Source organism: Bacteroidota bacterium (assembly GCA_019637975.1).
Classification (GTDB): Bacteria; Bacteroidota; Ignavibacteria; order UBA10030; family UBA6906; genus CAADGV01.
In genome coordinates this window covers 1-50,600 of record JAHBUR010000030.1, presented here as the reverse complement: position 1 = coordinate 50,600, position 50,600 = coordinate 1, and the positions used below count along the sequence as shown (strand labels likewise).

General features: G+C 52.3%; 51 protein-coding genes. 30 read left to right on the top strand and 21 right to left on the bottom strand.

Going from position 1 to position 50,600, the window contains the following annotated elements; genetic code table 11:
• From KF749_14825 to paaJ, 4 genes are all read left to right on the top strand, one after another.
• Positions 1–434 (top strand): phenylacetate-CoA oxygenase subunit PaaI (locus KF749_14825; GenBank protein MBX2992423.1); only part of this gene is annotated, 434 nt, incomplete at its 5' end.
• Complete coding sequence (gene paaB / locus KF749_14820; protein MBX2992422.1) at positions 431–718, top strand: 1,2-phenylacetyl-CoA epoxidase subunit B; 288 nt, start codon at positions 431–433, stop codon at positions 716–718. The genes KF749_14825 and paaB, both read left to right, overlap by 4 nt.
• A complete protein-coding gene (gene paaC, locus KF749_14815; protein ID MBX2992421.1) occupies positions 715–1,512 on the top strand; it encodes a phenylacetate-CoA oxygenase subunit PaaC in 798 nt (265 codons plus the stop codon). Before paaB ends, paaC begins: the two co-directional genes overlap by 4 nt.
• 11 nt (positions 1,513–1,523) lie before the next feature.
• Entirely contained in the window at positions 1,524–2,003 is a 480-nt protein-coding gene (paaJ, locus tag KF749_14810; protein ID MBX2992420.1) for a phenylacetate-CoA oxygenase subunit PaaJ, read from the top strand.
• Positions 2,004–2,076: 73 nt separating this feature from the next.
• On the opposite strand, the gene KF749_14805 is transcribed toward paaJ, so the two are convergent.
• The 5 genes from KF749_14805 to KF749_14785 form a co-directional block, all read right to left on the bottom strand.
• Positions 2,077–3,075 carry a hypothetical protein gene (locus tag KF749_14805; GenBank protein ID MBX2992419.1) on the bottom strand — a complete coding sequence of 333 codons (999 nt, stop codon included), beginning with the start codon at positions 3,073–3,075 and terminating at the stop codon, positions 2,077–2,079.
• Positions 3,076–3,246: 171 nt separating this feature from the next.
• Entirely contained in the window at positions 3,247–3,810 is a 564-nt protein-coding gene (locus tag KF749_14800; GenBank protein MBX2992418.1) for an outer membrane beta-barrel protein, read from the bottom strand.
• A 111-nt stretch (positions 3,811–3,921) separates the two neighbouring features.
• Positions 3,922–6,027, bottom strand: a complete 2,106-nt coding sequence (locus KF749_14795; protein MBX2992417.1) for a T9SS type A sorting domain-containing protein — start codon at positions 6,025–6,027, stop codon at positions 3,922–3,924.
• Positions 6,028–6,070: 43 nt separating this feature from the next.
• A complete protein-coding gene (locus KF749_14790; protein ID MBX2992416.1) occupies positions 6,071–6,385 on the bottom strand; it encodes a hypothetical protein in 315 nt (104 codons plus the stop codon).
• A 20-nt stretch (positions 6,386–6,405) separates the two neighbouring features.
• Positions 6,406–6,993 carry a hypothetical protein gene (locus KF749_14785; protein ID MBX2992415.1) on the bottom strand — a complete coding sequence of 196 codons (588 nt, stop codon included), beginning with the start codon at positions 6,991–6,993 and terminating at the stop codon, positions 6,406–6,408.
• Positions 6,994–7,193: 200 nt separating this feature from the next.
• On the opposite strand from KF749_14785, the gene KF749_14780 reads away from it, so the two are divergent.
• The 3 genes from KF749_14780 (at position 7,194) to tnpA (ending at position 10,978) form a co-directional block, all read left to right on the top strand.
• The gene (locus KF749_14780; protein MBX2992414.1) at positions 7,194–9,170 is read left to right on the top strand and encodes a tetratricopeptide repeat protein; all 1,977 of its coding nucleotides are present in this window, start codon (positions 7,194–7,196) and stop codon (positions 9,168–9,170) included.
• An 84-nt stretch (positions 9,171–9,254) separates the two neighbouring features.
• A complete protein-coding gene (locus tag KF749_14775; GenBank protein ID MBX2992413.1) occupies positions 9,255–10,007 on the top strand; it encodes a response regulator transcription factor in 753 nt (250 codons plus the stop codon).
• A 518-nt stretch (positions 10,008–10,525) separates the two neighbouring features.
• The gene (gene tnpA / locus KF749_14770; protein MBX2992412.1) at positions 10,526–10,978 is read left to right on the top strand and encodes an IS200/IS605 family transposase; all 453 of its coding nucleotides are present in this window, start codon (positions 10,526–10,528) and stop codon (positions 10,976–10,978) included.
• Positions 10,979–11,955: 977 nt separating this feature from the next.
• Here tnpA and KF749_14765 read toward each other — a convergent pair.
• Together KF749_14765 and KF749_14760 are read right to left on the bottom strand one after the other, a co-directional pair.
• Complete coding sequence (locus KF749_14765; GenBank protein MBX2992411.1) at positions 11,956–12,753, bottom strand: hypothetical protein; 798 nt, start codon at positions 12,751–12,753, stop codon at positions 11,956–11,958.
• A 282-nt stretch (positions 12,754–13,035) separates the two neighbouring features.
• Positions 13,036–15,408 (bottom strand): adenosylcobalamin-dependent ribonucleoside-diphosphate reductase, encoded by a 2,373-nt coding sequence (locus KF749_14760; GenBank protein ID MBX2992410.1) that lies wholly within the window; start codon positions 15,406–15,408, stop codon positions 13,036–13,038.
• Between the two features lie 537 nt (positions 15,409–15,945).
• Here KF749_14760 and KF749_14755 point away from each other — a divergent pair.
• The 15 genes from KF749_14755 to KF749_14685 all read left to right on the top strand — a co-directional run bounded on the left by KF749_14755 (position 15,946) and on the right by KF749_14685 (position 29,891).
• Positions 15,946–17,763 carry a long-chain fatty acid--CoA ligase gene (locus KF749_14755; protein ID MBX2992409.1) on the top strand — a complete coding sequence of 606 codons (1,818 nt, stop codon included), beginning with the start codon at positions 15,946–15,948 and terminating at the stop codon, positions 17,761–17,763.
• A gap of 172 nt (positions 17,764–17,935) precedes the next feature.
• Positions 17,936–18,292, top strand: a complete 357-nt coding sequence (locus KF749_14750) for an NADH-quinone oxidoreductase subunit A (GenBank protein MBX2992408.1) — start codon at positions 17,936–17,938, stop codon at positions 18,290–18,292.
• Complete coding sequence (gene nuoB, locus KF749_14745; GenBank protein MBX2992407.1) at positions 18,283–18,825, top strand: NADH-quinone oxidoreductase subunit NuoB; 543 nt, start codon at positions 18,283–18,285, stop codon at positions 18,823–18,825. The genes KF749_14750 and nuoB overlap by 10 nt, the downstream gene beginning before the upstream one ends.
• Before the next feature lie 41 nt (positions 18,826–18,866).
• Positions 18,867–19,349 (top strand): NADH-quinone oxidoreductase subunit C, encoded by a 483-nt coding sequence (locus KF749_14740; GenBank protein MBX2992406.1) that lies wholly within the window; start codon positions 18,867–18,869, stop codon positions 19,347–19,349.
• A 15-nt stretch (positions 19,350–19,364) separates the two neighbouring features.
• On the top strand, positions 19,365–20,615 hold the full coding sequence (gene nuoD, locus KF749_14735; GenBank protein MBX2992405.1) for an NADH dehydrogenase (quinone) subunit D: 1,251 nt from the start codon (positions 19,365–19,367) through the stop codon (positions 20,613–20,615).
• 73 nt (positions 20,616–20,688) lie between these two features.
• Positions 20,689–21,153 carry an NADH-quinone oxidoreductase subunit NuoE gene (gene nuoE / locus KF749_14730; protein ID MBX2992404.1) on the top strand — a complete coding sequence of 155 codons (465 nt, stop codon included), beginning with the start codon at positions 20,689–20,691 and terminating at the stop codon, positions 21,151–21,153.
• Between the two features lie 28 nt (positions 21,154–21,181).
• A complete protein-coding gene (gene nuoF / locus KF749_14725; protein MBX2992403.1) occupies positions 21,182–22,498 on the top strand; it encodes an NADH-quinone oxidoreductase subunit NuoF in 1,317 nt (438 codons plus the stop codon).
• Positions 22,499–22,649: 151 nt separating this feature from the next.
• Positions 22,650–23,102, top strand: a complete 453-nt coding sequence (dut, locus tag KF749_14720; GenBank protein MBX2992402.1) for a dUTP diphosphatase — start codon at positions 22,650–22,652, stop codon at positions 23,100–23,102.
• On the top strand, positions 23,053–24,339 hold the full coding sequence (locus tag KF749_14715; GenBank protein MBX2992401.1) for an AI-2E family transporter: 1,287 nt from the start codon (positions 23,053–23,055) through the stop codon (positions 24,337–24,339). The genes dut and KF749_14715 overlap by 50 nt, the downstream gene beginning before the upstream one ends.
• On the top strand, positions 24,340–25,032 hold the full coding sequence (rsmI, locus tag KF749_14710; GenBank protein MBX2992400.1) for a 16S rRNA (cytidine(1402)-2'-O)-methyltransferase: 693 nt from the start codon (positions 24,340–24,342) through the stop codon (positions 25,030–25,032).
• A 7-nt stretch (positions 25,033–25,039) separates the two neighbouring features.
• Positions 25,040–25,783, top strand: coding sequence for a hypothetical protein (locus KF749_14705; GenBank protein MBX2992399.1), 744 nt, complete (start codon positions 25,040–25,042; stop codon positions 25,781–25,783).
• Positions 25,784–25,805: 22 nt separating this feature from the next.
• Positions 25,806–26,660 carry an alpha/beta hydrolase gene (locus KF749_14700; GenBank protein ID MBX2992398.1) on the top strand — a complete coding sequence of 285 codons (855 nt, stop codon included), beginning with the start codon at positions 25,806–25,808 and terminating at the stop codon, positions 26,658–26,660.
• A gap of 24 nt (positions 26,661–26,684) precedes the next feature.
• Positions 26,685–27,437 carry a TerC family protein gene (locus KF749_14695; protein MBX2992397.1) on the top strand — a complete coding sequence of 251 codons (753 nt, stop codon included), beginning with the start codon at positions 26,685–26,687 and terminating at the stop codon, positions 27,435–27,437.
• 62 nt (positions 27,438–27,499) lie between these two features.
• Positions 27,500–28,714 carry a T9SS type A sorting domain-containing protein gene (locus KF749_14690; protein ID MBX2992396.1) on the top strand — a complete coding sequence of 405 codons (1,215 nt, stop codon included), beginning with the start codon at positions 27,500–27,502 and terminating at the stop codon, positions 28,712–28,714.
• Between the two features lie 19 nt (positions 28,715–28,733).
• Positions 28,734–29,891, top strand: a complete 1,158-nt coding sequence (locus KF749_14685) for a cysteine desulfurase (protein ID MBX2992395.1) — start codon at positions 28,734–28,736, stop codon at positions 29,889–29,891.
• 58 nt (positions 29,892–29,949) lie between these two features.
• Here KF749_14685 and KF749_14680 read toward each other — a convergent pair whose 3' ends face one another.
• The 8 genes from KF749_14680 to KF749_14645 form a co-directional block, all read right to left on the bottom strand.
• Complete coding sequence (locus KF749_14680) at positions 29,950–30,510, bottom strand: dihydrofolate reductase family protein (GenBank protein ID MBX2992394.1); 561 nt, start codon at positions 30,508–30,510, stop codon at positions 29,950–29,952.
• A gap of 15 nt (positions 30,511–30,525) precedes the next feature.
• Complete coding sequence (locus KF749_14675) at positions 30,526–31,146, bottom strand: class I SAM-dependent methyltransferase (protein MBX2992393.1); 621 nt, start codon at positions 31,144–31,146, stop codon at positions 30,526–30,528.
• 118 nt (positions 31,147–31,264) lie between these two features.
• Positions 31,265–31,645, bottom strand: a complete 381-nt coding sequence (locus KF749_14670; protein ID MBX2992392.1) for a hypothetical protein — start codon at positions 31,643–31,645, stop codon at positions 31,265–31,267.
• 404 nt (positions 31,646–32,049) lie between these two features.
• On the bottom strand, positions 32,050–33,882 hold the full coding sequence (locus tag KF749_14665; protein MBX2992391.1) for a bifunctional homocysteine S-methyltransferase/methylenetetrahydrofolate reductase: 1,833 nt from the start codon (positions 33,880–33,882) through the stop codon (positions 32,050–32,052).
• Between the two features lie 66 nt (positions 33,883–33,948).
• Positions 33,949–34,308: a four helix bundle protein gene (locus KF749_14660; protein MBX2992390.1), complete on the bottom strand. Its 360-nt coding sequence runs from the start codon at positions 34,306–34,308 to the stop codon at positions 33,949–33,951.
• A 24-nt stretch (positions 34,309–34,332) separates the two neighbouring features.
• Positions 34,333–35,310, bottom strand: coding sequence for a Ppx/GppA family phosphatase (locus KF749_14655; protein ID MBX2992389.1), 978 nt, complete (start codon positions 35,308–35,310; stop codon positions 34,333–34,335).
• Positions 35,268–36,137 (bottom strand): 50S ribosomal protein L11 methyltransferase, encoded by an 870-nt coding sequence (prmA, locus tag KF749_14650; GenBank protein ID MBX2992388.1) that lies wholly within the window; start codon positions 36,135–36,137, stop codon positions 35,268–35,270. The genes KF749_14655 and prmA overlap by 43 nt, the downstream gene beginning before the upstream one ends.
• A gap of 6 nt (positions 36,138–36,143) precedes the next feature.
• Positions 36,144–37,001, bottom strand: coding sequence for a M28 family peptidase (locus KF749_14645; GenBank protein MBX2992387.1), 858 nt, complete (start codon positions 36,999–37,001; stop codon positions 36,144–36,146).
• 319 nt (positions 37,002–37,320) lie between these two features.
• Between KF749_14645 and KF749_14640 the strand changes: the two genes are divergently transcribed.
• On the top strand, positions 37,321–38,235 hold the full coding sequence (locus tag KF749_14640; protein MBX2992386.1) for a DUF4097 family beta strand repeat protein: 915 nt from the start codon (positions 37,321–37,323) through the stop codon (positions 38,233–38,235).
• Between the two features lie 60 nt (positions 38,236–38,295).
• Here the strand turns inward: KF749_14640 and dacB are convergent, their stop codons facing one another.
• A complete protein-coding gene (dacB, locus tag KF749_14635) occupies positions 38,296–39,858 on the bottom strand; it encodes a D-alanyl-D-alanine carboxypeptidase/D-alanyl-D-alanine-endopeptidase (GenBank protein MBX2992385.1) in 1,563 nt (520 codons plus the stop codon).
• Positions 39,859–39,983: 125 nt separating this feature from the next.
• Between dacB and secA the strand changes: the two genes are divergently transcribed.
• The 5 genes from secA (at position 39,984) to era (ending at position 44,946) form a co-directional block, all read left to right on the top strand.
• Positions 39,984–43,046, top strand: coding sequence for a preprotein translocase subunit SecA (gene secA, locus KF749_14630; GenBank protein MBX2992384.1), 3,063 nt, complete (start codon positions 39,984–39,986; stop codon positions 43,044–43,046).
• Positions 43,047–43,061: 15 nt separating this feature from the next.
• The gene (locus KF749_14625) at positions 43,062–43,295 is read left to right on the top strand and encodes a DUF433 domain-containing protein (protein MBX2992383.1); all 234 of its coding nucleotides are present in this window, start codon (positions 43,062–43,064) and stop codon (positions 43,293–43,295) included.
• Positions 43,279–43,602 carry a DUF5615 family PIN-like protein gene (locus tag KF749_14620; protein MBX2992382.1) on the top strand — a complete coding sequence of 108 codons (324 nt, stop codon included), beginning with the start codon at positions 43,279–43,281 and terminating at the stop codon, positions 43,600–43,602. The genes KF749_14625 and KF749_14620 overlap by 17 nt, the downstream gene beginning before the upstream one ends.
• A 12-nt stretch (positions 43,603–43,614) precedes the next feature.
• Entirely contained in the window at positions 43,615–43,953 is a 339-nt protein-coding gene (locus tag KF749_14615) for a P-II family nitrogen regulator (protein ID MBX2992381.1), read from the top strand.
• Between the two features lie 69 nt (positions 43,954–44,022).
• A complete protein-coding gene (gene era / locus KF749_14610) occupies positions 44,023–44,946 on the top strand; it encodes a GTPase Era (protein ID MBX2992380.1) in 924 nt (307 codons plus the stop codon).
• A 2-nt stretch (positions 44,947–44,948) separates the two neighbouring features.
• Here era and KF749_14605 read toward each other — a convergent pair whose 3' ends face one another.
• The 5 genes from KF749_14605 to KF749_14585 form a co-directional block, all read right to left on the bottom strand.
• Positions 44,949–45,107 (bottom strand): hypothetical protein, encoded by a 159-nt coding sequence (locus tag KF749_14605; GenBank protein MBX2992379.1) that lies wholly within the window; start codon positions 45,105–45,107, stop codon positions 44,949–44,951.
• A gap of 72 nt (positions 45,108–45,179) precedes the next feature.
• The gene (locus KF749_14600) at positions 45,180–45,635 is read right to left on the bottom strand and encodes a nucleoside deaminase (protein MBX2992378.1); all 456 of its coding nucleotides are present in this window, start codon (positions 45,633–45,635) and stop codon (positions 45,180–45,182) included.
• A gap of 5 nt (positions 45,636–45,640) precedes the next feature.
• Positions 45,641–46,405 (bottom strand): TSUP family transporter, encoded by a 765-nt coding sequence (locus tag KF749_14595; GenBank protein MBX2992377.1) that lies wholly within the window; start codon positions 46,403–46,405, stop codon positions 45,641–45,643.
• 257 nt (positions 46,406–46,662) lie between these two features.
• Positions 46,663–47,643, bottom strand: a complete 981-nt coding sequence (locus KF749_14590) for an SGNH/GDSL hydrolase family protein (GenBank protein ID MBX2992376.1) — start codon at positions 47,641–47,643, stop codon at positions 46,663–46,665.
• 242 nt (positions 47,644–47,885) lie between these two features.
• Positions 47,886–49,238: an aspartate aminotransferase family protein gene (locus tag KF749_14585; GenBank protein MBX2992375.1), complete on the bottom strand. Its 1,353-nt coding sequence runs from the start codon at positions 49,236–49,238 to the stop codon at positions 47,886–47,888.
• Positions 49,239–49,270: 32 nt separating this feature from the next.
• Here KF749_14585 and KF749_14580 point away from each other — a divergent pair, with 32 nt between their 5' ends.
• Together KF749_14580 and KF749_14575 are read left to right on the top strand one after the other, a co-directional pair.
• A complete protein-coding gene (locus KF749_14580) occupies positions 49,271–50,287 on the top strand; it encodes an EamA family transporter (protein MBX2992374.1) in 1,017 nt (338 codons plus the stop codon).
• 94 nt (positions 50,288–50,381) lie between these two features.
• The coding region (locus KF749_14575; GenBank protein MBX2992373.1) for a hypothetical protein at positions 50,382–50,600 on the top strand (219 nt) is incomplete at its 3' end.

Genomic DNA, 50,600 nt, shown 5'->3' with positions numbered 1-50,600 from the left:
ATTTAGTCGCAACGCTTGCGAAAGGGACGCCCGAACAGAAAGCAATGGTGCAGCAGGCTATCGATCGCTGGTGGTACCCGACGCTCATGATGTCCGGCCCGCCGGATAATCTTTCGGCACACACGGCCCAGTCGATGAAGTGGAGAATCAAGACGAAAACCAATGAGCAAGTGCGTCAAGAGTATGTGGACTTGATCGTTCCGCAGATTCGGGCACTCGGGCTTACCGTTCCTGATGAGGACTGCTACTATGATGAAAAGAACGGTCACTGGCATTACTCGCAACCGGATTGGGAAGAGTTGAAGCGCGTTGTCAACGGTGACGGCCCGATGAATAAAGAGCGGCTTGCAGTCCGGCGTAAAGCGCATGAAGACGGGAAATGGGTGCGTGAAGCATTGGCGGCAAAGCAGCAACGGAAGGAAGCCGCCGCATGAGCGACACTCAATTCGATACCTACGAAGTGTTTCATCAGAAGAAGAAGGGAGACCCGCACATTCATGTCGGTTCCGTGCATGCGCCTGACCCGCAGGTTGCTCTTCAATATGCCCGCGACCAGTTTGCCCGCCGGCTTCCGTGTGTCAGTTTGTGGGTTGTGAATTCCAAGCATGTTACTGCAACCGACTATCAGGACGAGCGGTTCTTTAACATCACTCTTGACAAATCCTACAGGGATCCCAAAGACTTTGATGCGCCACTGAAAGAGGAGACACCCGGGTGAACGATTCCTCGACCGGATTTCCCCGCGAGGCCTTGAAGACGTTTCTGCTCGCTCTCGCTGATGATGAGTTGATGCTTGGTCACCGCGATTCCGAGTGGACCGGCTACGGCCCTCTCCTTGAAGAGGACATCGCATTCTCGAACATTGCGCAGGATGAACTGGGACATTCGCTGGTCTGGTTCACGCTGTACGAGCAACTTGGCGGAAAGTCTCCCGATGCAATGGCGTTTGAACGATCTTGGAATGACTACACCTGTTGCAGGTTCGTTACCTACCCGAAGGGCGATTTTGCGTACACAGTAGTCCGGCAGTATTTGTTTGATGAAGCTGAACAAGCCCGGCTGCTCTCGCTTGCCCGTTCCGCCTACCTGCCGATGAGAGAAGCTTCGGCAAAAATCTTGCGCGAAGAAGCTTACCATCTCATGCACACCCAAGGATTGATTGAACGTCTCGGTGATGCTACCGAAGAAAGCCATCGGCGAATGCAAGCAGCGGTGAATGCTGCTTTTCCGCAAGCGCTCGGATTGTTTGAGGAATTCGAAGGGGAGGATGAGTTGGCAAATGCCGGAGTTGTATCCGGGAACAGTGAATTGCAGGACGAGTGGCTGAAACGCGTCGTTCCGGTTCTCGTTGGAGCCACGCTTGTTGTTCCGGCACAAGAACAGGACGGCACGTATGCCGTTCAGGCGCGGCCTGATTTTGGCGGGAGAAAGAAGAAACACACGGAGCACTTGCAGCAGTTGGTCGAAGATCTTCAGGCCGTGTATCGGATTGCGCCGGGAGCAAAGTGGTGATGGAAAAGGCGATGATTGATCAGACTACAATTTGGCAGGAACTCGGCAAAATCACCGATCCGGAGATACCCGTTCTTTCACTCATTGAGATGAAAGTCATCCGCAGCGTGACGCTGTCAGAAGACGGAGTGAAAGTCGTGATTTCACCGACGTTCGTCGGATGCCCGGCTTTGGAACACATGAAGGACGAAATCCGGTCGGCACTTACGACTCTCGGTTGCGAGAATGTTTCGATAGAAACGACCTTCACGCCTCCTTGGTCAACAGATATGCTGGAGCCTGAAGTGAAGGAGAAGTTACGGGCATTCGGCATTGCCCCTCCTCCGAAGAATGAAGGCGAACTTGTTGCCGTACTGCAGTTACCTGTGGCGTGCCCGTTCTGTAACTCGACACACACTCATCTCGACAGCCCTTTCGGGGCGACACTCTGCAAGCAAATCTTCTATTGCGACAATTGCAGGCAATCGTTCGAACGGTTCAAACCGGTCTGATTGAACAAGAACTGATTGCAAACAGAAAAGCCGACCTGAAGGCCGGCTTTTTGTTTAGTGGTCAAGATCTCCACTACATCGTCAACAGGAAGTACTGGACAAGTTTCACAAGAGTGGCGGAATTTCTGATATCTTGGTTGTGATAGTCAGTCCACAAGTACTTGCCCGTGCCCACATAATTCTCGACGATAACGCCAACCTCGGGAGAAGTATTCTTGATCACGCCATACACTTTTGCGTTGGTCGGAAGGTTGGAGAATTTTTCATACCCCGACAGGCGTCGTGAATCGAGGGAAGTTGCCCAGCTTGCTACCGAGAAACCGACGAAATTCGACAAATTGGCGTCAATGATCTTCAGCGTATCAGTTGACGGGCTTCCTTGGTTGTTGAATTGCGTGTAGAATGTTGACCATATTCTCTGCAAGTGAAAATAGTTGTAATGGCCACCGTACATCTTTCCTCCGCTCTCAATATATCTGCCGTACACTCTGGACAGCAACGCATAGGCGGAGCCTCCCTCTGTGCCGCCATGACAATTCGAGAAGATCAGCGTGTATTGCTTCAAGAAGTTGAGGAATCGGGTCGAATCCACATTGGCGGAATCGCGCATTGCATTAATCGTTGTGGAATCGTACGAACTGAATCCAACGATGCGAAGAACAGTTTCCAATTGTTCGGCGCTTGCCTTAATAACAAGAACCCTGACAGTGGTGTTCTGGGCAAGCCGGATTGTGCCTGCATTTGTTCCCGCAGGATTTGCCGCAACATTCACGGGAATTTCCGTGAGAAACGCCGACCCGATTGAGGCAATGAGAACCTGCTGTCCTGCAGGCGACTGGATTGTTGCCATACCTGCGGCGTCTGTGAATGACGAGAACTTCGGGTCATTGGACGGCGGATTCTTCAATGTCAGCAAGGCGCCACCCTGCGGGTCTCCCTGCGGATTCAAGACAAGTGCAGTGACAGGATATGTGGCATCGGGATTGGCCGGATCATCCTTCTTGCATCCGGTAATGAACGCCCCCATCACAAGCAGAACAGTGAGAGCAACAAACAAAAGACGACGAGTCATAGATCGTACCCCCTTTTTGATTAGTTTTTTGAGTTAGTGACTTGTGGATATGATGTTGCTCACCGCGGACCCGATGAGGCTAAGGCGATTTTGTATCCACAAGAAGATTGCTGAAAACATGTTCATCGGATGTGACTTGGCGCAATCGCACGCGACAATTCAGCCTACTGTTTAAAATTTCATCGATATGCCAAGATTCAGAAACCCGAACCCGTAACCGATTTCGCCAAACGCTGCAAAGTTCTTCGAAAAGAAGTACCTGCCGCCGATGTGAATCCCCCAAAAGAGATAACTGCTGGAGGCTGCGCCTACAAACGCTTGTCTTGTCGGGTCACCTTCATATTTGGCCGAGACGATGTTGTAACCAAGGTCCAATCCCCCGTACACATCCACTTTGTCGTGTTGGATGGGATAATGATACGAGCCCCGCCCTGCAACAGTGATGTAGGTATACTTCCAACTGTATGATGTTCGAGTTCCGGAAATAAAAATCGGGCTTTCAAACTTTGAGGACGTGTAGCCCACCCGTCCTCCGACGGAGAACATGTGATCAATTCCGAAATCCATGCCGAGGGAAAGAACGGGAATGCTTGACGTTCCGTAGAATCCACCCAAACCGCCGATACCAATGCCGAACTGGGCGATCTTGGCATTCTGGTCGTAGGCGCTTTTTGCAGACGCGGTTGTGGTGAGCAATATTGCGAGCGCTATGAGAAAGAACAGGGAGTTTTTCATGGCAGCAGTCTCCATAAATGTGTATGAGTTTTTGTTGCGTGGATTAAGTTGCAAATTATTGTTTTTTCGATGACATGCAAGGAAAACATGAAGGTGATTCTCTGCATCTCGCTATTTTTGTAGAATCAGTTTCCTTGTCTGCGCTAAACCCCGCGACTCCAGCCTGTAGAAGTACATGCCGCCGGCAAGGCCATCGGCGTTGAACTCCGATTTGTAGGTTCCCGGTTTCAGATGTTCGTTCACGAGAATATTCACTTCTCTTCCCAACACATCAAACACTCGAAGCGACACAAACCCTTCCTCTTCAATCTGAAATTCAATCGTTGTTGTTGGGTTAAACGGGTTCGGATAATTTTGCGAGAGGCTGAATCGCCCGGGTCGCCCGGAAGAAGCAAGCTCCACACTTGTAATCTGTGAGGCAGGCCGTCGCCAGAGGCCAAGTTGGAACGACCCGGCAAAGAGTGTTGTGCCGCTGCCGGTCGGTACTGCGGCGAGTGTGTAGAACGTGGGGAAAATAAGTCCAAGAAAACTTGGCAGCCCCGTGTTGATGGGAGTCCAGTTAGCGCCGCTATTTGTCGAGAGGTACAATCCAAATCCCGCACCGGCGATCAGGTTCGTTCCGAATGAAGCCAGTGACTGGACATTTGTGCTGTTCAGGCCTGTGTTCGCGGTTGTCCAAATTCCTCCATTGTTTGTCGAGCGGAAGATGCCGCCCTGGGTTCCGACGAAGATGTCTGTTCCAATGAATGCTATCGCCCTTATACTTGTGCTCGTGATTCCGGTACCAATGGACGTCCATAAGCCGCCGCTGTTCGTCGAGACGTACATACCGTTTCCGGCAGCATAGATATTCGAACCGGACACGGCAAGAACCTGCGCCGCGTTTGATCCCAGCCCGTTGTTCATGAGTGTCCAGTTTCCACCGTCGTTTGTCGAGCGGTGAACCCCCGCGGACGACCCCACAAAAACATCCGAGCCAAGTACGGCAAACGTCTGCATGGTGGTACCAGATGGAAGTCCGCTGTTCGCAGGTGACCAGCTATCGCCGTTGTTTGTCGAGCGATCCACACCTAAAAACCCTCCGGCGAAAAGAATTGTCCCTTTTGCCCCAAGGGCCGCGATGCCGGTATTTGTCATGCCCGTGTTCTTCGGTACCCAGCTGTTACCGTTGTCGGTGGACCGGTACACGCCATTTTCATTCGTCCCTGCAAAGAGATCAAAACCTCCGACGCCGTTCGACTTTGTCGCGAAGGAGCGGACATACGTCGAAACAATGCCGTTGTTTGCCTCGCTCCATGAGGCGCCGCCATTTGTGGAAACGAACACCCCGGCGAAAAAGGAGGCAGTTCCGGCAAAGAGCGTGGATCCGTTCGCGGCAAGACAGAAGACAAGGTTGTTGAGGCCTGTACTTACCGAAGTCCAACTTCCGCCATTGTCGGTGGAAACCCAAACACCAACTCCTCCCGCGTAAATATTTGTACCATTAACGATGAGGGCGCTTGTTTGGTTTGCGGTTACACTGGTCCAGTTTGTTCCATTGTTGGTTGAGCGAAATATGCCGCTCAGGGTTCCTGCGAAGAGGGTTGTCCCGTTGACTGCGAGGGAGTTTACCGTGAGGTTTGTGAGACCCGAGATGGCGGGCGACCAATTCGCTCCGCTGTTCGTGGAGATAAAAACGCCGCCTCCCTGCGTTCCGGCAAAGAGATTGGATCCGATGACCGCAAGAGCATTGACCCGCGAGGTAGTCAGTCCGGTATTAATCGGGTTCCATGAAACTCCGTCGTCCGTCGAGCGGAAGGCGCCACTCGAAGATCCGGAATAGATGTCATTTCCGCTCACAAGAAGCGAGAGGACTCCCGTTGTGGTGAGGCTCGTCCAGCTTGCGCCGTTATTTGTAGTAACAAACACTCCACCACTCGTTCCGGCAAACATGTTGGCACCTTTGGCCGCAAATGCCGTTGCTCCGAAGTAGGTTCCTGCGAAGGTCAATCCCTCGCTTGAAGCAATCCAGCTTGCGCCGTTGTTTGTGGAGCGGAAGTTGCCCCCTCCCAACGTTCCGACGAACACCGTTGGTCCGCCCGGGGCATTGGGATTTGTGCCGATCGTGGTAGTGAAGCCGCCGTAGGGACCGTTGGCTTGAAGCCATTGACTCAACCCCGCTTGCGGCAGCAGAAGGAATGCAAGCAGAACCGCACATTCTCCGTATACCTTCTTCATCTACTTATCCTTTGATTGTTGGGGATTTGTTGAAACGTGCAACTCAGTCTTTGCAGAACTTGCCAATCATTGTTCCGGCATCGAGACATCCGTTCTCGCCAATGGTCAGAATTGTCGTGCTGCCCCCGACTCGTATTCTGACCTTCTTTCCTTCTCTCTCGTATTCACCTTCTTGTGTCAAGTCCAATGCACGCACTTCCAGTTTTCCTCCCGGCTTGAACGTGAGTGTTTGGTGGACCAGCCCTCCCTGTGAAGTGTACGTCCCCGTCAGGTCCGGGTCGCATCCGCAGACTGCAAAGGTCATGAAGGCAAGCGTGAACACAACAAGAAGATGATGCGAAGGGTGATTTCTAGTCATATGCAAAGTCCAAATGAGAATTAAGTTGCGGATTTCATCTGTTTTGTATTGATTGCGATTGCCACCAAGGCTCTAATCTGCTCGGCAACAACACGCGTGACGACGATAATGAGGAATCCGACAATAGGCATGAGCGCAACGGACATGAATCCGCCGGTCGAGAGGAAGGGAATCGGCAACATGTAGCCCAATCCGCCGTCACGCAGGAAAATACCACTAACAAGTCCTGCTCCGGCGCCGACAATGGCGATCCAACTGCCGCACCATTCGCCGGCGGTCTGCACAAAGTGGGCATACACGGGAGTGGCAACAAAATCAGGATCCGGGCTGGTTTGCGAGGCTAATGCCTGCCGCCGATTCCACCAAATTTGGCTGCCCAGCCAACTCGCTGCGGCAATCACGACCCACAGAATCAGAAATGCAAAGAAGAACGCCCCACCCATGCTGAACAGGCGGTTGTCGATGGCAATGTAGAGAATCACCAGCGGCACCAGCAAGTTAAACCCGGCCATTACTGCGTACAGCCAGCCGAACGGCGTCCGGAAGAGTTTTCCCGAATCAATGTATTCGAGGAAGGGCTTATAGAAATCGAGGAATTTGTTGTTCATACTGCCTCCTATTGGGGTTGTGGGTGGCGTTTTGTCGGAGGCTAATATATATTGATCTGAAGGGGATTACTACCACCGTCCATTGGATGATGGGTTTGACTGATTATTCGTCCGCAACCGGCTGATATTCGCGGTGCGGTGTTCGTGCTTTGACGTGTGTCTTTTGGGGGATTTGTCACTGTTCTTCCAAGGAGGGTTCTGTGAGAAGAATATTCGTCCTCGCCTGCATCTGTACGCAACTGGGCTTTGCACAGCAAACCCGGCTGGATTCATTGTTGACCTCGCTCCGCAACCATCCCCACGAAGACACGATCAAGCTCAATCTTCTTTCCGAGCTTGCTTACATGCACTATCCCTATTCAAATCCCGATTCGGGATTGATTCTGGCCGACGCTGCAATTTCTCTCGCCCAGCAACTCTCATCTCCGGCTAAACTCGGCTACGCCTATCGCTGTAAAGGAATAAACTACTGGTCGGTTGCTGAGTACACCAAAGCGCTTGATATGTATTCGATGGCGCTTCACGAGTATGAAACCGCAGGTGATGAAGACGGAACCGGTGATACTTTCAATAACATCGGAGTGGTGTACCTCGGCTTGTCCGATTATGCAAACGCCTTGGAATATTATCTCAAAGCAATGCACATTTACGAAAGAACAGGAAGCAATCGACTTGCAAATGTTCTCTCGAACATCGGCCTGGTGTACAAGAACATGGGAGACTCGCGCAAAGCGCTGGAGTTTCTGCTGAAGGCGCTGCCGCTATATGAAGGAACCGGCAACTCCCGCGGTATTGTGAATGCCCTCGGCAACATCGGCAACGTGTACGACGACCTTGATAGCACAACGCAAGCCCTTGAATACCACCATCGGGCTCTGCTGTTGAACCGGTCCCTGAACAGCAAAAAGGGAGTAGCGAACAACCTCAACAGTATCGGTGTTATCTACAACGGGATAGGGAACTACACGAAGGCTCTCGAATATCTCGAGAAATCACTAAAATTGTACGAGGAACTGGGCGACAGGAGTGCGCAGGCTGTAACGTTGTATGAGATCGGTAAAACCTACCGGATGGCGCCGGAAGGTTTTTTGGTAGAACGCGGGATACCGGCATCTATGCGATACACAAAAGCGATTGCATTTCAACAGCGTTCCGCTCAACTCTCGGCTGAGATTGGATCTGTGCACAGGGAGTCTTTTGCGTGGGAGGAACTGAGCATTGCGTACGAAGCTCAGGGTGAATTCTCCAAAGCGCTGACCGCATTCAAGAAGGCAGTCGAGTTGCGGGACAGCGTTGCAAGCGAAAGGAGCCGATCCCAGATAGAAGTCAAGGCTGCCCAATACGAGTTCGAGAAACGGGAAGCCTTGCTCAAAGCCGAACACAACAAGAGAGAAGAACTGGCATTCGAGAAACTCAAGCAGCAACGCATTCAGAACAACTCGATTATGGGGGGAGTAGCGATTCTACTGATTGCCGGCGTATCGAGCTTCCTTTTCTACAAGAAAAGAACCGAAGCCGACCAACGGAGAAAAGAGGCGGAATTCAGAATGCAGGTAACGGAAACCGAAATGAAAGCCCTCCGCTCGCAGATGAACCCGCATTTCATCTTCAATTCCCTCAACTCAATCAGTGATTTCATCTCAAAGCACGACATCAAATCGGCGGATTACTATCTGACGAAATTTGCCAAACTCATGAGATTGATTCTTGAGCATTCGGAGAAGAAGGAAGTGCCCCTCGCCGACGACTTGAAAGCTCTCGAGCTTTACATGCAATTGGAGGCGATGCGGCTGAACAATAAGTTCGTCTATGAAGTACACGTTGACGGCTCGATTGACAAGGAGGCAACGCTGGTTCCGCCGCTGCTGCTTCAGCCCTTTGTGGAGAACAGCATCTGGCACGGTATCGCGCACAAGGATGGCAGCGGAAGAATCAAGGTGAGAATCGAACGGCAGAACGGATCAATCAACTGCATCGTTGAGGATAACGGGGTAGGTAGAAAGGGACAGTCTCTCGTTCCTGAAGGGGACAAAAAGCAGTCGTACGGCATCAAAATCACGAAGGCACGCATTGATATTCTGAATCAGATCAAGCAAGCGGATGCAACCGTGGAACTATCCGATTTGGCAGAAGGGACGAGGGTTGAGGTGAAGCTGCCGCTTGCCGTGGCTGATTGAAATCGGCGGAGGAGAAGTTAGCATGTTCTTGAAATCCCAGTGCCTCCGTGCCTCTGTGGCTAAATCGTTTTCCGGAAGGCTCTCATGATACCCGCAATCATAATCGACGACGAACAATCCTGCATCAGCCGCTTAAGCGGACTGCTGGAATCGCATTGCGCTGACACGATCCGGCTTACAGGCTCCGCCGACTCGGTCGAGAGGGGCATCCGGCTGATACAGGATGCGCAACCCGGACTCGTGTTTCTTGATGTTCAGATTGGTGAAGAAACGGGCTTCGATCTGCTTCGCCGGCTGAAGGATGTGACATTCGAAGTCGTCTTTACGACGGCGTATGAAAAATATGCCATGCAGGCAATCAAGTTCAGCGCGGCAGACTACCTGCTGAAACCGGTAGACCCCGACGACCTTGTGCATGCGGTGGAGAAACTCAAAGCAAGAATGTCGAAGGAGGAGACGGCGCAGAAGTTAGACGTTTTGTTTCACAATTTGAGGACGCTCGAAGGCGCATCGAAGAAGATCAGCGTGCCGACGATCAGCGGACTGGAATTCCTTCAGGTCAGCGACATCATCCGCTGCGAGTCGGACGTGAACTACACGAACATCTACGTGAAGGGAAGGCAGAAACTCACAGTGGCAAAGACACTGAAGGAGTTCGAGGAGCTTCTCACCGACTACAACTTTTTCCGCGTACACAACTCCCACCTCATCAACCTCTCCCACATCAAGAAGTACAACAAAGGCTCCGGCGGCTACATAACGATGACGGACAACTCCGAAGTGGAGGTTTCAACGAGGAGGAAGGATGAGTTTTTGAAGAGGATTGCGGAGTTGTGAGCTTGGAAGCGAACGTGATGTCTCAACTTCTTTCGCCTCTCCGAGGCTCACGCATGTGGTGGTGATGCGTTCCCCACGACTTACGTCGTGGGTTGCAGTCTGCTCGCCACTCCGTGGCTGGTTGGCCATAAGTGGTCGGTAGTTGGCGATCGGTTCTGTCGCCTCTCCGAGGCTCACGCATGTGGTGGTGATGCGTTCCCCACGACTTGTGTCGTGGGTTGGAATCTGTCCGCCACTCCGTGGCTGGTTGGCCATAAGAGGTTTGGTAGTTGGCGATCGGTTCTGTCGCCTCTCCGAGGCTCATACGCTGAAGATGGGGGGGTCCCGCGACTTGCGTCGTGGGTTGCAGTCTGCTCGCCACTTCGTGGCTGGATTGATCAAAGAGCCGGATCCAAGGGTAACACAAGGCCCGGAGGGCCGAAAGATCATAACCCACAGCGAAAAGCTGTGGGAAGACCAAAGCGAAAACCTATCACAGCCCCGAGAGGGGCGCAAGAACCAGAGCTACGGAGGACATCATGGCCCACACGTACGTCCAACTTCTCACCCACATCGTGTTCAGCACAAAGCATCGCCAACCGGTTATGACATCCGATCTGCGGGAGCGCCTCTTCCCGTACATAGGCGGTATCTTTCGGGAGCTTGAGGGGAGTGCTCTGCTTATCAACGGCGTGGCGGACCATGTGCATGTCCTTGCTTTCCTTCCTGCGAAGCGGGCATTGTCCGATATCATGCGGGATGTGAAAGCGAACTCATCGGGATGGGTACACAAGCAGTTCCCTCAACAAAAGAACTTTGCATGGCAGACAGGGTATGGGGCGTTCAGTGTCAGCAAGTCGAATCTTGAAGTCGTGAAGAACTACATCGCCAACCAGGAAGAACATCATCGCAGGAAAACGTTTCAGGAGGAGTACGTAGGCCTGCTGAAGAAGCACGGGATCGAGTACGATGAAAGATACATTTGGGATTAGCCTCGCTTCTTTCGCCTCTCCGAGGCTCATGCGTGTGGTGGTTACGCAGTTCCCCACGACTTGTGTCGTGGGTTGGAATCTGCTCACCACTCCGTGGCTGGATGGCTATGCGAGATCAGGGGTTTGCGATTGGTTCTTTCGCCTCTCCGAGGCTCATCTGTGTCATGGTGATGCAGTTCCCACGACTACGTCGTGGGTTGTAGTCTGCTCGCCACTCCGTGGCTGGATGGCTATGAGAGGTAGAAGTTGCGGTTGGCTCGATCGCCTCTCCGAGGCTCATCCGCGTCATGGTGATGCAGTTCCCACGACTACGTCGTGGGTTGTAGTCTGCTCGCTACTTCGTGGCTGGGTGGCTATGAGAGGTAGAAGTTGCGGTTGGCTCGATCGTCTCTCCGAGGCTCATCTGTGTCATGGTGATGCAGGTCCCACGACTACGTCGTGGGTTGCAATCTGCTCGCCACTTCGTGGCTGGATGGCATGAGATGTCAGGAGTTTTCTTTGACCTCTCCGCGCTGCAGAGGCACGAGTTCGAGGCATTTGTGCGGTGCCCACGACTACATCGCGGGTTAGAGTCTATTTGGCACTCCGTGGCTTGAGCGGGCAGGGTGCCCCGAGACAAGGGAGTCCCGTAGGGACGTGAGACTTGAACCCACTGCGAAGATGTGGGATAGACACAACCATACAGTGAGGCAAGCCCCAGAGGGGCGCAAGAAACCGCCGATATGAACATAAAACCCCGCCCAACTTGCGCTGAGCGGGGTCCAATGCCGCACCGGTCGTTCACTTATTGCGGTTGTACGGTGACTGATTTGTTGGTTTAAGCGAAATACGGAGTTGTGCGAACAGCGTTCTCAGTCCGGCCGAGCTTCAAACCAATCACCCGTGTAGGAGTATTTTGGTCAGCTAGGATACCCAGTTGCCGTTCTGCACTTGCTGTCCAAGTTTTTCCCGTGTTTCGTGTGTACCGTGACATCTTTTCACCTCCCTTCCTTTTGAATTCGAGTTGCCAGTATCAATGGAGAATCTGTACGCGCAATTCTTCCGTTTGCCGAATCTATAGTTCCAATAACTGGGATTCGCTGAATTGATCTGATACTCTCCAGAATCTCCGTAGACGCTTTCAGTTTTCGATATTGGCCGTTTCTTTCGAGTATTGCCGGATCCATTTGGTCAAAAAGCGATGCATCAAACTTAATGTTATCCTTTCTTGACATCATGTATCCGACTATGTCCGCATATGCGATTCCAACCGTCTCAGGGCTAGACTTAACAAAGGTAATATCCTCGAAAAGTGTAAGTCCCTTTCTAATGAGCACAGGTTCCAGATTCGCTCGAATCGCTTGTTGTGTTACATCTGTTCGTTGATCCACGAAGATCGCTATCACATCTTTCCCGAGTTTTTGATTCGTTTTTCTCGGGGCCAAAGAGGACGCAACGTTGAAGACAAGTTCTAGATATTGTTCGGCGCCTGTTCCAGATGTTGAAAACGCGTAGCAGAATTTCACCCTAGCCGTGCTTGGAGACGAAGTGTATTCTATGACTCTGTCGACTATTCTGATCCTTGCATCAACACTAACGTCCTTACATCCAGTGGACGAAGAAAAGATGTAGCTCCCTTTGAATTCAATGCTTGGATCCCAATTGTACAGTCCGACTGTTGACATGAACTGACGTTTCATGTCGCCATAACGCGTGGCGTCGACTAATGCACCACAGACTCCCAGATAATTTGGGTTTGAGGAATCTGAAGTTTCGTCAATGAACATGAGTTTCATAGCCATCCCTTCCACGTTGATTGTGAATACTACTCCGAATCTCAGAACTGCAAAAGCCCATCCACCTCTCCGCAGGTGAATGGGCTTCCTGATTCTAACTGACTTGAAATCTACTTACTCGAAACTACAACATTCGAAAACTAAGTTGGTTTCACATATCAATCAGCACTTATTCAACCCAGCGAGTTTTCAGAACTTTTTTGTTGCTGGTCCGCCCAGCTTGCGCCAAGCGGGGTAATTTCTTGCCGGTAGAGACGTTCCGGCGGAACGTCTCTACGGTGTTCAACACTTACTCCACCCGCAATTCTGGCACAGTACACAGCCGCCGACGTGTTCAACGTTGGTTCCGCATTCGGGGCAGGCCATGCTGCTCTTGGGTGTTGCATCGGAGGCTGTTGACTTCTTCTGCACGCCTTTCATAATCTTCACCGCCGGGGCACCTTCTTCACGGTAGAGGCTTGTTCCTTCCTGCTCCCGCTCTTCGATGTAGCGCTCTAACACTTTGCCGATGGCATCGGGAGTGGAGAGAATCTGCTCGCCGTTGCCGCCCCACACTGGCATCGGGCCGGAGATGCCTTTCAGGTGCTTTACCACCTCACGCGGCTCAATGCCCGAACGCAGCGCCAGCGAAATCAGCCTGCTGATTGCTTCGCTTTGTGCCGCGGCGTTGCCGCCCGCCTTGCCAATTGCCGAAAATACCTCGCAAATGCCGTTTTCGTCCTCGTTGATGGTAACGTACAGTGTGCCTTCACCCGTCTTTACACGCTCGGTAACGCCGTAGGTTCGCGTCGGGCGGTTGCGAGGGACGCGTTGTGAAGAAGCTGCCGGAGCCGAGCCTTTTTCCTTCTTCCTGGCAAACTCTTCAGTCTGCAAGATTCCGTCACGGCTGCCTTCCCGGTAAACAGTGATGCCTTTGAGTCCGGCCTTGTATGCCGTCATGTAAATGTCGGCAACCGTCTCAACGCTGACATCCTCGGCAAGATTCACGGTAGAGGAGATCGAGCTATCAACGTACTTCTGAATCACTCCCTGCATCTTCACCCGGAAGTAGGGGTCGATGTCGTGTGCCGTTACCACGTAATCCGGCAGATTCTCATCATCGCCGAACATCTGTTTGATGAGGGGATGATAGACCTTGTATTCCGTGTAGGTGTCGCCGTCGTGGTTTTTGACTTTGCGGCGATAGCTTGTGCAGAAGATCGGCTCAATGCCCGAGCTTGTCTGCGCCACAATGGATCCCGTGCCAACCGGCGGTACGGTAATAACTGTGCTGTTGCGAATGCCGTTCTTCTTGATGGCGTCTTTGATTTCCTTCGGAAGAGCCTGGATGAACTTGCTCTTTGAATATCCATCCCATTTGTAGAGGGGGAAAGAGCCTTTCTCCTTCGCCAATTCGACAGAAGTTTTGTACGATTCGTCACGAATCACCCGCATCATCTTCTCGGTTGCGTCGAGGGCTTCCTGCGAGTCGTATCTGATCTTCATCATCACCAACGCGTCGGCAAGTCCGGTAATGCCCAGCCCGATACGCCGGTCGGAGCCGACGGCCTTCTTGATTTTGTCGAGGGCATGGTTCTGCATATTGTACTCGACAACATTATCCATGAAGCGGGTCGAAATGCGCGTTACCTCGGCAAGCTCGTCGTACATGAAGTTGCCCTTCTCATCCACGAACTTCGCCAGATTGATATTGCCGAGATTGCAGGCTGTATATGAGGCCAACGGCTGCTCACCGCAGGGATTGGTACTGGTAAGCGGGTTCGCATACTCGACGTTGTGATAATCCTTCATCGTATCCCAGAAGATGATTCCGGGTTCGGCGGAGGCGTGGGCATTCTTGATAATCTTGAACCACAACTCCTTTGCCTTCACGGTCCGATAGACTTTGCCCCCCCAACGGAGGTCGAAATCGGCGTCGTTCATTACCGCGTTCATGAACTCATGCGTCAACAGCACGCTGATGTTGGCATGCTGGACTTTGATACGACGCGGATCGTTCTTAATGGTGATGAACTTCTCGACATCAGGGTGGTCAACACGTATCGTCAGCATCAACGCGCCGCGGCGTCCGGCTTGCGAAACGGTATTTGTGCTTTCGCTGAACAGGTTCATGAATGCCGTAGCGCCGGGCGAGTGATCAATTGTTGCGTTGACGGAAGCCCCTTCGGGACGAAGAATCGACAGATCCGTTCCGACGCCGCCGCCCGTCCGGTACACCATCGCCGATTCGGTGATGCAGCGATAAATTCCTTCCAGACTATCCTCTTCGATCGGAATAACGTAGCAGTTGGAAAGTGTCGGTCGGCGTTTTGCCTCGTCGCGTCCCGCGCCGTGCATCACACGTCCCCCCGGAACGAATTTGAAATCGAACAACAAATTCAGAAACTGATTGTACCAATACTCCTTGCTCGCTTCGCTTGTCTCAACGGACGCAAGTGCGCGGGCTATGCGGCTCCACATATGCATGGGGCCCTGCTCGTTTGGGGCAAGGTATTTCGAACGCAAAACATCGGCAGCGAGGTCGTTATCCCCGTAGTAGTCCTTTGCATCCAAGGCAAGGTCGGTGATGTTCGGATCGAGTGATGTTTTCGTTGCGTGAGTGGGGGTGGGTTTGGTTGAGACTGTTGGAGCGGGGGATATCTCCTTGTTCGCCATGGGCTGACCCTTCAATATAGTGTTGCTGACTTCTGTTATTTTGCAAAAGCGAAAGCCCGTCTTTACTGCTCATTTTCGGGCTTTTTCGGGGATTCTCATTTTCGTTCTACCTTCGAAGTTCGATCTCGCAACTTGCTGTCAGTAAAGAAGTTGCAGAAAGAACCTGTGTTGTAGAAGGAGTTGTTTTCTTTTTGGTGGGTCAAAATATAACACCGCCACACGCCGAAGTCAAGTTAAAATTTCAAACAAAATTTTTCCGTCAATGAAATCAATGACTTAGCCTAACTGAAAAATACTGCGATAGGAACATGAGTGAGCAATAGTGTGCAACATCGCACGAGATTGGTTCATCTCACGGCAACAGGCCGGCAACCTGATTTCGGCACGGCAAGAAATCACCTCAAAACGAACTTTAGCTGTCATATCTTGTTTTTTGATGTGGGAGAGAATATATTGGATGCAGAAATTATCATCTCCCGATACCATCCCGGCTGTAACGTTCCACCCGATAGTTCAATCAACCACAAAGGGTCATCTATGTCAGTTGTCGTACAGTTTACAACTATTCCTGAAATGTTCGACAGGATAACGTCGAAATTCGCCAACTCCGCCCGCCCGATGCTGATGGCTAAAAAGGAAGGAACGTATCAGCCAATCAGCTATGCAGAAGTGCGCAGAAAAGTCGAGTTAACTGCCTTTGGGCTTGCTGCGCTCGGGCTTCAACGTGGGGATATGATCAGCATTATTGCCGAGAACCGCCCGGAGTGGGTTTACACAGATCAGGCGATTGCAGTTCTTGGCGCCGTCAGTGTGCCGGTATATCCGACGATGACTGCCAAACAGAACGAGTACATTTTCAACGATGCCGGCGTCAAAGCGGTTATCGTCTCAAACCAATTTCAACTCAACAAGGTACTGAAATCACTCGAATCCGTTCCGACGCTGAAACACGTCATTGTCATGAATGAGGGGGTAGATGCCGGGGCCGCAAATGTTCTCTCGTTCAGTTATCTGCTCGGTCTCGGAGAAGAACTGAAGAACACTCAGCCCGACCTTCTCGAAAAATCGCGCAAGTTGGTAAAGCAGGACGATCTGCTGACGCTTATTTATACATCCGGAACCACAGGCAATCCGAAAGGCGTGATGCTGACGCATTGGAATCTGTGCAGCAACATCCGCGACGCGGCAATCTGCATCAAAATAGAAGAGAATGATATTCTCCTGTCATTCCTTCCGTTGAGTCACTCATTCGAACGCATGGCCGGAAACTATACGGCAATGGCGTGCGGGGCAACAATAGCCTACGCCGAAAGTATCGAAACGGTTCAGAACAATCTTGTTGAAGTCCGTCCGCACATCATCACCACCGTGCCGCGGCTGTTCGAGCGCATGCACAGCCGCATTATGAAAGCGGTTGATGCGGCACCGCCGAAGCGGCAGAAGTTATTTTTCTGGGCTATCGAAACGGGCAGACAGTTTGCAGCGTCACGCAAAGCCGGGAAATTCTCCCCGATTCTGAAGGCGAAACATGCTCTCGCCGACAAGCTCGTTCTGAGCAAAATCCGGGCGAAGCTCGGCGGGAGAATGAAATTCATGGTATCGGGAGGAGCAGCGCTCCCGAAGGAGTTCGGCGAATTTTTTGAAGCCGTTGGCATCACGATTCTGGAGGGCTACGGGCTTACCGAAACATCCCCCGTTATTTCGGCAAACAGACTCGACGAGTATCGGTTTGGTACAGTCGGCAGGGCTATTCCAAATGTCGAGGTGAAGATTGCGCCCGATGGCGAGATTCTCTCCCGCGGGCCGAACATCATGCAAGGGTATTGGAACCTGCCCCAAGAAACCGCCCAAGTTATTGATAACGAAGGATGGTTCCATACGGGCGACATCGGTGAATTTGATAGTGACGGGTTCTTGAAAATTACCGACAGGAAAAAGCATTTGTTCGTCAGTTCGGGCGGAAAGAATATAGCCCCTCAGCCGATTGAGAATCTCTTTTTGGCAAGCAAGTATATCGAACAATTTGTTCTGATTGGCGACCGGAGGATGTTCTGCACAGCGTTGGTTGTTCCCGATTTCGATGCGCTGAAAACGTATGCTCAGGATCATGGAATTGCATTGGTTCACAATCACGAACTCGTCCGTCATCCTGAAATCAATCAACTTATCGAAAAGGATATCGAGGGCATACAACGGGATCTCGCGAACTTCGAACGCGTCCGAAAGTTCATCCTTCTCGCAAAGCCCTTCACCGTCGAAGATGGCGAACTGACGCCAACGCAAAAAGTGAAGCGAAAAGTCGTGGAGGAGAAATTCGCCGAGATCATTGACGGGATGTACCAAGGCTTGCATTAGATTGTTTAACATATAGACACGGTGCGGTTGTTCGTCCTTCGAATGAGTGACCTTCACTGTTGAAACAGGGCCATTTCGCCCAAAACTTGCCTTTCCGTTCGGTTTTGCCTACCTTTTTCTATGGTTTTTTCCGCGGAATACTTCTTAATAGAACCTTGTTAAGGTATTGTAGATGATAGAACAGTACGTTCCTATCGGAATCATGATGGTGGTTGCCATTGTCTTCGGCATTGTGCTTGCCAACATCAACAAATGGATCGGGCCCAAGCGCCCGAGTGACGAAAAGCTTTCGACGTACGAAAGCGGCATGGAGCCGGTGAAGACAGCGCGGGAACGGTTCTCGATCAAGTTCTATATGGTGGCAATGCTGTTCATTGTGTTCGATATCGAAATCGTTTTCATGTATCCCTGGGCGGTGAAATTCAAGGAACTCGGGTTGTTCGGGTTTGTGGAGATGACGGTGTTCATTCTGATTCTGTTGGTCGGATTTGTTTATGTATGGAGGAAAGGAGCGCTGAAATGGGATTAGAGAAATTAGAACAAGACGGCTTCATGGTCACGAAGCTTGATGCGGCCATTAACTGGGCGCGAAAGAACTCCCTCTGGCCGATGCCGATGGGCATTTCCTGTTGCGCCATTGAGATGATGGCAACCGCATCGCCGCGGTTTGATATCTCCCGCTTCGGTTCGGAAGTTATGCGCTTCACACCTCGTCAATGCGACGTGATGATTGTGGCGGGAACAGTAACATACAAAATGGCGAAGGTGGTGCGCAAGATCTACGATCAAATGCCTGACCCGAAATGGGTAATCTCGATGGGCGCTTGCGCATCAAGCGGCGGGATGTTCCGTTCGTACTCTGTAGTCCAGGGTATCGATCAGTTTATGCCGGTTGATGTATTTGTTGCAGGTTGTCCGCCCCGGCCGGAGAACTTGCTGAATGCGCTCATCGCTTTGCAGCGAAAAGTGGAAGGCGACCGGACACTCGGAAATCTCATCAGCGGCGGGCCGATTAATATCAATGAAGCAGGAGAGATCGAGAAGGCCACAGTTGCCGCGTAAGTCGCAAGCTATGTGTACATAGTCAAGCACACTCGTATACCATGAACGACGTCATAGTCCAGAAACTAAAAGAAAAATTCCCGGAAAGCATCGACGCCACGAACAACTTCCGCGGCGATCTCACGGTTCAAGTCAAGAAGAACGACATCGTGAAGGTGGGGGAGTTCCTCAAGAATGATCCCGAACTCTCATTTGATTTGATTGTCGATCTCCTCGGCGTGGATATGTACAGACCGGAGGGGCGCTTCGAGGTTGTCTATAACATCTACTCCATCAAGAACAGCAAGTACGTCAGACTCAAAGTCCTGGTTGATGAGGATGATTGCGAAGTCCCGACCGTGACGGACATTTGGCCCGGAGCAAATTGGCACGAGCGCGAGACCTTTGATATGATTGGCGTGAAGTTTACCGGCCATCCCGACTTGCGCCGGATGTATATGCCGGAAGAATACGAATATCATCCGTTGCGCAAGGATTTCCCGTTGATGGGAATTCCCGACTCTATCCCGCTTCCACGAAAGTAATCCGAACTTACGATTATGTTAGTTGCCGACCACCCGAAGAAAAGTCAAATCCTCCAAGCCCTTGAAGATGCCGACACGACGGTAACCATCGAAGATCCGCTTGAGAACACGATGGTTCTCAATATGGGACCGCAGCATCCGGCAACGCACGGCGTGCTGCGTGTGTTGGTGAAACTCGACGGCGAAACCGTTGTCAATTCCGTTCCCGAGCTCGGCTATCTTCACCGCGGGTATGAGAAGATTGGCGAGAACTCGACGTATCACGAATTCATTCCGCACACCGATCGGCTCGATTATCTCTCGCCTCTATCAAACAACGTCGGGTATGTGCTTGCGGTGGAGAAGTTGATCGGCGTTGACGTCCCGGTGCGGGCGCAGTATATTCGTGTCTTGATTTGTGAAATGGCCCGTGTTGCATCGCATCTCGTTGCCGTCGGCAGTATGGCGATGGATGTCGGCGCGCTGACAGTGTTGTTGTGGACGTTTCGTGAGCGCGAGAAGTTGATGGATATTTACGACGTGCTGTGCGGTGCCCGGTTCACGACAAGTTATACCCGCATCGGCGGCCTGCAACAGGATTGGACGGACACTTGTACTGCTATGCTCACCAAGTTCCTTGATGAGTTCGATGAGTCGTTGAAGGAAGTGGGAGGCCTCTTGTTTACGAACAAGATCTTCATTGATAGATGTGAGGACGTCGGGTACATCTCGCGGGAACAATGCATTGCCCTCGGAATGTCGGGCCCGATTCTCCGTGCATCCGGCGTGCCTCGTGATTTGCGCCGTGACAACCCCTATCTCGTCTATAACGATCTTGATTTTGATGTTATCACGGCACAGGAAAGCGATTCGCTCGCACGATTCTATGTGAGATTTTCGGAAGCGCGTGAAAGCGCAAAGATTCTCCGGCAGGCGTTGCAGAACATGCCGCAAGGCCCGATTCACGCAGACGAAACGAAGAAAGTCCTGCCCCGCAAGGATCGCATCTACACAAAAATGGAAGAACTGATTCATGACTTCATGCTCATCAATCTCGGCATTGATCCGCCCGTTGGCGAAGTGTATCAGGGTATCGAATCGTCGAAAGGCGAACTGGGGTTCTATCTCGTCAGTGACGGAACAGGGCATCCGTGGCGGCTCAAAATTCGCAGCCCGTCAATGGTCAACCTTTCTGCGTTGCCGGTGATGATTAAAGGCGCGATGATTTCCGATATTGTCGCCATTATTGGCAGTATCGATCCCGTGATGGGGGAAGCGGACAAATGAGATTACGGATTAGAGTCCGCGCTGCGTAATCTGCAATCCGTAATCAGTGTTTTCATCTGACATTCAAAGAACCATGCTATCCGAACAAAGTCTCAAGAAGATCGAAGAACTCAAAACGCATTATCCCAACCCGCGTCCGGTTGTCCTTGCCGCATTGTGGATGTGGCAGGATGAACACGGCTGGATCTCGCAGGAAGGGATGAAGTACGTTGCCGGGTTGGTTGGCATGCCTCCGCACGAAGTGTATGGCATCGTCACCTTCTATACGATGTACAATTCGAAACCTGTCGGCAGGCACAAGTTGGAAGTCTGCACAAATGTCTCCTGCATGTTGCGGAACAGCGACAAGATCGTCAGGCACATCGAGAACAGGTTGAATATCAAGATGGGCGAGACAACGCCCGACAAGCGGTTTACACTTGTAGAGGCGGAATGCCTCGGCGCTTGCGGCTACGCACCGATGCTTCAATGCGGCGATGAGTATTATGAAAATCTGGATGAAGCAAAGGTGGACCGGATTCTGGCGGAGTTGAAATAGATTGACGACGTGACAACTGAAAGTAACAATGGAAAAGCTGATTCTTCCCAACATACCTGATCTTCATAAAATCGACGTCTACGAAGCCAACGGCGGCTACCAGATGCTGCGCAAAGCGCTGGCTATGAAGCCCGAAGAGGTGACGGACGAAGTGAAGAAAAGCAATCTTCGCGGTCGCGGCGGTGCTTGTTTCCCCACGGGGCTGAAGTGGACCTTTATGCCGAAAAACTCCGACAAGCCGAAGTATCTCTGCATCAACGGCGACGAGAGTGAACCGGGTACGTTCAAAGACCGGCAAATCTTCGAAGACAATCCGCATTTGATGATTGAGGGAGGATTGATCGCCGCGTACGCAATGGGCATACAAACGATCTACTTGTACATTCGCGGTGAGTACAACAAGTGGATCAAGATGGTGCAGAAGGCGTTGGACGATGCGTACGCAAAAGGGTACATAGGGCAAAACATTCTTGGTTCGGGATTCAGCACAAGTTTTTATCTGCATCGCGGGGCGGGAGCGTATATTTGTGGTGAGGAATCAGCCCTCATGAATTCGTTGGAAGGCGAACGGGGTTATCCGCGAGTGAAGCCGCCGTTCCCGGCACAGTTCGGTTTGTGGGGCTGCCCGACAACTATCAACAATGTTGAAACAATCGCCAACGTGCCGCTGATTCTCCGGATGGGTTGGGAGGCATACTCAAAGATCGGACATCCGAAACATCCCGGCCCGATTCTCGTCGGTATCAGCGGTCACGTGAACGCTCCCGGCGTGTATGAAGTGCCGACCGGCGTGTTGATCACGGACTTGATTTATGGAAACCCGTCGATCGGCGAAAAATACGGGCGCGGCGTTCCCGGCAACAAGAAAATCAAGGCGATTATTCCCGGCGGTTCTTCGACGATGATCATGCGCGGTGATGCCATCGAAGGCGTGACGATGGACGCCGAGGGACTGAAGGCAGCAGGCTCGTCCGTCGGTACGGCCGGACTCATTGTGATGGATGAAGATACTGATTTGATTCGTGTTATCACGCGCGTCACCAAGTTCTACTATCACGAATCGTGCGGACAGTGTACTCCGTGCCGCGAAGGCACGGGATGGATGTTCAAGATTCTCAAACGATTTGAGAATAGCGAAGCGACGATGCAGGATATCGATTTACTGTTGGATGTTGCCAACAACATCGAAGGAAACACCATCTGCGCCCTCGGCGATGCGGCAGCGTGGCCTGTTCAGAGCATGATCAAGCGGTTCCGCGACGAGTTCGAACAACGTGTCATGAAATCGAACGGCGCTGCCAATGCCAAGAAGAAGTCACCCGATATTGTCCATGCGTTGCGGTAGTAGATCCTGAAATCGGATAGACTTGGTTGTTGAAAAGCCCTGCGTGAGCGGGGCTTTCGTATTCCAAACCATGATATTAACCGATTGCATCTCAACCACCCATCGGATATATTGACACAGAATTTCCATCTATCAACAAAAATCCAATCGGATGTCTGACTCAAAAGTCCAGATCACGAGGATCAACGGCGACGCAAAAGATATTCCCCTCCCGAACTATGCCACCGAACACTCGGCGGGGATGGATATCTGTGCGGCGGTTGAGGGCGAATTCTTACTGAAAGCCGGAGAAACCGCGCTGATTCCCAGCGGGTTCGCCATCGCGCTCCCCGAAGGGTATGAAGCCCAGATTCGTCCCCGCAGCGGAATTGCAATCAAGCATCAAATCACTGTTCTCAACTCTCCCGGCACCATTGATGCCGACTACCGGGGCGAGGTAAAAGTCATCCTCACAAATCTCGGCAAGCACGATTTTGTCATCAAGCGGGGCGAGCGCATTGCGCAAATGGTGATCGCCCGCTATTCACGCATCGTGTGGGAGGAGCGGGAATCGCTTGAAGAAACACAACGCGGTGCCGGCGGTTTCGGACACACCGGCAGATGAGGTGGCAGTGGAAAACGAACAACCTCGACAGCTTCCCGAACTTCTGACTCTCGTACTGGCGGTAATTCTGCTGCTTGCGCTCGGCTACAGCGTGGCGCCGGTAATCTCTCCGTTCGTGATCATCGGCGCGCTGGTCTTCCTTCTTTATCCGATCCGTGAATCACAGTTTGCCCGCAGGCTGCTCTGGCTTTCCGTTCTGGTGTTTCTTCTCTGGTTCTTCTACTCGATCATCGGCATCCTCGTCCCGTTTATCGTCGCCTTTCTTGGCGCGTACATGATGAACCCGTTAGTGGTGAAGTTGCAACGGAGGTCGATTCCGCGCTGGGTATCATCACTTGTTTCGGTTGTCATGTTGTTTGCTATTGTGACCGCCGCGATCCTCTTTTTTGTCCCGCCTGCCGTCCGCCAGTTTGAGGATATCCTCGCAGTTGCATCACATATCGCCTCCGAGTTCTCTGAAATGCTGAAGTCGGGCGAGTTCCTTTCTGTGTTTGCGCGGTTCGGTGTCTCTGTCGAAGATGCGCAGGAGATTATCAGCAGGGAGATTTCCCCGCGCATCTCGGACTTGTTGCGGACGTTGCTTGAGGGGATTTTCGGTTTCGTAAGCGGATTCTCGTCGCTGGTTTTTCATATCATCAACGCGGTCATCATTCCGTTCATTATGTTCTATTTGCTGAAGGATTTGCCTGCGCTTTCCGGGAATGCGCTGGCTCTCATTCCTGCAAGCAAACGGGATGGGGTTGTCAACACGTTGCAGAAAGTCGAGCGCGTTATCGGCAAATACCTTCGTGGGGCAATCATTGTGGCGGTCATTCAAGGTAGTATTTCGGGGCTTGTGTTGTGGCTCTTGGGAGTCAAGTACGCGCTGGTATTGGGGACAATGACCGGCTTGCTGAATTTTATCCCGTACGTCGGACTTATCACAAGCCTTGTGGTATCTTCTCTTGTTGCAGCATTCAGCGGCGGGGCTGTGCTGGCGAAGATTCTCGGCGTTGTCATTCTCTATCTCTCACAAAAACTTCTCGAAGCGACAGTCCTTGGGCCGAAAATCATAGGAACTCAAGTGGGCCTGCACCCTGTGCTGCTGATTTTGTGTCTGCTGGTGTTCGGCTACTTTCTCGGATTTGTCGGATTGTTGATAGCGGTGCCGGCCACGGCGCTGATCATGGCGGCTCTGAACGAATGGCTGACGGCACGGAATGCCGCGGCGTCCGTGAAGGCAAGCGAGGCGGCATAGATGAGCGGCATTCTGTACCTTGTCGCAACGCCGATCGGCAACGCTGATGATATCACGTTTCGTGCATTGAACGTGTTGAAATCCGCGGATGTAATTATCTGCGAGGAACGTCGGGAAGGGGAACGCCTGCTTCGACATTTCCGGATTCAGAAACCGGTTGAACAGCTCAACGAACACAACGAAGCCGCCGCTTCGCACAACATTCTTCATCATCTCGCGTCCGGCAAGAACGTCGCGCTCATATCCGACTGCGGGACGCCCGTGTTTTCCGACCCCGGCCAACTGCTCGTTCGGAAGGCAATCGATCAAAAAGTTACCATCGTTCCGATTCCCGGAGCTTCATCACTCATGCCCGCGCTGACTGTCTCAGGGTTTTCGATCGATCAGTTTTTGTTCTACGGTTGGCTGTCGCCCAAAAAAGAACGCCGTCGTGCTGAACTGAAGCAGCTTATGCAGGAACGGCGAACAATCGTGTTGATGGATACACCGTACCGGTTGGCGTCTCTTCTTAGGGATCTGGCCGACACATTTGCCAACACGCGGCGCATGTGTATTGCGTTCAATCTCACAATGCCCGACGAGAAGATGTTCTACGGCAACGCCGTTGAGTTGCACAAACAATTTTCAACAAGAGAAATGAAGGGGGAGTTTGTGATTGTTATCGAAGGCAAACCGACCGAGCGCAGGAAGTAGAGAGAGAATGAAAGCCGTCGCTTCTATTTTTCTATTGACAAATCTGTTCACGTCTCCCGCCAACATCTCCGTCGGTGATGCGGCCTTTTTGCGGATCGATTATGCCTCTGCAATTGCGGCTTACGAAGCCGAACTGCAATCGCATCCGGATGATTCGGAACTTCTGTGGCGACTTGCCCGGGTCTATGTATGTGAGGGAGAAGTAAAGGAGAACGGCGAGAACGAGAAGTACTTTCGGGAGGCCGAAACATTTGCGCGCCGTTGCGTTACTCTCGCTCCCGATAAGCCGGAGGGACACACATGGCTTGCCGCCACGCTTGGTTACCTCGCGCTGAATGCCGGAATGAAAGAGCAAATCCGCCTTACGAACGAGTTACATTCCGAAATTGATAAGGCGCTTGCTCTCAATCCGAATGATGATGCCGCATACTCCATTCGCGGCTCGTTCTACCGGGCGCTTGGCAATGTAAGCTGGTTTGAACGTCAGCTCGCTTCGATCTTTCTTGGCAGGCTTCCCGAAGGGGGATTTGAAGAAGGGGAAATTGCGTTGAAGAAAGCCATCTCCCTTGCTCCCGACGTGATGCGGCATCACTACGAATTGGGTGTACTGTATCTCGATTGGGAGAGGAAGGATGAAGCCCGCCAAGTTCTGGAATTTGCCGCAACCCTTCCGGTACGTGTGGCTATAGACAGGCCGCGCCTTCAAAAGATCGGGGAACTGCTTGTGTCGTTGCAGAGTTCACATCAATAGTACAATCCTCCAAGAAACAGAAATGTCGCGCTGGAAACGTACACTTATTTATGCCGCAGTTCCTGTTGTCGTTGTCTACTTCGGAATCGTCGGATGGTATTACGTCAAGGAAGATTCGTTCCTCTACTTTCCGCGGCAAGGATTGCGAAGCGCGGAAGAATTCGATATGAACATTAAAACGGTCGAATTCCCTGCAAGCGACGGTGTCCAACTCGTCGGCTGGATTGTTCCGTCGCTGATGCCGGATACCTCGCAGTTTTGGGTTCTGTATTTTCATGGAAACGGCGGCAACATCTCGTCCCGCGGATACGTGGCACATTATCGGGCGCTTCGCAATTTGGGACTGAACGTCTTTGCGATCGACTATCGCGGATACGGATTGAGCGAAGGCTCACCGAGCGAGCAGGGACTGTATCTTGACGGGCGAGCAGCCTTCGATTACCTCGTCAATCAACGGCACATCTCTCCGCGCCGGATCATTATCTTCGGATATTCGTTGGGTGCCGCGGTTGCCATTCATCTTGCCACGGAAGTTGCTGCTGCCGGACTTATTGTCGAAGGGGCCTTCACGTCGGCAGTCGATGTCGGGCGTGAGCGGTATCCCTTTTTTCCCATCAATTGGATGATGAAGAGCAGATTCGATTCCGAAAGTCGCATGCACGCTGTGGCAGAGCCGTCGCTTTTTCTTCACGCCGTCAGAGATGAGATCATTCCGTTTGAGTTCGGGCGGCGATTGTTTGACGCGGCTCGCGAACCGAAGTTCTTCGTCGAAACTGCGGGAGGGCACAACACTGCGCATACCGCCGATTCGGCAAAGTTCTACAGCAGCATCGCAGATTTTATCCGGCAGTTGACTCTGCCCGGCAACAACGACTAACAACACGGAGGATATTCCATCAGCATGGAAATACTGGCAAGTCCCGAAGCGTGGGTCGCGTTGGTGACGCTTACCGTTCTGGAAATTGTGTTGGGGATTGACAACATCATTTTCATCTCCATTCTCTCGGGTAAGCTCCCCATAGACCAGCAGGCGAAAGCCCGCACGACGGGGCTGGCGTTGGCGACGATCACTCGAGTGTTGCTGCTGCTTTCTCTGACGTGGGTCATGAGTCTGACAGCTCCGCTGTTGGCCATCTTCGGGAACGAGATTTCAGGGAGGGACTTGATTCTCATACTCGGCGGTTTGTTCCTGATCGCCAAGAGTACGCACGAGATTCACGACAAACTGGAGGGGGCCGAAGGAAAATCTGCCGCAAAAGTGAAAGCGAAATTCTCGAGCATCATCATTCAAATTCTGCTCCTCGATATCGTCTTCTCGCTCGACTCAGTGATCACGGCGGTGGGCATGGCACGCCATATCGAGATCATGATCGCTGCCGTTGTTATTGCAGTAGTTGTGATGATGCTGTCGGCGGGTGCTATCAGCAGTTTCGTCGATCGTCACCCGACGGTGAAGATGCTTGCGCTGAGTTTTCTGCTGTTGATAGGCGTGACACTGATTGCTGAAGGATTCGACCAACATATCTCAAAAGGGTACGTGTACTTTGCGATGGCGTTTTCTGTGTTCGTCGAAATGCTAAACCTCCGGCTCCGCTCGAAGAGTCGGGAGCCGGTGAAGTTGCATTCACCCTTTGGCCACGTGAACCAGGCTTGAGGCTGTTGCTGTTCTTTGTAATTTGTTGTGGATGATTTTCTATCAAGAAGGGAGGAATCGATATGGCGCGCCCGTTCGTCTTGATGTTCACGTGTTTGTTGATTGATGTTGCGTTTGCCCAGCCGGGACAATGGTTCACGCGCACGCCGATGCCTGTAGGGCGTCAAGAGACGGCTCCCGCGGTACTGAACGGAAGAATCTACATTCCGGCAGGATACACGGTGGGGGGACAGGTGAGCACCATCGTTGAGGTGTTCGACCCGGCCACCAACTCGTGGTCAACTATTGCGCCGGTTCCCGAACCTCTTCACCATTATGGACTTGCGGCTGCGAACGGAAGGCTCTACCTTCTCGGCGCTTATCAGGGGAGTACGTTCACGCCGATGAACCGCGGGTATGTCTTCATTCCTGATTCGAATCTCTGGCGTCCGGTTGCGAATCTTCCCGTTGCCCGCGGAGCTCACATGGCCGTTGAGTTTAACGGAAAGATTTATCTTATCGGCGGCATCATCGGCGGACTCACAACGACTCGAACAGATGTCTACGATCCGGCCACGAATTCCTGGACGACAGTCGCTGACATGCCCTCGGCTCGCGAACACACCGCGGCCGCAAGAATTGATTCGTTGATCTACGTTATTGGCGGGCGAATCGGCTCGACGAACAACGACATTCTCGAAGCGTACTCTCCCGCAACGAATACATGGTATACCAAAGCCCCGATGCCGACAGCCCGTGGCGGACTTGCAGCAGCGGCGATGAACGGTAGGTTGTATGTGTTCGGCGGCGAGATACCGGGCGTTTTCCATCAGAGTGAAGAATACGATCCGGCAACGAACTCCTGGCGTGCCGTTGCTTCCATGCTCACACCGCGTCACGGCATGGGCGCCGCGACAGTTGCCGACTCGATTTATGTGATAGGCGGGGCTGTCGTTGCCGGGTTTGGCGCAACCGATGCGAATGAATTGTTTACCTTGCCGAGCCTTTCGGTCGGAGATGCAGGGGAGAAGCCGCATGCATTCATGCTTCATCAGAACTACCCGAATCCATTCAATCCCTCGACAAGAATTGAGTATGAACTCCCTGAGTCCGGGAACGTGATACTGACTATTCATGATATTCTCGGAAGGGAAATCCGTGTACTTCTCAAAGAACAAAAGCCTGCAGGCCGGCACGTGGCTGAATTTTCCGCAAGAGATCTTCCGAACGGAGTCTATTTCTACAGAATGCAGACGACTCGGTTCACGGCAACCCGCAAGATGATCCTACTTCAATAAGAACTCCAGGCCTGTTAATATGCGCCGCATCTATCTCGATCATACCGCCACAACACCGCTCGACGACAGAGTCTTTGAAGCGATGCGTCCCTATTTCTCTCAAACATTCGGGAACGCTTCGTCTGTACACGCATTCGGTCGGGAGGCAAAGTCGGCGTTGGAGAAGGCGCGGGAAACTCTTGCAAAGGCAATCGGCGCGCACAGCGGCGAAGTGTTCTTCACAAGTGGCGGAACGGAATCCGATAACTTTGCGATACGAGGTTTTGCAAGAGCGGGCTTGAAGGGGGGGAAGAATCACATCATCACCTCGGCTGCTGAACATCATGCAGTTCTTGAGCCATGCGAAATATTGAGGGAAGAGGGATTTGATGTTACGATATTGCCGGTGGATGTGAATGGCCTCGTCTCTCCGGATCAGGTGATGAAGGCAATCACCGACAGAACCTGCCTCGTCTCCATCATGCACGCAAACAATGAAGTCGGATCAGTCTCTCCAATCAAAGAGATCGTGAAAGCAGCGCATGAGAGGGGAGTGGTTGTTCACACCGATGCCGTTCAGACGTTAGGCAAAATTCCGCTCGATGTTGCAGGGTTGGGAGTAGATTTGATGACGATTTCCGCCCATAAATTGTATGGCCCGAAAGGCATCGGCGCGTTGTACGCGAAGAAGGGAACGGAACTTGAGCCAATGTTGCACGGCGGCGGACAAGAACGAGGCAAGCGTCCCGGAACAGAGAACGTGCCGCTGGCTGCGGGTTTTGCGAAGGCGGTCGAGTTGGCGGTCTACGAAATGCCTGACGAAATGAAGCGACTTGCATCTCTTTGCGACAATCTCCAATCCCAAATCCTTAATCGCTTTCCGGCTGCCATCATCAACGGCCACCCGACGAACCGGCTTCCGCATATACTCAACATCTCGTTCGACAGCAGCAAGATTCAGCTTGAAGGGGAGATGTTGGTGATGAATATGGATTTAGAAGGAATTGCCGTCACCAGCGGCTCGGCGTGCACGTCGGGGAGTATGCAGCCTTCACACGTTCTGCTTGCGATGGGGCGTGATGCGAAAACGGCGAGGGCAACCCTCAGGTTTGCGTTCGGGAAAAGCAATGCGACAGAAGATATTGCTTGCGTCGTCGAGAAGCTTGGCGGGGTGCTGAAGCGGATGACAAGACAGTAGTTGCAGTAAGAAAGATAGGCGAGGTCCACAGAACCCACAGGTGACAGGGCCGCGCTCGCTACCGATGCGCGTACCGGACTTCATAGCGCAACTCCGCAAATCCTTCTCCCATCTGCCTGACGGATACGAGCTTGAGGGAGGGAGAGGTGATCTGCCGGGGAAGAAGCGGCTTGCCTGAACCGAGCGTCACCGAGGCGATCTGCACAATGATATCATCCAGCAGGCCGGCATCGTAGAACTGTCCCACAAGGTCGCCGCCGCCGGTCAGCCAGAGATTCTTGCCTTGTGCCGCCGCCTGCATTTGCTCGTGCACCGGGCGAACGTCGCCTTTCACAAACCGGATGTCTGCTCCCGGAATGCCCGGAAGTAGACGACTCGTGAAAACCCACGTTGGCTGTGTGTGTGGCCATTCGACGGGCGATGCCGGGCCCGGCTTCACAAGGTGTCTCAATAGCCACTCGTACGTCGCCGAGCCCATCGCCATCGCTCCGACATCCTTGATGAACTCCGGATAGCTCGTTTCGTTCACATCGCCCAACGCAAAGAGCCACTCCAGCGAGTCATCGTTGGTGGCGATGTAGCCGTCGAGACTTGTTGCGGTGTAGTATTGGGTGCGCATAGGTTTGTTTCCTTGTTAAGCCGCACTGTTGTCCGGTTTGCGGACGAAGAAATAATGGTTCTGCCCCTCATCGACAGCCTCATCTTCGAGAACCAGACCCGCCGATTTCAACAGAAGGCGGTACGCGTCCGAGCCGAGCGAGCGGGACGTTTGCCCGGTGAGATTGTCGGGCCACTCACACTCCTGCCCCGGCGCGGTGAAGAGAAACTTGCCTCCGGGCTTGAGCGCTGCCGCAACCTTCCGGATGACATTCGCCTGGGCATCTCCCGTCAGCAGGAACATCAAGCCCCAAGCGATCACACCATCGAACCGGAGGCCGAAGAACCGGGAATCCTCAACCTTGTTCTGTTCCGCCGGCGCATTCGGGAACCGGGCACGGAATGCCGAGATCATGGCGGCTGACGCGTCGACGCCGTAGACCCTGAAACCCTCGTCAACCAGCGTTTGGGAAACCGGTACCCCATGGCCGCATCCGAGATCGAGAACAGCGCCACCCGGCGGAAGGAACTTTGCCCATTGCCGCACGGTTGCCACGCCGATCGTCGAGCCCGCCCGGTGCGACATGAAGTCCTCTGCCACGGCCTCGTAGCCATTGGATCCGTCGGGGGAGAAGCTATTGGAGGTGTTCACAGGCATCGGCGCTTGTGCGAATTGTATTATTGGTTGCTTTCCTCGGTCGTCACGGTTGCCGCGCTTGTTCACAGTACCGTGGCGATATGGCTGTTTGCTTTCACGGTGCCAGCCGCTTTGTTATCTAATCGTAAATGTGACCGAGGTATATTCTCGTGACGATGCTGTCCTTTGTCAGAATTGAGAGAACGGTCGAATGTTCTTCGTCTCTCGAGTCTCCGAAGGAAAGATTACCTTGATAGTCGTTTAAGGGAGTTCCATAGAGTTCCCGAACACGCGAAATCGAATCGCCAACTGCAAGAGCTCGGCTGGTTCGCAATCCTGAACCGCTGATCGTCACGCCACCTACTGAGTTGTATGAACCCAGTAGGACTTCGAATCCGGAGTAGTGCCATGTGATCAAGACGGCGTCCTCGTCGCGAAAGTCTGAAATGGAAGATATAGAGTCAGGCTTCCCAACGATTGCTGCGACTCTTGCTGAATCCAAGCCCATTTGGATATTCATGAAGCTCGGCTCGAACGAGCACAATTCAGACAGTTGCTCCTCTTCACTTGGAGTACTACCCGATTTCTGGGTTGTAGACTGGGCTCGATCGACTGGAGTCTTGGATTCAGTTGCTGGTTGACGCTTGCAACCAACGAGAATAACCAAGCCAACAAGGAGAAGTAGGTGGAGGGATTTCATCATGAATTATTTGTTTTCCGGCTTGCGTCACGGAATGGTCGGTGACGCCCCTTGCTTAAGTTGCCTGTTTGCTGTCACGGTGCTGGTATTGCACAGGATACCCCGCCATAAGGTGAAGCACGGCGGGCGGGCGTGACAGCCCAGGAGACCCTTCGCTCCTTCGCGTCTTCGTGTTTATTCTTTCACTGGATTCTTCACTCCGTTCAGAATGACCTGTGAGGCGGTCACTTCGCCAATATGCTGAATATCCCCTCAATCCTCCCCATCGGAGCGGAGAGTTGGACGCCGGCGACTTCGTTTCTAACGTGCTCGAATGTCTCACGAGCAATTTTCACGCCTTCGGCGAAGCCTTCTTCCTTCGTTGTGGTTTTGCGCATGCGTTCCATAATTTCTGGCGGGACGCTGGCGCCGGGGACTTCGTTGTTCATGAACTCGGCGTTGCGGTATGAAACAAGCGGCCAGATGCCGCAGAGCAACGGCAGCTTCACGTACTCAATCCGCTTCATTGCTTTTTCAAGAATGCGAATGTCGAACACCGGCTGCGTGACGATGTACTCGGCCCCGGCTTCTATCTTCCAATCCAATCGTCTGATTTCTTCATCAAGATTGATGGCGCCGGGATTGAATCCGACTCCGATGCAAAATCCTGTTGGCTCGCCGATGGGGTTGCCCGCGAGATCGAGTCCGTGATTGAGGCGATTGATGATGTTGACGAGTCCAATCGCGTCAACATCGAACACCGCTGTTGCGTCGGGATAGTTGCCCAACTTCGGCGGATCGCCGGTGATGGCTATGAGATTGCGAACGCCGAGAGCCCACGCGCCCAACAAATCTGATTGCATGCCGATCACATTTCTGTCGCGGCAGGCAAAATGCAACACAGGCTCGATGCCGACTTTCTGAAGAATCGTGACTGCAAGAGCCAGCGCCGACATGCGGGCGCTTGCACGAGGTCCGTCAGGAATGTTGATTGCGTCAATGCCGAAGTGAAACAGCTTGCGCGCTTTCTCGACCTCTTTTACCGGCAGAACGCCTTTCGGTGAAACGAGTTCGACCAGCGTGACAAATTCCTTGCGGAGTAATTTGTTGGAAAGACGGGATTTCTCGGACATCGGATAGACCTTCACCGCCTCGGGCGCCGTGACTTTCAAATCGGCGACACGCATCTCGGCACGCTTGATCGGCTGAAGCGCCTTGACGGCGCGGCGAATGGCTTTGATGTGTTCGGGATTTGTTCCGCAGCATCCCCCGACAATTGCAGCGCCGGTTTGAATGAATCTCTTTGAATATTCGGCGATGTATTCCGGCGACGTCATGTAGATGTTTCGTCCGCCGACATTTTGCGGAAGTCCGGCATTCGGCTGGACGGAGATGGGCAAGCGGGTGAGCGGCTTCAGTTGTTCAAGCGCTTCGAGCATCGTCTTCGGGCCGACGGAGCAGTTTAAGCCGATGGCGTCAAGTTGGAACTGCGCCATGCCTTCAACAAAGCTCTGCATCGATGCGCCGCTGAGCAAGTTGCCGTCGTCGTTGATCGTGACTTGGGCGATGATGGGGATGTCGGGATTCAACTCCTTGGCGGCGCGGATTGCCTGTTGAAGCTCGGACACGAGCGAGAATGTTTCGAGAATAATCAGATCAGCGCCGCCATCGAGGAGACCTTTGATTTGTTCCTTGAAGACATCCTTCGCTTCGTCATACGAGAGTTTGCCTAATGGCTCGATTTGGACGCCAAGGGGACCAACAGAACCGGCAACGAGAACCGAGTCACCGGCAATCTTCTTTGCGATTTGGGCCCCTTTGAGATTCACTTCATGGACTTTCGTTTCGAGTCCGTGCGCGGCAAGCTTGAAGCGGTTGGCGCCGTACGTGTTCGTCTCGATCACATCGGCCCCTGCATTCACATAGTCACGATGCACTTCGCTGACGATGTCGGGATTGATGAGATTCAGCTCATCAAAGCATGTATTGATGAAAATCCCCTTTTCATACAAGTATGTGCCGACACCGCCATCGAAGAGGATGACTTCTTTGCCCAACCGCTCGCGGAAAGTTTTCATGGTTAAACCCTAATATCGAATATCGAAATGCTAAACAATCTCAAATTCCTAAATTCAAAATTCGTGCTACTGCGATTTTGTGAGGATACCTCCAAAGATTTTCATTAGCTCGGTTGATTCCTGAACCAAGGCGGCCCGTTCTGATTCCGATGACTCGCTGCACTGTATCAAACGGAGCCAGTAGCCGCTTTCCTTTGCTTCCTTTCGGCAAATCTTGATTCTCATCAGAAAGTCCTTTTTGCCTAACGCCTCATTTGCTTCGATGTAGTTGGCACCAACAGAACCTGACGAGCGGATGAGTTGCTTTCCATACTCAAGGTTTGACATTGTCTTTTGCAAACCTTCAACGAACCGACTGACTCTCTTCGCAAATGTCTCCGTTCGTTCCTCAAGGTCATATCGTTTGGGATTTGGTGTTTCAGACATTCGAACGTGTTTAGAATTTCGACATTAGGATTTCGAATTTCTTTCGAATTCTCTCAACACCAATCCGTACCTCACGCCCCGTTCACTCACAATCATCTCCTTGAACTTGAAATGCGCCATAATCTCGCGAAGAATCAAAACGCCTGCAACAATTACATCGTGACGGCCTTCAAGGAACGTAGACTGCGTGCGGATTTCGTCCATAGGCATTGCCCGTAACGCCCTGAAGAGAAGGTACACAGTGTCAAGGTCGAGATTGTAGTTCGTGACTGCATCGATGGAGAACTCTTTGAGTCCTTGCGCAAGAATTGCGAGCGAGGTAGCCGTTCCCGCTACTCCCACCAGTGTCGAATCCTTGAAATCGAACCGACCTGCTTTAGCAATCTCGTCTTCAACAAGGGTAATCGAAGCCTCCAACTCGGGATGAGTTGGCGGATCGTGCTTCAAGAAGCGTTCGGTCAACCGGACACTGCCGACATCGAGGCTGATCGAATCGATGATGTCTTTGTCGTTGCCGACGGTGATTTCGGTGCTTCCGCCGCCGATATCGACGACGGTTGCTTTAGTAATTCCCGGTATGCCGCTGACTGCACCGCGGTACGTCCAGTACGCCTCGTCATCGCCGCTCAGGACTTCAAGGTCCAATCCGGTGTTTGAGTGTACGAGTTCTGCAAATTCTTCCCTGTTCGCCGCGTCACGGACGGCACTCGTTCCGCACGCAACAATCTTCTCAATATCAAATGAGGAGATAATGGATTTGTATTCTTGCAAGACTCCAATTACGCGTTGCATCGATTCCGGCTGCAGATTCTTCGAGCCGTCAACTCCTTTGCCGAGGCGCGGGATGCGCTGTTCGTAAGCGAGCCGGTGAATGCTTCCCTCACTATCCACCTCTGCGACAAGAAGAAGAACAGTGTTGGTGCCTATGTCAATCGTTGCGATGCGCATATGATGTGAGATTACGGATTGGGGATTACGGATGTCAGCATCAAGGCGATCCATTCATTCTCAGAAATCATTCTTGTAATCAGAAATCCGTGATCTGTAATCGCTTTCCGCATGGGTTCCTCATCAATGTTGAGCAAGCCGGAAAGGATGATCGTCCCGCCCGAAGCTAGTCTCAATTTCATCTCAGGCAGAAGAGGCTCGATGACATTTCGCTGGATGTTGGCAACGATCATATCAAATCTGCCTGCTGGAACAGTTGAAAGTTCACCCAAGATTATCTCTGTCGTGTTCTCCACATGATTAAGTTGAAGATTCTCGATTGCATTGTCGTACGACCATTCGTCGTTATCAACTCCGACAGCGGAAGATGCTCCGAGCTTAATTCCTGCAATTGCGAGAACGCCCGTTCCCGTTCCGACATCCAACAATTTGATCCCTGGCTTTACGTATCGTTCCATCAGCTTCAAAACAAGTCGGGTCGTTTCATGATAGCCGGTGCCGAATGACATTTTCGGATCAATGATGAGAACAAGCTCGCCGGGCTTTGCCGCATAGTCGTGCCACGATGGCGTGATGACGATTCGTTCCGTGACGTGAATGGGCTGAATGGTTTCTTCCCATTCTTCATTCCAGTTCTTTCCTTCGATTTCCCGTACCGAGATTTTCGGAAGAACGGAATTGCCCGAGCGATGAATGGTTCTGGCGACGCGTTCCACTTCCTCCAACATTCCATCACTCCATCGTTCCTTGCTTATGTAGCACCGGAGGATCGATCCTTCCTCCCAAAATCCTTCAAAGCCAATCTGTGAGAGAATACCGATAAGATGTTCGCGGAACTGCTCGTCCGCAACGAGTTCGAGTTCAGTGTACACGTTGGTCATGGGGAATCAGGGGAGTTGAGTGTACACCACGTGTGTAACAACGGTGCCGACGACTTCAAGACTTTCGGGGCTGCAATTCTCCGGCACATCTTTATGTGTGTGCCAGTAGCGGTTGGACGGATCGGGATAGTTGAAGTCGATGATGTTGATGGTTTTGATTCCGACCATGTTGAGTTGGATATGGTCGTCGTTGACTTCATCGCCGGGCTCGTCCACAAACTGCGTGTAGCCCAGTTCCTTTGCTTTCGCCCAGACGAGACTCAGAATATCGGGAGCATATCTGAGTGAATTGATCTCCTTCGGAATGTCCAAGTATTTGTCGCCCACCATATCAAGCAAGATTCCGAAGCGGGGATTGTAGTCAGCGGGTTTTGTGTTGGCGAAATAACGCGAGCCGAGAAAATACTTCGAGAGATCGCCCTCGTATCCGTAATCTTCTCCATCAAACAGAACAATATCAATCCCGATTTCCGGCGGCTGGCTCTTCAGAAGCGAGGCAATTTCGAGAAGAACTGCAACCCCGCTTGCGCCGTCGTTGGCGCCGAGGATGGGCTCGTTTCTTCGGCTCCTGTCTTCATCATGCTCGGCTCGGGGACGCGTATCCCAATGTGCCGCAAGCAGAATGCGGCTCGTCGCCTGCGGATTGAACCGCCCGATGACGTTTGCAAGCGAAAGCGCTTCGTTGTATCCCTGCGTCTTGAAGCGCTGAACTTCCACTTCGTCGGCGAGTTGCCGCATGGTTTGCTCGAGCCAGATGAGACACGCCGCGTGTCCCGGCGAGTTCGGGTTGCGCGGCCCGAATTGCGTTTGTTTCACGAGGTACTCGAACGCACGAGTGCCGCTGAATTCAGGGATGGAAATCATATGCTTTTCCGCGGGAGGTGGTGGCTGTGGCGATTCGGGTTTCGGTGAGTCCGTTCCGCAACCGATGAGACCGAGACACAAGAGAAAGAGGAATCTGCGTTTCAAAGAGGGGTTCATCCCTGCTGTTCAAGAAAAAAGGTCAAATAATATCAAATAGTACCGAAATAGCAGGGGAAAAGCAAAGACCGGGATGTGTAGAGCAATTCTCCAGAATCGCTTTGTCTGCAGTCGAATCCTGTTTTCGGTGCAACCTTTTTCCAAAAAGTGCCGTCTAACAAGGTGAAATTGTCTTACCAATTCAGATCTTCCGGGAGGAATCATGAGCAGAACAATCCGCATCATTTTAGCTATGGTCGTCACGTTCATCGTCAGTTTTGTGTACGCCAGCGGGGCGGAGAAGACATTCGACAAGAAATTCACGGCAACGCCCGGCGGCACATTCTTCATCAAAACCGATTTCGGGTCGGTGGAGATTACGGGAACCGATGCGAAGGAAGTTTCCGTGTACGCAACGTTGCGCGGTCGCCAGCGTGATGTTGACGAGTTTGAGATTACAGCATCACAAACATCCGGTGGCGTTGAGGTTCGGGGGAAAAGCCCCCGTTCAGGCCGGTGGTTTAATTGGGGAAGCAACGATTTGGAAGTCCGCTACACGATCAAAGTTCCGCGAGAATACAATCTCAGAATGGAAACTTCCGGCGGCAACATCACGGTAAACAGCGTCAAGGGGAAACTGAACGGCGGCACATCGGGCGGGGATATTGCGCTGGCCGATATTTCCGGCTCGATTGATCTGGAAACGTCGGGCGGGAATATCCGTGCGGAGAAAGTTGACGGCACGCTCCGCATGGAAACATCCGGCGGTGATATCAGAATCTCCGAAGTGAAGGGCGATGTGAATGTGCATACAAGCGGCGGCAACGTTACACTCAACACGATCGACGGGAAAGTCCGGGCGGAGACATCCGGCGGCAATATCACGGTGAGAGTGAAGGAATCGAACCAGGGAGTGTTTGCCGAAACCTCCGGCGGCAACATCGACATTATGATGCCCAAGAACATCAGTGCAACAATTGACGCCTCGACAAGCGGCGGCGATGTCACTTGCGACTTCCCGATCACCATGTCCGGCAAGATGTCCGACAGCCGCATTCGCGGAACCGTGAACGGCGGCGGCAACCCGATTCATGCCCGAACCTCCGGCGGCGATATCCGGATCTTAGGAATGCAGTAGATTGGTGGTTTTACCAAGACGTGCCAGCCCGGTTCTGTGTGGAGCCGGGCTTTACTTTGTTCAGTATGCGGTACGGCTCAATCTGCTTAGAAAAACTCCAATCTCATCCTGCACACGTCTGTACATCCGCGACTCGGCGGGGTAGTTCATCATCATCATCGAAAAAGCGAGTGGCTCGCCGTCGGCGGTGAGGAGGTAGCCGGAGAGAGCAGAAACGGCGGTGAGCGTTCCGGTTTTTGAGCGCATGTTGCCGGCGGCGGCGGTTCGCCTCATGCGACTGCGTGTTGATCCGTCAATTCCCGCAATCGAAAGTGAGTTGGCAAGGCGCTCGAAGTAAGGAGAGTCGTACATCCTCTCCAACAGCCGGACTACAGCGGCGGGCGATGCGAGATTCATCCTCGACAATCCCGACCCATCCGCTATCTTGATCGAGTTGGTGTCGATATCAAGATTGTCGAGGAATTCCTTCACAACTGCCGCTCCATTTGCGGCGGAGCCGGGCGTTCCTTTCACTTCCGCCCCCAATATTTTCAGCAACACTTCGGCGGAGAGATTGTCGCTTTGCTTGTTGATGTATGCGATAAGCGTGTCAAGAGGGCGGGAGATGCGGGCGATTTCGATTGCCTGCGGGCTTACCGTATCAATCACAACCCCGGAAATTGTGGTACCGAGATTTCTCAGTCGTTCGGCGAAGATATGCGCAACGTAACGTTCAGGCTCAAGCACGCTTAACTCTGTGCTTTGTTCGCGTGAACCGGACAGCATCTCGCCTTCAACAACAAGTACGTTACGCCGCTCCCGCATTGCTCGCGTCAGCCGTAGCGGCGTTGAAAGAGTCTCGCGGGCCGTGATCCCTCTATTCTCAATCGTCACAAAATCCGTTGGCGGCTCCGTCCGCACAAGAAGTGGGGCGCCGGCTGCTGCGCCGGGCGAGGCTATCAGCTTGATGCTGTTGCCGTTGAGTATCAAAGGACTGATGAACGGCTGGTACGGCTCAGGCTCGTCATCCCAATTCCAGCCATATCCCCAATATAGTGTGTCGAAGTACGAACGGTCGCCAACGACTTTCCAGGAACTTTTTGACGGGAGGGAGAATGCCGTAAGCCGTGCAAGCGAATCCAAATCCTTCATCGAAAACAGTGGATCGCCAAATCCTTTGATGAAAATCGTACTAACGGAAGGATCGAGGCTGACGACAGTCGAGAACAAGAAATCGTCATCGAGAACTGCAAGAGCAGCAGCGGAAGTAAACAGTTTCTGATTTGATGCGGGATTGAACAACGAGTTGGCGTTGAGTTCGTACAACGTTTCGCGTGTTTTCAACGACGAAATTTTCAACCCGATATGAGCGGGAGGAAAGAGTGAATCGGGAATCAGCGAGTCGACTCGTGCTTTGATCGTCTGATATGCCGATCCGCTCAGAGCAGTCAACTTGCTCGGCTTGACAAACACGGGTTCGACAGGGACGACTTCCGGTTCAGGTTGCGCAGTCACTGTTTCTTCAGCCGGCGGCGGCGGAATGCGCTGCAGTGTTTTTGCGGCGCATCCTGCGATAACAAGCGCGCAGAATGCCGCGGCTGTGAGCGTTCCGCATTCTCTCACAAACAAACGAAAGCAAGTCATGAAGTGTGTCGGTGTGTTCAGGTGACTGTTTTTGCTGTCTCGGCGGTTCTGTACTCGCCTTGTTTGACATTGAAAATCTGTCTATATTTAGTCGAATTTTTCAACATTAACAACTGTGGTGTGTGATGCTTGGTGTTCTGAAGAAGCTTTTTGGAGGGAAGCACGAACGCGATGTGAAGGCGCTTGAGCCGCTTGTCGGACAGATTAACGTCTTCTACGAAGAGTATCAACAGTTCTCCGACGATCAGTTGAGGGCAAAGACGGGGGAATTTCGTGCGCGCATTCACGAAGCCATCAAGGATGTCGAAGCGGAAATCGAAGCCGCAAAGCAACAGCTTATCGGGCTTGAAGGTGCCGAGCGGGAAGCCGTTGCCACAAAGCTTGATGAACTTGAAAAAGAACGGGACGAAATCACGAGGGACACTCTCGATGAGATGCTGCCGGAGGCATTTGCCGCGGTGAAAGATGCGTGCCGGCGTCTTGTCGGACAGAAGTTCGACATCATGGGCAACACGATTGTGTGGGACATGATCCCGTTTGATGTACAGTTGATCGGCGGGGCTGTGCTGCATCAGGGCAAGATTGCCGAAATGGCGACTGGCGAAGGGAAGACACTCGTTGCAACCATGCCGGTGTATCTCAATGCCCTGCCGGGGCGCGGGGTACATATCGTTACGGTGAACGATTACCTTGCCAAGCGCGACAGTCTGTGGATGGGAAAAGTGTACGAGTTCCTCGGCCTCACTGTCGGCTGCATCCAGAACACGATGGATTCCTTCCAACGACGGAAAGAATACGGCTGCGACATCACATACGGTACGAACAACGAATTCGGCTTCGACTATCTCCGTGACAACATGGTGGTGGATAAAGTCGATCTCGTTCATCGCGAATACTACTACGCTATTGTTGACGAGGTTGACTCTGTTTTGATTGACGAAGCACGAACGCCGCTGATCATCAGCGGTCCGACGTCGCAGGAAGATCACAAGTTCGATGAAATGAAGCCGAGGGTCGAGCGGCTGGTGAATGCGCAACACAGTTATGTGTCCAAAATCGTTGGGGAAGCAGAAAAACTGCTGGAAGCGGGAAAAGAGGATGAAGCCGGCGTGTTGCTCCTTCGCTCAAACCGCGGCTTGCCGAAGCATCCGCGTTTGATGAAAGTCTTAACTGAACCTGCGCACAAGAGGCTCGTTCAAACCACCGAAGTGGAATACTTGCGCGATCAATCCGCACGCATGCACGAGATTGACGACGAGTTATACTATGCAATCGACGAGAAAAACCATCAAATCACTCTTACCGACAAAGGGCGTGAACTTCTTGCCCCGATGGTGACCGACAAGGACTTTTTTGTCCTGCCTGACTTGGGGACGGAGTTCAGCATTCTGGAAAACGACGACTCGCTAACTCCAGAGCAGCGACAGCAAAAGAAAGATGAGTTGAACCGTTTGTATGCCGAACGCAGCGACAGGATTCACACCGTGACACAACTCTTGCGGGCGTATTCGCTGTACGCGAGAGATGATGAATATGTCGTAACCGATGACGGCAAAGTACAGATCGTCGATGAGTTTACAGGCCGTCTATTGCCCGGCCGGCGTTACTCGGACGGACTGCATCAGGCGATTGAAGCAAAAGAGGGCGTGAAAGTTGAGCGCGATATGCAGACGCTGGCAACAATCACGCTGCAGAATTATTTCCGCCTCTACAAGAAATTGGCGGGCATGACGGGTACGGCCGAGACGGAGGCAGGAGAGTTTTTCGATATCTACAAACTCGACGTTGTCGTCGTCCCGACCAACAAGCCGATGGTCCGCGAGGACATGAACGATCTTGTTTACAAGACGAAGCGCGAAAAATACAACGCCGTTCTTGAAAATATCGAAGAAATGCGCTCGAAACAGCGTCCCGTTCTTGTGGGTACCACAAGCGTCGAAGTCTCCGAAACTATCAGCCGCATGTTGAAGCGGAAAGGTGTGCCGCACAACGTGTTGAACGCGAAGCAGCATCAGCGCGAAGCGGAAATTGTGTCGCATGCCGGAAACCCCGGGGCGATTACGATTGCCACCAACATGGCAGGCCGCGGAACGGATATCAAACTCGGGCCCGGTGTCCGTGAAGCAGGCGGGTTACACATTGTCGGCACCGAGCGGCACGAAGCGCGCCGCATTGACAGGCAGTTGCGCGGCCGCGCGGGACGTCAGGGCGATCCCGGCTCGTCGTTGTTCTTTCTTTCTCTTGAAGATGATCTCATGCGCCTCTTCGGCAGCGAACGCATTGCACGGATTATGCAGCGCATGGGATTGGAAGAAGGTGAAGTGATCACCCATCCCCTCATCACAAAATCCGTCGAGCGGGCCCAGAAGAAGGTGGAAGAAAACAACTTCGGTATCCGCAAGCGGTTGTTAGAATACGACAACGTGATGAACCAGCAGCGTGAAGTGGTGTACACCCGCCGCCGCCGGGCATTGGTGAGCGACCGGATCAAAGACGATATTCTCGATCTGCTGGATGAGCAGGCGCAGAAGCTTGTTGACGCGTACTATGAGGAGGGAGAGATCGAAGGCCTTGTCAATGATTTGCGCTCGCAGCTTCTCGTTGACTTCTCGATCACGCCCCAACGTTTTCAGGACATCGGGAAGGACGGCGTCAAGAACGAAATCATCAACGCCGCACGCGAGTTCTACAAGCGCAAAGAGGAAAAGCTCGGCATCGAGATGATGACGCAGATCGAGAAGATGGTCGTCCTCCGTGTCATCGACGAGAAATGGAAGGATCATCTGCGGGAGATGGATGACCTGAAAGAGGGAATTCACTTGCGTGCCTACGGCCAGAAAGACCCGATCGTGGAGTACAAGACGGAGGCCTTCCGCATGTTTATGGCATTCCTCGATCAAGTCAACACCGAAATCGTAACGACGGCATTCAAGCTCTTCCCTGTCGAGCAACAGCAGTTGCCGTTGCGCGGGCCCCGGCGGCCGCAGCAGATGCGCACGAGCCACGAATCATCAACCGGAATGGGCTTTCAGGGAAATCGGGAACCCGTTCCCGGCGGTTCAGCGCAGGCGCCGCCCGAAGCAAAAGCCGGGAAGCCTCAACCGATTCATGTCGGCGATAAAATCGGGCGCAACGATCCCTGCCCGTGCGGCAGCGGGAAGAAGTATAAGCAGTGTCATGGTAAGTGAATGAGTGGAGGATGTATGTCCACAAAAGGCGTAATTACAATCGATCCGGAAGTAATGGGAGGGACGCCGGTGTTTACCGGCACGAGAGTTCAGATTGAGACGTTCTTTGACTATTTAGTTGAAGGAGAGTCGATGGACGATTTTCTCAGGAACTTTCCCACCGTTTCTCGCGAACAAGCGATGGAGGTTCTTCACATGGCAGAGTCTCTCGTGTTGAAAAAGCGAACCGTGAATGAAGTTGCTTCTTGATGAGAATGTGCCGAATGATCTTCGGAAGGACTTTCCGGCGAAGCACGAAGTGTATACGGTGGACTATATGAATTGGAAGGGAATCAAGAACGGAGCACTTCTGACCGTGATGAAACAGGAGGGGTTTGAAGCGTTAGTCACAGTTGACAAGGGCATGAGCTTTCAACAAAGCATCAAGGACTCTCCTGTTGTTGTGATTGTTCTGCGCGCCCGCAGCAATACCCACAAGTTTTTGAAACTGCTGCTGCCCAAAGTACTTGATGTGCTTGAAAAAGAGCCCAGATCTGGATTGTTCGTTATCCAATAACCCGAGTTCACAATGAGAAAAATCGAAGCCATCATCCGGCCATTCAGGATTGACGATGTGCGTGAAGCACTTGCCGAAATCGGCGTGAAGGGCATGACGTTGACGGAAGTGAAGGGCTACGGTCGGCAAAAAGGACACACCGAGTTGTACCGCGGCTCGGAGTACCAAATCGATTTTCTCCCAAAAATCAAGATCGAGGTGATTGTGGCAGACGGCATGGCGGACAAGGTGGTCGATACTATCATGAACGCCGCCCGCACCGGTCAAGTGGGGGACGGCAAGATCTTTGTCTATCCTGTGGATGATGTCATTCGTGTGAGAACGGGGGAATCGGGAGAGGATGCGCTTTAACGGCAATAGTCATTGGCTATTAGTTATTTGCCCCGTTAAGCCGACGGGGTTTTTGTTTTCAGGAATCGTATGAGTGAAGAACGGAACATCTTAGCCGATTTCCGCTGCGGTTACATTGCCATCGTCGGCGAGCCGAATGTGGGCAAGTCCACGCTGATGAATGTGCTGCTACAGCAGAAGATCTCCATCGTGACGCCGAAGGCGCAGACCACGCGGCACAAAATCCTCGGCATCCTGTCGACGCAGGAGTTTCAGGCGATTTTTCTCGACACGCCCGGCATCATCAAACCGAAGTATCTTCTGCAGGAAGTGATGATGGAATTCGCCTCTTCGGCAATCCAAGATGCGGATGTGTTGTTGTTCATGATCGATGCGACAAAGCCCGGAACGGACGGCTCGCTTGCTCACACGGAAGCCTTTGCGAAGGTCAAAGGACTCAACAAGCCGGTGTTTCTTGTTATCAACAAAGTCGATGCAGTGGATAAAGGCGGCGTTCTTCCGGTGATTGATTTCTACAGCAAGGCATTTCCGTTCAAGGAGATCTTCCCGATTTCCGCTCTGAAAGGAGACGGGACAAGCGAACTGCTTGCTGCGGTATCAGCCCTTCTTCCCGTTCATCCTCCATTCTATCCTCTTGATATTGTCAGCGAACATACGGAACGGTTTTTCGTGAGCGAGATTATCAGGGAGAAGATTTTTCTCTGCACGAAAGAAGAGATTCCCTATTCGACCACGGTTGAGATTATTGAATTCAAGGAACGTGAAGCCGGCAAAACGTTTATCAGTGCCGAGGTTTACGTGGAACGTGATTCACAGAAGGGCATCCTCATCGGCAAGAAGGGGATGATGCTGAGGGAAATCGGGGCGAAATCCCGAAAGTCAATAGAGGAATTCCTGCAGCACCCTGTGTTCCTCGAGCTGCACGTGAAGGTGCAGAAGGAGTGGCGCGAGAATGCTTCGGCGCTGGCGAGACTGGGGTACAAATCGTCGTGAATCTACTTCACAAAAAGTAAGTAGTATACCACATACAACCACGAAAAAAATCCGTGCACAATCGCCCAGAGCACGGATTTGTTCAGCGACCACGAGATGCAAATCGAAAGCGCCGTTCCGAAACTGACGCCGTTGCGGATGATTTCTTTTCTGAATTCCATGTTGTCTCCTATGATAAAGATATACCACGAAGTTCACGAAGTCTGCACGAAGGTACACGAAGTGGATATGAGTTACTCTTGTCCGATGTCTTCGTTCCAAACTTCCGGGTGTTGTTTGATGTATGTTGCAAGCATGTCGATGCACTCTTGAGAATGTAGATCGACAACTTCGATACCATTCTCGCGCAGCCAATCAATCCCTCCCGCAAAATTCACCGACTCTCCGACAACGACTTTGCCGATGTTGAATTGTCGTATCAATCCCGAACAATACCAGCACGGGGCAAGCGTCGTGACCATGATTTTGTCGCGGTAGGTTCGCTGTCTGCCGGCTTTGCGAAACGCATCCGTCTCGCCGTGAACGGACGGGTCCCCTTCCTGTATTCGCCGGTTGTGCCCTTTGCCGAGTAGATTGCCATTGCCGTCGAACAGCGCAGCGCCTATCGGTATGCCGCCTTCCCGAAGGCCAAGACGAGCTTCATCAATCGCGACGGCGAGAAGTTGCGCGTAGTCAAGATTCTGTGGCATATGGACTATCCGGCAAGAAAGTTATCATAGAAGAGCTTTACAATCATCACGACAACAACCGTGATAAAGATCGGACGTACGAACTTGGCTCCTTTCCTGATCACCAATCCCGAACCGAGTCGTGCGCCGAGAATTTGTCCCGCTGCCATCGCAAGTCCGGATGTAAACCACACATGCCCGCCAATGGCAAACACAACGAGCGAAACGACATTGCTGGTGAAGTTCATCAGCTTCGTGTACCCGGTTGCCCTCGCGAGATTGAATCCGAGCAGAACAACGAACGAAATCGCCCAGAACGAACCGACTCCCGGCCCGAAGAATCCGTCATAAAATCCGAAGCCGAGTCCCGTAAGAACAAATGCGAGATTCGGCTGCATCCTTGGACTCTGATCCACATCTCCCAACTTCGGCGTGAAGAATGTGTAGATCAGAATTGCCGCCAGCATAAAGGGAATGATCTTTCCCAACACCGCCGCATCGATTTGTTGTACAGCCCACGCGCCGAGCGCCGCGCCAACCAACGTGCTGATGATGCCGCTGCGCGCCGTGTGCAAATCAATGTTCTTCTTGCGGAGATGATACGCTGTTGCCGTGAAGCTGCCGAAACTTGATTGGAATTTATTGGTGCCGAGGGCCACCTGCGGTGGAAGCCCAATCCCTAACAAAACCGGAAGCGTAATCAGTCCGCCACCGCCGGCGATGGAGTCAACGAGGCCTGCTGCAGCACCAGCAAGAAACAGAAGAAAGGTCACCCAAACGGAGTCAAGCATCTCATGGAGGTAGTTCTTATTAAGAATCAAGGTAAGAGGAGATGGGGCAAAAAACAAACGGGCGTCGGTGTTGCTCTTCAACTCCTTTTTATGTGTGTCAAGAACTATTGTCTTGTTGACGTTGTATTCCGGAACGCCAGGGGATTTCGCTCAGGTGTTGCGTTCGGCCATGCTTTTCGTAGGTGTGGAAGTGCGGCGTGAATGGGATGTACGTCTGTCGTGAAATCGGACTGCAGCGCGTTACGGGAAGGCCCTGCTTATTCACGCGAGGCGAAGTCGTAAGCCTTCAAGTATTCTGAAACCTGATAGGCAACATATTCATGTCCTTTGGCATTCCAATGTCCGTCTATCTCAAAATACAACTCCGGGTGGGTGTCCTTTGAAGGAATTCGCAGAATGGGTGTTTTATACTCCGCTACCACTGATGCCAACTCATCAAGTTGGTGTTCATTCAGGTCAGCGCTTACCAGAACTACCGGCCAGCCGTTGCGCTCGCAGAGGGCAACAATTTCGTGAATCAAGCGGTAGGTAAGTTGGTTCTTGCGCAGAACCTCGTCTTCGGTTGGCATTGCTTGCGGTTCAGCAGCGGTGAACGACATCACATCCCTGACGAGACAAACCAGGTACGAATACGCGAGTCCGGGAACTGCATCAATTACTTTCTGAATATGACGGAACGAACCCGGTGAACGGGGAGAGTTCTCCACAAGTGAATCGTTTTCGGTAAGATGGAATAGTGCTTCAGCAGTATTGTCGTGGAAGTCATTGTCGGAAAGCTGTAGCACGACAAACCGCGGGTTAAGTCGTTTGCCTTCGTTTCTCAGGAACTTGATCCAGCGTCCCGTACCGAGGTTGCCGATGCCGGCATTGACAACGGGAATCGTGCCGGCGGGATTGTGTTTGGCCAACGTGCTGCGAACGAGGTCGGGGAATTCTTCGCCATCGCTCACGCCGTAGCCTTCGGTGAAGGAATCTCCCAGAAACAAGATGCCGCCTTCGGGAAACGATGACGGCTCAGGCCCGCGAAAACCGAGAGAATTTGTGGTGAATTGCATGCGGAACTCCGGCGCGATGCGAACACACGAGAGATTCGCCTTCAATCGCTTCCCGTATTCCGCGTCGTATTCACTGAAGGTCGGCCCGACGTTGCGAACGGGAATGAACCAACGGACCATCAGCTCGCCAAGCATCAACGAGAAGACTACACTTGCAGCAAACAATCGTACCGTTCGAAACATCTACTCTCCAGCTACTATTGTGAAGTTGTCCGTCACGAACCTACGTGTGATTGTGTTTAGAAAGAACTTGAAAAACGAACATGGGAGGTTTCGATCCCCTCGGCTCCGTCGTCAGACTCCCTCCCACAAAATAAATCAGGCAGATGAGTTTTGCAAGCAGAATTCCAACAAAAAATGGCTGTGTAACTCATGATTGTACAACGATTTCATGCGGAAATGCAACTTCGTTCTGCAACTTCCTCTTACATGTGCCCGGCAGCAATTCGCAACATGGCAACAAGACTCATTTCAACATCTTCATCCGTTGTTGCCCAAGACGATACGCTTATACGCATAGCGGTTTTCCCTTGCCATACTGTTCCGCCGCACCAGCAGGTTCCATCCTGCTGAATCTGCTCAATAATCCGATTGGTTTTCGCAGGATCGCCAAACGAGACTAATACTTGATTGAGGACGACATCGTTCAGAATTTCGTAGCCTGCTTTTGAAAATCCGTCGGCAAATCTCCGTGCATGGCGGCAAGTTCGCTCGATCATTTCTGCTACTCCGGAACGCCCCAGAGAACGCAGCACCGCCCAAACCTCAACGCCGCGTGCACGACGCGACAATTCAGGCGTGTAGTCGGAGGGATTTCTATGCTCTGTTTCGGTTGGCAAGTATTCAGCAGTGATGGCCATTGCCGCACGGAGAGCCTCTTTGTCGCGAACGAAAGCAATGCCGCAGTCGTACGGCACGTTCAACCATTTGTGAGCATCGGTTGCCCACGAATCTGCTTTCTCGATTCCCGGAACAAGATGTGCCCGTGTGGGAGCCGCTGCTGCCCACAAACCGAATGCTCCGTCGATATGTACCCACGCCCCGGACTTCCTTGCACGTTCGCAAATCATATCCACCGGGTCGCACGCTCCGGTATTCACGTTGCCGACTTGCGCGCAGATGATTGCCGGGACTGACAAATCCGGCAAAGCCGCGGCAACCATTCGTCCCTGATCATCCACGGGGAGCTTGACGACTCTATTCCTTCCGAGTCCAAGCAAGCCCAACGATTTGATGAGGGTAGGATGTGCCTCGGCGCCGATTGCGACTGTGACAGGCGGGGCACCGAATAACCCGTCTGCTTCAATATTCCATCCTGCTTGCTTGAGGACAGAATGACGTGCCGCCGCGAGGCACGAAAAATTTGCAACAGTTGCCCCTGTGACAAAACCACATCCTGTTTCGGGCGGCAGCTTCAGGATATCCACAAGCCACCTGAGGGCAACTTGCTCCAGATAGGCAGTTGTGGGTGTGATGTTGAAGAGTCCCGTGTTCTGATCCCACGCGCCTGCAAGCCAGTTGGCAGCGAGAGAAACAGGCAGCGATCCGCCAATGACAAACCCAAAGAACCGGGGTCCGGCAATTCCCATTGTTGCCGGCGAACCGATCTCATCGAGTTGCTGCAGAACCTTCTCCGCTTCCGTAGGATTTTCAGGCAGCGGTTCATCGAACAGCTTCAGATTCGCAATAGCTTCCGCTGTCGGCCCGACATTTCGGGTTTGTATTGATTGGAGGTAATTGAGCGAACGTTTTGTCGCGACGTCAAAGAGGGAACTCATCTGGTTCTCCATACGATGCTGAAAACAAATGCGTGGCAAAATATATCCTTAATCTCAGACCCAATCAACAAATCCCTTTCCTCGGTCGCACATTCTTCGTAACTTGCTTTCACAATCTGATAACAATACGGCGTCATCTTCTGAACTCCGAAAGAATAAAAATCTATCTCGCCTTCGTCACTGCTTGCCTTGTGTGGGGATCGACGTGGCTTGCCATCAAGATCGGGCTAACCAGCATTCCCCCGTTTCTCGGTGCCGGTCTCCGCTTCTCGATTGCCTCCGTTCTCCTGTTTGCAATTGTACGAACCAGGAACATCGAAGTACCGATGACTGCCGACGCGAGGAAGGTTTATCTGGTTCTGATCTTTTTCGCATACACTCTTCCGTTTGCATTTGTGTACTGGGCTCAACAGCATATCGCAACAGGACTTGCGAGCATCTTGTTCGCGGCGTATCCGTTCTTTGTTGCCATCTTCTCCCAGATTATGCTGAAAAGCGAGAGTCTCAATTTGTTCAAAGTATCGGGAATAGTCCTCGGCTTCATCGGCATTGTGGTGATATTTGCCGGCGACATTCATGTATCTGAGCCCCGTTCGGTAATTGCGATGGGATTGATTCTGGCGAATTCACTTATGCAGGCTTACTGTCTCGTGCTGGTGAAGAAGCTGGGCCAGCCTTTAAACCCGTTTGCCGTGAACCTTGTCGGGATGTTCTGGAGCGGCGCGGCGCTAATCGGACTGAGTTTTGCAGTTGAATCGCATGCAAGTATTGTGTGGGACACAGCGGCAATTGGGTCAATCATCTATCTTTCCACAATCGGTTCCGTGCTTGTATTTGTCGCGTATTTCTGGCTGTTGAAGCGAGTCGAAGCTGTGTATTTGTCGTTGATCAGCTTCATTACGCCTGTTGTTGCAGTAATTCTTGGAGCCGTTGTGTTAGGAGAAGAACTGGAGACGAATGTGTTTATTGGCGCCGCATGCGTCCTTGCAGGATTGTTAGTCGCGAATGGCAAGGCTTTTTATCGGAGGATGAGTGATTCGGTTGGATAGCTTAATAAAAGGAAAGCCCGACAACACGAAGTCGCGAAAAGTTTTTCGTAAATGCAATTCTTGGCGGCTTTATGTCTTGGTGGCTTGCTTTTCGTTGTCAACGGTTGGTCAATCGCAGCAATTTGCATTTGAGAAAGAAGGACGATTCATCGCCCCTGAACAGCGCCTCACCCTTTCATCGGTTCGCGGGATTGATGCCTACGAAGGTCCGCAGCCGTTCGACATGCTTCACTACAGACTCGATATCACTCTTCCGATGACGTTCGATGCATTAGAGGGCACGGCGAGAATGATAATGAGATTGAAAGAGAAT

What these genes read in the sequence shown, in the direction of transcription:
- KF749_14705 (MBX2992399.1), top strand. Translation starts at nt 25,040, where the DNA reads ATGAAAGCCGTCGCTTCTATTTTTCTATTGACAAATCTGTTCACGTCT.
- KF749_14625 (MBX2992383.1), top strand. Translation starts at nt 43,062, where the DNA reads ATGTCCACAAAAGGCGTAATTACAATCGATCCGGAAGTAATGGGAGGG.
- KF749_14590 (MBX2992376.1), bottom strand. Translation starts at nt 47,643, where the DNA reads ATGTTTCGAACGGTACGATTGTTTGCTGCAAGTGTAGTCTTCTCGTTG.
- dut (MBX2992402.1), top strand. Translation starts at nt 22,650, where the DNA reads ATGTCTGACTCAAAAGTCCAGATCACGAGGATCAACGGCGACGCAAAA.
- prmA (MBX2992388.1), bottom strand. Translation starts at nt 36,137, where the DNA reads ATGACCAACGTGTACACTGAACTCGAACTCGTTGCGGACGAGCAGTTC.
- KF749_14665 (MBX2992391.1), bottom strand. Translation starts at nt 33,882, where the DNA reads ATGAAAACTTTCCGCGAGCGGTTGGGCAAAGAAGTCATCCTCTTCGAT.
- KF749_14620 (MBX2992382.1), top strand. Translation starts at nt 43,279, where the DNA reads ATGAAGTTGCTTCTTGATGAGAATGTGCCGAATGATCTTCGGAAGGAC.
- KF749_14690 (MBX2992396.1), top strand. Translation starts at nt 27,500, where the DNA reads ATGGCGCGCCCGTTCGTCTTGATGTTCACGTGTTTGTTGATTGATGTT.
- KF749_14805 (MBX2992419.1), bottom strand. Translation starts at nt 3,075, where the DNA reads ATGACTCGTCGTCTTTTGTTTGTTGCTCTCACTGTTCTGCTTGTGATG.
- tnpA (MBX2992412.1), top strand. Translation starts at nt 10,526, where the DNA reads ATGGCCCACACGTACGTCCAACTTCTCACCCACATCGTGTTCAGCACA.
- KF749_14790 (MBX2992416.1), bottom strand. Translation starts at nt 6,385, where the DNA reads ATGACTAGAAATCACCCTTCGCATCATCTTCTTGTTGTGTTCACGCTT.
- paaJ (MBX2992420.1), top strand. Translation starts at nt 1,524, where the DNA reads ATGATTGATCAGACTACAATTTGGCAGGAACTCGGCAAAATCACCGAT.
- KF749_14675 (MBX2992393.1), bottom strand. Translation starts at nt 31,146, where the DNA reads ATGCCTGTGAACACCTCCAATAGCTTCTCCCCCGACGGATCCAATGGC.
- KF749_14680 (MBX2992394.1), bottom strand. Translation starts at nt 30,510, where the DNA reads ATGCGCACCCAATACTACACCGCAACAAGTCTCGACGGCTACATCGCC.
- KF749_14755 (MBX2992409.1), top strand. Translation starts at nt 15,946, where the DNA reads ATGTCAGTTGTCGTACAGTTTACAACTATTCCTGAAATGTTCGACAGG.
- KF749_14700 (MBX2992398.1), top strand. Translation starts at nt 25,806, where the DNA reads ATGTCGCGCTGGAAACGTACACTTATTTATGCCGCAGTTCCTGTTGTC.
- KF749_14605 (MBX2992379.1), bottom strand. Translation starts at nt 45,107, where the DNA reads ATGGAATTCAGAAAAGAAATCATCCGCAACGGCGTCAGTTTCGGAACG.
- nuoE (MBX2992404.1), top strand. Translation starts at nt 20,689, where the DNA reads ATGCTATCCGAACAAAGTCTCAAGAAGATCGAAGAACTCAAAACGCAT.
- KF749_14655 (MBX2992389.1), bottom strand. Translation starts at nt 35,310, where the DNA reads ATGGATCGCCTTGATGCTGACATCCGTAATCCCCAATCCGTAATCTCA.
- KF749_14645 (MBX2992387.1), bottom strand. Translation starts at nt 37,001, where the DNA reads ATGATTTCCATCCCTGAATTCAGCGGCACTCGTGCGTTCGAGTACCTC.
- dacB (MBX2992385.1), bottom strand. Translation starts at nt 39,858, where the DNA reads ATGACTTGCTTTCGTTTGTTTGTGAGAGAATGCGGAACGCTCACAGCC.
- KF749_14765 (MBX2992411.1), bottom strand. Translation starts at nt 12,753, where the DNA reads ATGAAACTCATGTTCATTGACGAAACTTCAGATTCCTCAAACCCAAAT.
- KF749_14740 (MBX2992406.1), top strand. Translation starts at nt 18,867, where the DNA reads ATGAACGACGTCATAGTCCAGAAACTAAAAGAAAAATTCCCGGAAAGC.
- nuoD (MBX2992405.1), top strand. Translation starts at nt 19,365, where the DNA reads ATGTTAGTTGCCGACCACCCGAAGAAAAGTCAAATCCTCCAAGCCCTT.
- KF749_14750 (MBX2992408.1), top strand. Translation starts at nt 17,936, where the DNA reads ATGATAGAACAGTACGTTCCTATCGGAATCATGATGGTGGTTGCCATT.
- KF749_14775 (MBX2992413.1), top strand. Translation starts at nt 9,255, where the DNA reads ATGATACCCGCAATCATAATCGACGACGAACAATCCTGCATCAGCCGC.
- KF749_14760 (MBX2992410.1), bottom strand. Translation starts at nt 15,408, where the DNA reads ATGGCGAACAAGGAGATATCCCCCGCTCCAACAGTCTCAACCAAACCC.
- KF749_14685 (MBX2992395.1), top strand. Translation starts at nt 28,734, where the DNA reads ATGCGCCGCATCTATCTCGATCATACCGCCACAACACCGCTCGACGAC.
- paaB (MBX2992422.1), top strand. Translation starts at nt 431, where the DNA reads ATGAGCGACACTCAATTCGATACCTACGAAGTGTTTCATCAGAAGAAG.
- era (MBX2992380.1), top strand. Translation starts at nt 44,023, where the DNA reads ATGAGTGAAGAACGGAACATCTTAGCCGATTTCCGCTGCGGTTACATT.
- KF749_14695 (MBX2992397.1), top strand. Translation starts at nt 26,685, where the DNA reads ATGGAAATACTGGCAAGTCCCGAAGCGTGGGTCGCGTTGGTGACGCTT.
- KF749_14785 (MBX2992415.1), bottom strand. Translation starts at nt 6,993, where the DNA reads ATGAACAACAAATTCCTCGATTTCTATAAGCCCTTCCTCGAATACATT.
- KF749_14670 (MBX2992392.1), bottom strand. Translation starts at nt 31,645, where the DNA reads ATGAATATCCAAATGGGCTTGGATTCAGCAAGAGTCGCAGCAATCGTT.
- nuoF (MBX2992403.1), top strand. Translation starts at nt 21,182, where the DNA reads ATGGAAAAGCTGATTCTTCCCAACATACCTGATCTTCATAAAATCGAC.
- KF749_14585 (MBX2992375.1), bottom strand. Translation starts at nt 49,238, where the DNA reads ATGAGTTCCCTCTTTGACGTCGCGACAAAACGTTCGCTCAATTACCTC.
- KF749_14615 (MBX2992381.1), top strand. Translation starts at nt 43,615, where the DNA reads ATGAGAAAAATCGAAGCCATCATCCGGCCATTCAGGATTGACGATGTG.
- KF749_14800 (MBX2992418.1), bottom strand. Translation starts at nt 3,810, where the DNA reads ATGAAAAACTCCCTGTTCTTTCTCATAGCGCTCGCAATATTGCTCACC.
- KF749_14660 (MBX2992390.1), bottom strand. Translation starts at nt 34,308, where the DNA reads ATGTCTGAAACACCAAATCCCAAACGATATGACCTTGAGGAACGAACG.
- KF749_14595 (MBX2992377.1), bottom strand. Translation starts at nt 46,405, where the DNA reads ATGCTTGACTCCGTTTGGGTGACCTTTCTTCTGTTTCTTGCTGGTGCT.
- rsmI (MBX2992400.1), top strand. Translation starts at nt 24,340, where the DNA reads ATGAGCGGCATTCTGTACCTTGTCGCAACGCCGATCGGCAACGCTGAT.
- KF749_14640 (MBX2992386.1), top strand. Translation starts at nt 37,321, where the DNA reads ATGAGCAGAACAATCCGCATCATTTTAGCTATGGTCGTCACGTTCATC.
- secA (MBX2992384.1), top strand. Translation starts at nt 39,984, where the DNA reads ATGCTTGGTGTTCTGAAGAAGCTTTTTGGAGGGAAGCACGAACGCGAT.
- KF749_14795 (MBX2992417.1), bottom strand. Translation starts at nt 6,027, where the DNA reads ATGAAGAAGGTATACGGAGAATGTGCGGTTCTGCTTGCATTCCTTCTG.
- KF749_14600 (MBX2992378.1), bottom strand. Translation starts at nt 45,635, where the DNA reads ATGCCACAGAATCTTGACTACGCGCAACTTCTCGCCGTCGCGATTGAT.
- nuoB (MBX2992407.1), top strand. Translation starts at nt 18,283, where the DNA reads ATGGGATTAGAGAAATTAGAACAAGACGGCTTCATGGTCACGAAGCTT.